Raw genomic sequence first — 56,842 nt, 5'->3', positions numbered from 1 at the left:
CGTGGTCGAGCTGCGTCCAGTCCACTTCACGGCTCTGCACGGTGCTGTGCAGAGAGTGCAGCCAGCGCCAGCTTTCCAGCATCACGGTGTTGCTGTCGTAGTAGGCCGGGTCATAAACCTGGAAGAAACGCTGGGCGCGGCCTTCGTTGTTGATCACCGTCCCGTCGCTTTCTGCGAAGCTTGCCGCAGAGAGCACCAGGTGCGCTTTGTCCATGATCGCGGTGCGCTGATGGTCGATAACCATCACCAGCGGCGCTCTGGAGAGCGCGGCGTCAACGCGAGCGGCAGAAGCATGGCGATGCAGGTCGTTTTCCAGCACCACAACGGCGTCAGCGGCACCGGATTCCAGTTCGCTTAACGCGTCTTCCAGCGAGCCGCCGCCAATCATACCCAGACCGATGCTGTTCACCGCACGGGCAATCATAGTCACACCGACGTCAGCGCCGCGGCCCTTCAGGGCTTTGGCAACGTTCGCTGCGGCCTGAATGATTTCAGCGCTACCGGCGTTGGTACCGGAAATAATCAGAGGTTTCTTCGCCCCCGCCAGTGCCTGAACAATCACATCGACCTTGTTTTGCAGGTCGCGATCCAGTTCAACGGCCGGCGAGTTGCTGTCCAGCGCGTGGGCAATGGCAAAGCCGAGACGCGCCTGATCTTCAACCGGCGCGCAGTAGGTCCACGCGGCGATATCGTCCAGACGAGTGTTGTCAACGTTAGTCACAAACAGAGGATGCTTCGCGCGCTGACCGATGTTGAGAATGGCCGCAATTTGCCAGTCAGCCACTTTTTGCGCCGCTGCCATTTCACGTGCTTTACCTTTCACCGCCTGACGAACCGCCAGAGCCGCGCGTGCGCCGGTCTGCGTCAGGTCTTCACCCAGCACCAGAACCGCATCATAGGATTCGATTTCGCGCAGCGCAGGCGTATGAATGCCGCCTTCACGCAGCACTTTCAGCACCAGCTGGAGACGTTCCTGCTCGCCCTGGGCGATACCGGTGTAGAAGTTTTCCGCCCCAACCAGCTCGCGCAGCGCGAAGTTGCTTTCGATGCTGGCGCGCGGGGAGCCGATGCCGATCACTTTCTTCGACTGACGCAGAATATCCGCCGCGCCCTGCATCGCCTGCTCGGCGTTGAGAGTAATGAAGTCGTCGCCACGGCGCTGAACCGGCTGACGCGGACGGTCTTTCAGGTTCACATAGCCATAGCCGAAACGACCGCGGTCGCAGAGGAAGTAGTGGTTAACTGTACCGTTGTAACGGTTTTCGATACGACGCAGTTCGCCGTAACGTTCACCCGGGCTGGTGTTACAGCCAAGGGAGCACTGCTGGCAGATGCTTGGCGCAAACTGCATGTCCCATTTACGGTTGTAACGTTCAGAGTGGGTTTTATCCGTGAATACGCCGGTCGGACAGATTTCTACCAGGTTACCGGAGAATTCGCTTTCCAGCGTACCGTCTTCCGGACGACCGAAGTAGACGTTGTCATGCGCGCCATATACGCCCAGATCCTGTCCGTCTGCATAATCTTTGTAATAACGCACGCAGCGGTAGCAGGCGATGCAGCGGTTCATTTCGTGAGAGATGAACGGCCCCAGATCCTGGTTACGGTGGGTACGCTTGGTAAAGCGATAGCGACGGAAGCTGTGACCGGTCATGACGGTCATATCCTGAAGGTGGCAGTTACCGCCCTCCTCACACACCGGACAGTCGTGCGGGTGGTTGGTCATCAACCACTCCACCACGCTTTCACGGAACTGTTTGGCTTCTTCGTCATCAATCGAAATAAAGGTGCCTTCGGCGGCTGGCGTCATACAGGACATCACCAGGCGACCACGCGTGTCTTCCGCGTTTTGATATTGCTTCACCGCACACTGGCGGCAAGCACCGACGCTGCCCAGCGCCGGATGCCAGCAAAAGTACGGAATATCGAGGCCAAGAGACAGACAAGCTTCCAGCAGGTTGTCCGCCCCGTTGACTTCGTATTCTTTGCCGTCTACATGAATCGTAGCCATTAGCATGCTTCCAGTTGGCTCGGCCGAAACCGAGCGTTAATCAAAATTCTGTTTTTACCAGCGCGCTTTCAGCAGGTTCGGCTGAATACCATTGATCGAATGGGTATTGCTGAACGGCTGCTTGATGCCTGCTTCGAATTCGTCGCGGAAATATTTAATCGCGCTTTGCAGCGGCTCGACGGCGCCCGGTGCGTGGGCACAGAAGGTTTTACCCGGCCCTAAGAATCGACACAGTTGCTCAAGTGTCTCGATATCGCCAGGCTGGCCTTCGCCACGTTCGATAGCACGCAGGATCTTCACGCTCCACGGCAGACCATCACGGCACGGTGTACACCAGCCGCAGGACTCGCGGGCGAAGAACTCTTCCAGGTTACGCACCAGGGATACCATGCCGATCTCGTGGTCGACGGCCATCGCCAGCGCTGTACCCAGACGGCTGCCTGCTTTACCAATGCTTTCGAACTCCATTGGCAGGTCAAGGTGGGCTTCGGTCAGGAAGTCCGTCCCTGCCCCACCCGGCTGCCAGGCTTTGAATTTCAGGCCATCGCGCATGCCGCCGGCGTAGTCTTCAAGAATTTCGCGTGCGGTGGTGCCGAACGGCAGCTCCCAGACGCCAGGGTTCTTCACGCGACCGGAGAAGCCCATCAGCTTGGTACCGGCATCTTTGCTTGAGGAGATGCCCTGATACCACTCCACGCCGTTCGCGAGGATCGCCGGGACGTTGCACAGGGTTTCGACGTTGTTGACGCAGGTCGGTTTACCCCACACGCCGGAGCTTGCCGGGAACGGTGGCTTGGAGCGCGGGTTCGCGCGGCGGCCTTCCAGGGAGTTAATCAGCGCGGTTTCTTCACCGCAGATATAACGCCCGGCACCGGTGTGCACGAACAGCTCGAAGTCAAACCCGGTGCCCAGGATGTTTTTACCCAGCAGACCGGCTTCAGTGGCTTCGGCAATCGCGCGACGCAGGTTTTCAGCCGCTTCGATGTATTCACCGCGCAGGAAGATATAGCCACGGTACGCTTTCAGCGCGAACGCGGAGATCAGCATGCCTTCCACCAGCAGGTGCGGCAGCTGTTCCATCAGCAGGCGGTCTTTATAGGTACCCGGCTCCATTTCATCGGCGTTACACAGCAGGTAACGGATGTTCATGGATTCGTCTTTCGGCATCAGGCTCCACTTCAGACCGGTGGAGAAGCCCGCGCCCCCGCGGCCTTTCAGGCCAGACTCTTTCACCGCGTTAACGATGTCGTCCGGCGCCATGCCGCCGAGGGCTTTACGCGCGCCGGCATAGCCGTTTTTGCTCTGATATTCGTCGAGCCAGACCGGCTGTTTGTCATCACGCAGACGCCAGGTCAGCGGATGCGTCTCAGCAGTACGAATTACAGTTTTCATTTGTACTGCTCCAGCAGGTCAGGAATCGCTTCCGGCGTCAGATGGCTGTGAGTGTCCTCATCAATCATCATGGTCGGCCCCTTGTCGCAGTTACCCAGGCAGCAGGTTGGCAGCAGAGTAAAGCGTCCGTCGAAGGTGGTCTGGCCCGGCTTGATATTGAGTTTCTTCTCAATCGCAGCCTGAATGCCCTGATAACCGGTGATGTGGCAGACCACGCTGTCACAGTAGCGGATCACATGGCGGCCTACCGGCTGACGGAAGATCTGGCTGTAGAACGTGGCTACGCCTTCTACGTCACTTGCCGGAATGCCCAGCACTTTTGCGATCTCGTAGATCGCCCCATCCGGCACCCAACCACGCTGTTTCTGTACGATTTTCAGCGCTTCAATGGACGCCGCACGCGGGTCTTCGTAGTGGTGCATCTCGTGCTCAATGGCGGCACGCTCTGCTTCACTCAGCTCAAAAGCCTCGGTTTGTGGTTGTTGATTCTCGTGCATAATTAGCGGTCCACATCTGACATAACAAAATCGATACTACCCAGATACACAATCAGGTCGGAGACCAGACTGCCGCGAATGGCGGCCGGGATCTGCTGCAAGTGCGCGAAGCTTGGCGTACGCACGCGGGTGCGGTAGCTCATGGTGCTGCCGTCGCTGGTGAGGTAGTAGCTGTTGATACCCTTGGTCGCTTCAATCATCTGGAAGGATTCCTGTGCTGGCATGACCGGGCCCCAGGAAACTTGCAGGAAGTGGGTGATCAGGGTTTCGATATGTTGCAGCGTGCGCTCTTTCGGTGGCGGCGTCGTCAGCGGGTGATCCGCCTTGAACGGGCCTTCCGGCATGTTGTTGAGGCACTGCTCAAGGATGCGCAGGCTCTGGCGCAGCTCTTCCACTTTCAGCATCACGCGGGTGTAGCAGTCGGATACGCCGCCGCCAACCGGGACTTCAAAGTCGAAGTTCTCGTAACCAGAGTAAGGACGGGCTTTACGCACGTCGAAATCAATACCCGTCGCACGCAGACCTGCACCTGTGGTTCCCCACTCCAGCGCTTCTTTCGCGCCGTAGGCAGCAACGCCCTGAGAACGGCCTTTCAGGATGGAGTTACGCAGCGCGGCTTTCTCGTAAGACGCCAGACGTTTCGGCATCCAGTCGAGGAATTCACGCAGCAGGCGGTCCCAGCCGCGCGGCAGATCGTGCGCCACACCGCCGATGCGGAACCAGGCCGGGTGCATACGGAAACCGGTAATCGCTTCCACCAGATCGTAGATTTTCTGACGGTCGGTAAAGGCGAAGAAGACCGGCGTCATCGCGCCGACGTCCTGAATGAACGTGGAGATGTACAGCAGGTGGCTGTTAATACGGAACAGTTCAGACAGCATCACGCGAATCACGTTAACGCGATCCGGGACGGTGATGCCTGCCAGCTTCTCAACGGCCAGCACGTATGGCATTTCGTTCACGCAGCCGCCGAGGTATTCGATACGGTCGGTGTACGGAATGTAGCTGTGCCAGGACTGACGCTCACCCATCTTCTCGGCACCACGGTGGTGGTAGCCGATGTCAGGCACGCAGTCGACAATCTCTTCGCCATCAAGCTGAAGAATAATACGGAATGCACCGTGCGCAGACGGGTGGTTTGGACCGAGGTTGAGGAACATGAAGTCCTCGTTTTCGGTGCCGCGCTTCATGCCCCAGTCTTCCGGCTTGAAGGTCAGCGCTTCCATCTCCAGATCCTGCTTGGCTTTGGTCAGCTCAAACGGGTCGAATTCGGTGGCGCGTGCCGGGTAGTCTTTACGCAGCGGGTGGCCGGTCCAGGTCTGCGGCATCATGATGCGCGTCAGATGCGGGTGACCGTCGAAGGTCATGCCGAACATTTCCCAGGTTTCACGCTCGTACCAGTTGGCGTTCGGGAAAAGTTTGGTGATCGTCGGCAGATGCATGTCGTTTTCAGACAATGCCACCTTGAGCATGATATCCGTGTTGCGGTCTATTGAGATCAGGTGGTAGAAAACGGAAAAATCCGCAGCAGGGAGACCCTGGCGGTGCGTTCTCAGACGTTCGTCCATGCCGTGTAAGTCAAACAGCATGACGTAAGGTTTTGGCAATTTCTTGAGGAAATCGACAACTTCCAGTAATTGCTCACGCTTCACCCAAACAACGGGTACCCCGGTGCGGGTGGCCTGAACAGTAAAGGCATCCGGCCCAAAACGGTTGCGCAGTTCGCCAATGACGGGGTCATCGAGATGATCCCGGGTCTGCCAGGCGGCTTCTTGCGCGGTTAAGTCGGTCATATTGTTCACCATTGCAAATGGTCCGTGGTGACTGTTAAGCCTGGCTTCGCGCTATTTGAGTAGTGATATGCGAAGGTGTTCTCCAGGCCCACAGGCGCAAATTAAATTTCGTCAGGCGTACGCAGGTTGGTGACGGCAATACGTTCACCACGTTTACGCTCGCGCTCAGACTGCATGTTCGCGCGATAGACACCCTGATCGCCAACAACCCATGAAAGCGGGCGGCGTTCTTTACCAATTGACTCCTGGAGCAGCATCAGCGCCTGCATATAGGCCTCTGGACGCGGCGGGCAGCCCGGGATGTACACATCCACCGGAATGAACTTATCAACGCCCTGCACAACGGAATAAATGTCGTACATACCGCCGGAGTTTGCACATGCGCCCATGGAGATAACCCATTTTGGCTCCAGCATCTGGTCATAAAGACGCTGAATAACTGGTGCCATCTTGGTAAAGCAGGTCCCGGCCACCACCATCAGGTCAGCCTGACGTGGAGAAGCACGCAGTACCTCGGCCCCAAAACGCGCAACGTCATGCACCGCAGTGAATGACGTCACCATTTCAACGTAGCAGCAAGAAAGGCCAAAGTTGTATGGCCAGATGGAGTTCTTACGACCCCAGTTGACCATGTCGTGCATGGCATGTTCGAGCTTGCCCATGTACACGCTTTTGTTGACTTCTTGCTCCAGGGGGTCGGTTACGATCTCCTGTTTTTGCAGGGGGTAACGGTCATTCTCACCGTTAGGATCTATGCGGGTGAGCGTATAATCCATCTTATTGCCTCGCTGTTACTGCTGACGATTAGAGATACTGTTTTCCGGGTTGATGTGTTCACGGCGTGAACGCACAGGTGTCCAGTCCAGCGCGCCAATACGCACCAGATAAACCAGACCGGCCAGTAACACTAAAATGAAAATTGCGGCCTCGACAAAGCCCACCCAACCACTTTCGCGAATGGAGGTAGACCACGCGAAGAGGTAAAGCGCTTCCACGTCAAAAATGACGAAGAACATGGCTACCAGGTAGAACTTGGCAGACAGGCGTAAGCGAGCGGTACCTACTGAATCAATACCTGATTCGAAAGGTGTGTTTTTGTGCCTTGCGCGGGCGCGACCGCCCAGGAACCAGCCGCCGACTAACATCAGGCAGCACAGGCCAATGGCTACAATAAGAAAGATTGCGAATGCCCAGTGATGAGCGATGACTTCTGTGGATGTTGACATACTCATTGCTTACTCATCAAAAGTGATACCGACGACACTGCTCTTGCTGGCAGATGGGCATCACATCGATTCATGGGGAGGAACAAAATAACCTTACACTAACTGTCAGAAATGAGACATAGACAGCAAAATGATGGGGTTTTTTACTCCTTTCTATAACCTTTTGTCAACTTTAACAAAGGTTTCTTCACATTAAATTACAACGTGCGATTCTCATTAACATTTGGTGCCCTTTAACCCTGGTGGGTACATGACTTTCCGTCAAATGCATCTTGTTGAATCGTGTCCGTTTTGGAAGTAAAAAAAATAACCCTCCTATTTTGACAGGATTTGCCAACGATTCCTCCCCCCAAATGGGAGTATTTTCTTGATCTGAGACACGCTTTTGTTAATTCAATCAAAAAAACAGCAACATATTTCCTGTTTTTTTAACATCGGCGGGGTATGAGGTAAGTTAGAACAGGTATTGTTTACATCTTAACCAAAAACATTTTCTGCATTGATAAATAAGCGGTATTTGCTTTATCCCTGCTCCATTCACGGTTATGAATAGCAAAAAAAACCACTCGCAGGAAAAAATCATGCGAGTGGCTCTTTTTTGCACTTACATTTTGTTACGAGAATTTTGAGGGAATGATCACTCAAAATCCCCTTCCACGATCAGGGAGTCATCCCCTCCTTCGGGAGTAACAGGCGCGTACTGCCATGGATTGTGGTAGTTTTCCATTGCCTCGAATACCACTTTTGCCAGCTCGTTGTTGCTGGCGGCGTTATGGCACAGCAGGTACTCCGTATCCGGCAACGACGGAAGTCCCTCGGATTGACCCAGCACACGCAGATCGGGGCTCATCATCTCCACCGGACGGGCCGTTACGCCAAGCCCGGCCTTCACCGCCGCTCGCACTGCGGGCAAGGTTGACGCCACGTACGCCAGGCGCCATGGAATACCGGCTTCGTTGAGCGCAGCCAGCACCATATCGCGGAACGGACTGGGATCGTCCAGCAGGACCAGGGGTATCGGCTCACCTTTCTGCAATACATACTCTGCGGCACAGTACCAGTGCGTTGGAGAAGTACGCAGCGTCAGGCTGTCAAACTGGCCAGGTCGATGCGTGGTGACCACCAGGTCAACCTCGTTTTCTTTCAGCATCTCAACCATGAAGGCATTGCGTTTAACGCTAACGTCCAGGGCAAGCTTCGGATAAACCGAGCTAATTCGGTTGAGAAGGAAGGGTAAAATGGTATCTGCTGATTCATCTGACGCCCCTAATGTTAACACTCCCTGAAGGTTGCTAAACATTAATGACATACAGGCTTCATCATTAAAGCGCAGTATCTTTCTGGCATAACCCAGAAGCTGAATACCATGTTCTGTTAAAAGCTTATTACGTCCATGACGCGCAAAAAGCTCTTTACCAACCAGTTGTTCCAGCCGCTGCATTTGCTGACTCACGGCGGACTGGGTACGGCAAACGGCGGCAGCAGCTGCTGCAAAAGTGTTGAGATCGGCGACCGCAACAAACGTTCTCAGCAGATCGAGGTCGAGATTCATTATCGGACGATTTGCATTTATCATATCTTTTCACTTTCAGGTTGCTCGTGCGGAGCTGCCCGGGTTGAAGCTGTGTGTAACAGTTAAGCAATTCCTTCTGAAGAGTTTCCCTCGCATCCCGGCCCGGCAGACTGCCTGACAGATAGTTATTGTACTGCGGTATATCACCAGTCAGAAATCACGTTTCATGACGTTATTTTTATTCTCTTGCGTCCAGGATATTTCGTTGTTTGCAGGTCGATGTTAATACCATAAAGAGTAAGACATGTTTTCTGCCATCTATATCGCAGCGTTGGCAACGTAGCAAGATGTGACTTACCCAATCAGCCAGAGATAACTTTAACAATAACAATCGATTAATACAGGAAAGCAGTATCCGATATACGTAACAGGCCTATCGCTATGCTGCATTCCCGAAACACATCTTAACCCAAATCCACTATATTTATAAGTCTTATTGCAATATTAAGGATTTATCGCCAATGATAAGCAACTACACTCTTTTTATTAAAATTAACGAAAGTTGCATTTTCGTCGTTAATAATAAATAAAGTTTAATTTAGATTCAGGCCATTCATTAATAACCCTTAACATTAATTTCACATGAGTAACTTTTAACCTGGCTTTGCTAATATGGCAATCGGTATCTCAGCATTCAGGTTTTACGAATGGTCACTCAGAGGGACTAATGCATCAGCCCGAATCGTCTTTTTATTTATTCCAGAATAATATTCATCTTTATATGAAATTTTTAGCATAAACAACCCATCACCCCTCTTTATCACGATAAATTCAGGCACAAAATCACTCCGTCGTTAGAGTAAGCGATCACCGCGGCATTGCCCGGTTGGACGAAATCTTCTTCTGTGCGCCCTTCAAAACGAAGCGCGGTGGGAGTACATTGTTCCGTGCTCACTTCCACGGCAGGAAGTTGCAATAATAGCGAAAAGGTTAAAGGTTCATGTCCCCTATCGAAAAATCCAGCAAGCTCGACAACGTCTGTTACGACATCCGTGGCCCGGTACTCAAAGAGGCAAAACGCCTTGAAGAGGAAGGCAATAAGGTTCTGAAACTCAACATCGGCAACCCCGCGCCATTTGGTTTTGAAGCGCCGGATGAGATCCTGGTGGATGTGATCCGCAACCTGCCCACTGCACAAGGCTACTGCGATTCAAAAGGGCTTTATTCCGCCCGTAAAGCCATCATGCAGCACTATCAGGCTCGCGGTATGCGCGACGTCACCGTTGAAGATATCTACATTGGCAACGGTGTCTCGGAGCTGATCGTTCAGGCGATGCAGGCGCTCCTGAACAGCGGCGATGAAATGCTGGTTCCTGCCCCAGATTATCCGCTGTGGACGGCTGCGGTGTCCCTGTCCAGCGGTAAAGCGGTGCACTACCTGTGCGACGAATCCTCTGACTGGTTCCCGGATCTGGATGATATTCGCGCCAAAATTACCCCGCGCACCCGGGGTATCGTGATCATTAACCCGAATAACCCGACGGGTGCGGTCTATTCAAAAGAGCTGCTGATGGAGATCGTCGAGATCGCCCGCCAGCACAACCTGATCATCTTTGCCGACGAGATTTACGACAAGATCCTGTACGACGCGGCGCAGCACCACTCTATCGCCGCGCTGGCGCCCGATCTGCTGACGGTCACCTTTAACGGACTGTCTAAAACTTACCGCGTTGCCGGTTTCCGTCAGGGCTGGATGGTACTGAACGGTCCGAAAAAACATGCGAAAGGCTACATTGAAGGGCTGGAGATGCTGGCATCCATGCGTCTGTGCGCCAACGTACCGGCGCAACATGCGATCCAGACAGCACTCGGCGGCTATCAAAGCATCAGCGAGTTTATCGTTCCAGGCGGCCGCCTGTATGAACAGCGCAACCGTGCATGGGAATTGATTAATGATATTCCGGGCGTCTCCTGCGTGAAGCCTAACGGCGCTCTGTACATGTTCCCGAAAATCGACGCGAAGCGCTTCAATATTCACGACGACCAGAAAATGGTGCTCGACTTCCTGTTGCAGGAAAAAGTGCTGCTGGTTCAGGGGACGGCGTTTAACTGGCCGTGGCCGGATCACGTGCGTATCGTCACCCTGCCGCGCGAAGACGATCTCGAGATGGCCATCAGCCGCTTCGGGCGCTTCCTCTCCGGGTACCATCAGTAACGCTGACTTTCCGCCGGGTAGCGCTGCGCTTACCCGGCCTGCAACATCCGCAAATTTGCATCTTCCCTCCCCTCCCCGCACAATGAAGTCTGTCGCAGTGAAGACATAAGGTAACCTATGAGTCAGAGTCATTTCTTTGCCCACCTCTCCCGCCTGAAACTCATCAACCGCTGGCCGCTGATGCGCAACGTGCGTACTGAAAATGTGTCGGAGCACAGTTTGCAGGTTGCCATGGTCGCGCACGCGCTGGCCGCGATTAAAAACCGCAAATTCAACGGGCAGGTGAATGCCGAACGTATCGCCCTGCTGGCGATGTATCACGATGCATCTGAAGTGCTGACCGGTGATCTGCCTACGCCGGTGAAATATTTCAACTCGCAGATTGCCCAGGAATATAAGGCCATTGAGAAGATTGCCCAGCAGAAGCTGATCGACATGGTGCCTGAAGAGCTGCGCGATATCTTCGGGCCGCTGATCGACGAGCATCAGTATACGGAAGAGGAGAAATCCCTGGTTAAGCAGGCTGACGCGCTGTGCGCCTACCTGAAGTGTCTGGAAGAGCTGTCCGCCGGGAATAACGAGTTCCTGCTGGCGAAATCACGCCTGGAGAAGACGCTCGACTCCCGCCGTAGCGAAGAGATGGACTACTTTATGCGCGTGTTTGTGCCGAGCTTCCATTTGTCGCTGGATGAGATTAGCCAGGATTCGCCACTCTGATTTTCGCCCAGCGGCGCTGCGCTTGCAGGGCCTACGGGGTTGTAGGCCGGGTAAGGCGTAGCCGCCACCCGGCAAAATGCTCAGAACGGAAACAGGACCGGTATCAATACCACGCACACCACCATCACCAGGACGGTGAACGGCACACCCAGCTTCACGAAATCACTGAACCTATAATTCCCGGGCCCCAGCACCAGCGTATTGACCGGGGAAGAGACCGGCGTCATAAATGCCGCGGACGCCGCCATCGCAACCATCATCGCAAACGGATACGGCGAAACGCCCATCGATTTTGCCATCGCCAGCGCAATGGGCGCCATCAGCACCGCCGTTGCGGTATTGGAGATGAACAAACCAATGGTGGCGCACATGACGAACAGGCAAACCATCATCAGGTACGGACCATATCCCCCTCCCGCGTCCATTAAGCCTTTCACGATCAAATCCACCCCGCCGGTTTTCTGTAGCGCCAGGGCGAAGGGCATCATCCCGACGATGAGAATGATGCTCGGCCAGTGAATCGCTTTGTAAGCGCTTTCGGCGTCAATACAGCGGAATTTGCCCATTAACAGACAGGCGATTATCGCCGCCACCGGGTTAGGGATCTCGTCCGTCAGCATCAGCGCGACCATCAATACCAGGCAAAAAATCGCATGGGGCGCCTGGCTGTGCGCCGGTGATGCATCGTTCTCTTCAATCGGCATATTCAGCACCACAAAATCGCGGCCTTTCTGCCCGAGCTGGCTAATCAGTTTCCAGTTGCCGACCACGAGGAAGATATCCCCCAGCAGGATCGGCTCATCCACCACCGCCCCTTCAAGGGCTACGCCATCGCGCTTCAGGCCCACCACGTTGAGGCCATAGCGGGTACGAAAACCGATTTCACGCACGGTTTTGCCCAATAACTCCGATTCCGGGATCAGCGACACCTCGGCCATTCCCACATCCAGCGCCTGGTCAGAGAAATACTCGCCGCGCAGGACCATCGGCTCCAGCAGCTGCTCGCTACAAAACTCCCGCAGATCCACGTCTGCGGTGGACATATCAATCAGCAGGACGTCACGCGCGCGAAACTCTGACACCCCGTTCACGTTAACGATCACCCGACGAAAACGACGCCAGCGCTCAACCCCGATGACGTTCGCGCCATAGCGTTCGCGTAGCTTAAGGTCATCCAGCCGCTGCCCCACCATAGGCGATCCCGGGCGGATAGCCAGACGTCGGGCACGCCCGGTCAGACGATACTCTTTAATCAGATCGCGGAAAGAGCGCCGCTTCCAGCCCTCTTTGGCTTTATCCTGCTTCTCCCCTTTCAGCGCGAAACGGGTCAATAGCATATAGATAATGCCCATCACCAGTACCACCAGCCCGATCGGCGTAACGCTGAAAAAGCTAAACCCCTCAAGCCCCTCACGGATCAGTTCGCTGTTCACGACGAGGTTCGGCGGCGTTGCGACCAGCGTCATCATGCCGCTGATGAGCCCGGCGAAGCTCAACGGCATCATCAGCCGCGACGGGGAGATCTGCATCCTCATGCAGACGCTCAGCACGACCGGAATAAAGATGGCCACGACGCCCGTAGAGCTCATAAACGCGCCCAGCCCGGCGACCGTCAGCATCAGGTAAATCAGCATTTTGGTTTCGCTGCTGCCCGCCACCTTAACCAACCACGACCCCATCATCGTCGCCACGCCGGTGCGTACCAGCCCGTCGCCAATAATAAACAGGGCGGCAATTAAAATAACGTTGGGATCGCTAAACCCGGAAAAGGCTTCCGGCAGGGAAAGGGTACCGCTCAGAACGAATGCGACAATCACAAACAGGGCGACGGCATCCATGCGCACCTTGCCCGTGGCAAAAAGAATGATGGCGATTAACAGCAGGCTCAGGACCCAAATCAGTTCACCGTTCACAACATGTCCTTGTCAGTGGAGGAGAAGCAATTCTGCCATAAAAAAGCCCCGGTAATGCGGGGCTATATCATGGGATTACATTTTTAGCGAGACGGTTACAACTCCGTCTGACGCCTTCGAGACGTCGATGGCGGTCAGGGTGTTAAGCACGAAATCCGCCTCCTCCAGCCGGGGGGAACCCGCCGGGACGTTAACGGCAATGACGTGGCTTCCGGCGTTCAGCCCGGCCAGCACGCCTGCCGCCGCGTCTTCCACCACCACACACTCTGCGGGCGCAAGGCCAAGCAGTTCTGCGCCGAGCAGAAACGCATCCGGTTCAGGCTTGCCGCGTTTCACGCGCTCAGCGGTAATGAAGACCTCCGGCGTCGGTAAACCTGCCGCCTTATGACGGGCATGCGCGACGGGAACCGAGCCGGAGGTGACGATAGCCCATGGGATCTGCGCTTCATTCAGGTGCTCAAGCAGTTCACGCGCACCGGGCAGCGCGGTGATGCCCTCGGTATCGGTAGCTTCAATCTCCTCAAGATAGCGGAACTCCGCCTGAATCTCTTCCTCAGAACGTCCCGCCAGGAAGTGCCGCAATGAGGTAATGGCCTGTTTGCCATGGATGAAATTCAGTACGTCCTGATGGTCGATGCCGTGCCGGTCGGCCCAGTGGCACCACGAGCGCTCCACCACCGGTAGCGAATCCACCAGCGTACCGTCCAGATCAAACAGAAAACCTTTACACTGCACACACACCTCCGTCAGGCATTAATGATTTGTTGAATTTCGTTGCTGCTTAAATGGTACTGACGCGGACAGGCGTGCCACGCGCTCAGCATACGTTGATACTTATCCCACATCGGGGTCTGGGCGTTGAAGCCGTGCGTACCCGCATCAAAATGGGTGTAACGCCCTTCGGTATTCACCATAAAGCGTACATAGCTCAGATAGCGCGCTTCCGTCGCAGCATCAAAGCCCAGGAACGTCACGCGGCGCTCGTCAATGGTCTGCTGGTCCTTCAGATTGGTCCAGGACACATGCAGCGCATGGTACATCTCCATGATGTCGATAACGATACGGCAGGTTTCCTCTTTCAGTTCGCCAAATTCGCGATCCAGTTCGCGCATCTGCAAGCCAAAACCACGTTCAACAATGGTTTGCAGGCGGCTGTAGCGCGCAGCGTTATCGGGATCAAGCATAGTCATCATCTTGTACTGGTTAGACAAAATCAGACGTTGAGCATGGGTCATTTCCATCTTTCGACTCCTGTAGCGCATTGCACTGTAAAAAAAAGACACGGTAACTGATTGTTACTGTGCCTTCTTTTGGTCGTCGTTTCGATGATCAATCACAAGTCATCGAGGAATGTTTTATCAAGCTGTTTAAACGCACGCTTGAGGGTATCCGCCAGCGCCTGATAGTCTGGCTTGCCTTCAACCGGTGCCAGCGCCTGGCCCGCCTCCTCCAGTTTTCCACGCACTTCATAAAACCAGTGTAAAACAGAAGGCGGAAGTGGCGTGACGGAACGTTTGCCTAACCACCATAGCCCCTGCATCGGCAGGCTTAACGCAAAAAGCGCCGTCGCGACGGCAGGGCCAAGCTGTCCACCTAACGCTATCTGCCAGCACAGGGTAAAAACGGCAATCGGGGGCATAAAGCGAATCGCATAGCGCGTGGCGCGAATAGTGCGATTTTCAATAAACATGGGCGCGAGGCGCTTTTCCATCGGCCATGTCTTTGCGTAATGCTGTCCCCGACGAAACAGACTAAAAAAGTTCACGGACGGGATTTCGGGTGTCGACATGGCTGTACCTCAACTTCACATATAAAAATTAAAATTTTCGTGCAAAATCACAACAGGCTATGACAACGTTCAAAATATTTTGTCATCGCTACCCCGTATCGGGTATCCTGTGCCAGCCTGATAGGGCCGTAGACGATAAGCGTTAACTCGTCAAATTATCGCATATTATGCCATTGTCTGAAAAATGTTCAAAATGGCTTAAAATCATAGGTATTTCTTCCATCCTGCCAGAATGTTTGTTTGGCATGATGTTAATCATAAATGTCTGGGTCAGCATGCGTTACGCTTTTAGACTCACTGACGTTTTTTTAGCCACGTATCAATAATAGGTACTTCCATGTCGAGTAAGTTAGTACTGGTTCTGAACTGCGGTAGCTCCTCACTGAAATTCGCCATCATCGATGCGCTCAACGGTGACGAGTACCTCTCTGGTTTGGCCGAATGTTTCCATCTGCCTGAAGCACGTATCAAGTGGAAGATGGACGGCAGCAAACAAGAAGCGGCTTTAGGTGCAGGCGCCGCTCACAGTGAAGCGCTGAACTTTATCGTTAACACTATTCTGGCACAAAAACCAGAACTGTCTGCTCAGCTGACCGCAATTGGTCACCGTATCGTCCACGGCGGCGAAAAATACACCAGTTCCGTGGTAATCGACGACTCCGTGATCCAGGGTATCAAAGACTCTGCGTCTTTCGCACCGCTGCATAACCCGGCTCACCTGATCGGTATCGCTGAAGCACTGAAATCCTTCCCGAGTCTGAAAGACAAAAACGTGGCCGTGTTTGATACCGCGTTCCATCAGACCATGCCGGAAGAGTCTTACCTCTATGCCCTGCCATACAGCCTGTACAAAGAGCACGGCGTCCGTCGTTACGGCGCTCACGGCACCAGCCACTTCTATGTGACTCAGGAAGCCGCAAAAGTGCTGAACAAGCCGGTTGAAGAAGTCAACATCATCACCTGCCACCTGGGCAACGGTGGTTCTGTTTCCGCTATCCGCAACGGTAAGTGTGTTGACACCTCTATGGGTCTGACCCCGCTGGAAGGTCTGGTGATGGGTACCCGTTCCGGTGATATCGACCCGGCGATCATCTTCCACCTGCACGACACCCTGGGCATGAGCGTTGACGACATCAACAAAATGCTGACCAAAGAGTCTGGCCTGCTGGGCCTGACCGAGGTCACCAGCGACTGCCGTTACGTTGAAGACAACTACGCAGAAAAAGCTGACGCTAAACGTGCAATGGACGTTTATTGCCACCGTCTGGCGAAGTACATCGGTTCTTACACCGCGCTGATGGAAGGCCGTCTGGATGCTGTTATCTTCACCGGCGGTATCGGTGAGAACGCGGCAATGGTACGTGAACTGTCCCTGGGCAAACTGGGCGTTCTGGGCTTCGAAGTTGATCATGAGCGTAACCTGGCTGCCCGCTTCGGCAAGTCTGGCTTCATCAACAAAGAAGGCACCCGCCCTGCTATCGTTATTCCAACTAACGAAGAGCTGGTCATCGCGCAAGACGCGCACCGCCTGACTGCCTGATTCCACACCGCCAGCAATGCTGGCGGTGCTGTTTTGTAACCCGCCCAACGCGGCGGTAACGAAAGAGGATAAACCGTGTCCCGTACTATTATGCTGATCCCTACCGGAACCAGCGTCGGCCTGACCAGCGTCAGCCTCGGCGTGATCCGCGCTATGGAACGCAAAGGCGTTCGTCTGAGCGTCTTTAAGCCTATCGCCCAGCCACGTGCCGGTGGCGATGCGCCAGACCAGACCACCACCATCGTTCGCAAGAACTCCAATCTGCCAGCGGCTGAACCGCTGAAGATGAGCCACGTTGAATCTCTGCTCTCCAGCAACCAGAAAGACGTGCTGATGGAAGAGATCATTGCCAACTACCACGCAAACGCGCAGGACGCGGAAGTGGTGCTGGTTGAAGGCCTGGTCCCGACCCGTAAACACCAGTTTGCCCAGTCTCTGAACTTTGAAATCGCGAAAACCCTCAACGCAGAGATTGTTTTCGTGATGTCTCAGGGCACGGATACCCCAGAGCAGCTGAAAGAGCGTATCGAACTGACGCGCAGCAGCTTCGGCGGTGCGAAAAACACCAGCATCACCGGCGTGATTGTTAACAAGCTGAACGCGCCAGTAGATGAGCAGGGCCGTACGCGTCCTGACCTGTCCGAAATTTTTGACGACTCTTCCAAAGCGAAAGTCATCAAAGTTGACCCGGCTAAGTTGCAGGATTCCAGCCCGCTGCCAGTTCTGGGCGCGGTGCCATGGAGCTTCGATCTGATTGCCACCCGTGCAATTGATATGGCGCGTCACCTGAACGCCACCGTGATCAACGAAGGCGATATCAACACCCGCCGCGTGAAGTCCGTAACTTTCTGCGCACGCAGCATTCCACACATGCTGGAGCACTTCCGTGCAGGTTCCCTGCTGGTAACCTCCGCAGACCGTCCGGACGTGCTGGTTGCAGCCTGTCTGGCCGCGATGAACGGCGTGGAGATCGGCGCGATCCTGCTGACCGGTGCCTACGAGATGGACCCACGCGTAAGCAAGCTGTGCGAACGTGCGTTCGCCACTGGCCTGCCAGTCTTCATGGTGAACACCAACACCTGGCAGACCTCCCTGAGCCTGCAAAGCTTCAACCTCGAAGTGCCGGTTGATGACCACGAGCGTATCGAGAAAGTTCAGGAATACGTTGCGGGCTACATCAACGCAGACTGGATCGAATCCCTGACGGCGACCTCCGAGCGCAGCCGTCGTCTGTCTCCTCCAGCCTTCCGTTACCAGCTGACCGAGCTGGCGCGTAAAGCGGGCAAACGCGTGGTTCTGCCAGAAGGCGACGAACCACGTACCGTTAAAGCGGCAGCCATCTGTGCAGAACGCGGTATCGCGACCTGTGTGCTGCTGGGTAACCCGGATGAGATCAACCGCGTTGCGGCGTCTCAGGGCGTTGAGCTCGGCGCGGGCATCGAAATCGTTGATCCTGAGGTGGTCCGCGAAAGCTACGTTGCCCGTCTGGTTGAGCTGCGTAAGAACAAAGGCATGACCGAAGCCGTTGCGCGCGAGCAGCTGGAAGACAACGTGGTGCTGGGTACGCTGATGCTGGAGCAGGACGAAGTTGACGGTCTGGTTTCCGGTGCGGTTCACACCACCGCGAACACCATCCGTCCACCGTTGCAGCTGATCAAAACTGCACCGGGCAGCTCTCTGGTCTCCTCCGTGTTCTTCATGCTGCTGCCTGAACAGGTTTACGTTTACGGCGACTGCGCGATCAACCCGGACCCAACCGCAGAGCAGCTGGCAGAAATCGCTATCCAGTCTGCGGACTCCGCGATTGCCTTCGGTATCGAACCACGCGTCGCGATGCTCTCCTACTCCACCGGCACCTCTGGTGCAGGTAGTGACGTAGAGAAAGTCCGTGAAGCGACCCGCATTGCACAGGAAAAACGTCCGGATCTGATGATCGACGGCCCGCTCCAGTACGATGCCGCGGTAATGGCTGACGTGGCGAAATCCAAAGCGCCTAACTCGCCGGTTGCAGGTCGCGCTACCGTGTTCATCTTCCCGGATCTGAACACCGGTAACACCACCTATAAAGCGGTACAGCGTTCAGCAGACCTGATCTCCATCGGGCCAATGCTGCAAGGTATGCGCAAACCTGTGAACGACCTGTCCCGTGGTGCGCTGGTTGACGATATCGTCTACACCATCGCGCTGACGGCGATCCAGTCTTCGCAGCAGCAGTAAGCTAAAAAGCCCGGTGGCGCTAGCGCTTACCGGGCCTACGGTTTTGTAGGCCGGATAAGCGAAGCGCCATCCGGCAAGAGAGGCGACCACAAATGGTCGCCTTTTTTATTACAGCAGCTCCCGCGCCGCCGACACAATGTCATGTGCCGTCAGGCCATACTCCTTTTGCAAGAAGTCCTGCGTGCCCACCTGACCATATCGTTCCTTCACCCCCACCCGCCGCATAGGCACCGGACAGGTTTCCACCAGCACTTCCGCCACCGCCGACCCCAGCCCGTTGTGAATGCTGTGGTTTTCGCAGGTCACAATACGCCCGGTTTTCTCGGCATAGTTTTTCACCAGCATCCGATCGATGGGCTTCAGGGTAAACATGTCGATGACCGCTGCGCTTACCCCCTCCTGCTCCAGCTGGCGCGCCGCCTCCAGCGCTTCCGCCACCATAATGCCGTTAGCAATCAGGGTAATATCGGTTCCCTCGCGCAGCACGTTGCCCTTGCCGATGGTGAAGGTTGACCCCGGGGCATACACGCTCGGCGCCTGTTTACGGATGGTCCTTACCCAGTAAAAGCCTTCCAGGTCGATAAGCTGACGCAGCACATCTTCGAACATCACCGCATCGGTCACCTCCAGCACCACTGAATGCGCCAGACCGCGCACGATGCCCATATCCTCAAACGACATATGCGTCCCGCCGTTGTGACAGGCCGTCACGCCCGCATCCGAGGCAATCACCTTCACGTTATTGCGCTGGTAGTCCAGGGACATAAACAGCTGGTCAAAGCAGCGACGGCTGGCAAAAGCGGTAAAGGTATGAACGAACGGCTTACGTCCGGTGAGCGACAGCCCGGCGGCCGTCCCAATCACGTTGGCCTCCATAATGCCGCAGTTGATGACGTGCTGTGGGTAATCACGCGCTACGCCGTCCATCGCCATCGAACTCATCAGATCCGCTTCGAGCGCAATGATCTCGCTCCCGGCCTCAATCTGTTTTGCCACAAAACCCGCGTAGACCTTACGCATCTCAACGGCATCTTTCTGTCCTGTCGGTGCAACCTTAATCATGTGAAGCCTCCAGTTGGCGAATCGTCTCGTTAAGCGCCGCTTTGCTCTCCTCGGTTAATCGCAGGTGATGCGAGTTGCTGAGCTGTTCCAGGTATGGCACCCCCTGCCCTTTGATGCTGTCGAGGATCACCACCCGCGGACGCGCATCGGCCTCAGGGATCGGCGCGGTCACCTCCAGCAGCGCCGGAATGTCATCCCCTTTCACCGTCACCACGTCAAAACCAAAGGCGCGGAATTTGCCTTCCAGGTCGAAGGCGCTGATGATTTCGTCCAGCTCGCCGTCGAGCTGCTGTTTGTTCCAGTCCACGAATACCGTCAGGTTATTCAGTCGATGGTGAGCGATAAACTGGAAGGCTTCCCAGCACTGCCCTTCATTCAGTTCTCCGTCGCCAACGATGCAAAACACCCGGTTTGGCCTTCCTGCCAGCTTGTGCGACAGCGCCATGCCGCCAGCGATGGAGATCCCCTGCCCCAGTGAACCGGTGGTGGCATCCACGCCGCGTGTTTTCAGGCGATCCGGATGACTTGGCAGACGCGTCCCGTTCTGGTTCAGCGTGCTCAGCTCTTCAATCGGGAAGTAGCCCTTAATCGCCAGCGTGCTGTACAGCGCCGGCCCCGCATGGCCTTTCGACAGCACAAAGTAATCGCGCTCTGGCCAGTCCGGATCGGCCGGGTCGATCTTCATCACCGCGCCGTACAGAACGGCCAGCGTTTCAACGACTGACATGCTGCCGCCGTAGTGCCCAAAACCCAGCTGCGTAAGGGATTTCAGCGTCTCAAGGCGGATCTGACGCGCCAGTTCGGTTATTTCATTCTCATTCATGATTTGGCTCCGGGGTTTTCCTGCGCGTTACCGCTGGCAGGTTTGTTTTTAGCGAAGACGTTGTAGGCCACCAGCAGCGCGAACAACACAACAACCAGTCCGGTGATGGCAAGCGGCGACAGGAAGCGTGCCAGGTTGCCCAGCACAATCCCGACCGCACCAAAATCAGCGTCCGAGAAGGTCGTATTCGCAAAGCCAATTGCGCCCAGAACAGGCAGCAGCAGGACCGGGAGGAAGGTGATCAGCAGGCCGTTAGCAAAGGCGCCAATCATTGCCCCGCGGCGTCCACCGGTGGCGTTACCGAACACGCCCGCCGTTGCGCCGGTGAAGAAGTGCGGAACGACGCCCGGGAGGATCAGCACCCAGCTAAACTGACCGCAGATGAACAACCCAACAATCCCGCCGAGGAAGCTAAACAGGAAGCCAATCAGCACCGCGTTTGGCGCATACGGGTAGACCACCGGGCAGTCCAGCGCAGGCCGCGCATTGGGCACCAGTTTTTCCGAGAAGCCGGTAAAGGCCGGGACGATTTCCGCCAGAATCAGGCGCACGCCCTGCAAGATGATGAACACGCCTGCCGCGAAGGTGATGGCCATAATGATGGCGTATACCAGGTAGTTTTGGCCGCCGCTGAAGGTGGCCTCCACGTACTCACGTCCGGCGCTCACCGCCATGATCAGGTAGATAATCATCATGGTCAGGGAGATGGAGATTGAACTGTCACGCAGGAAGCTAAGGTTCTTCGGCAGGTTCATCTCTTCGGTGGAGCGCGAGCCTTTCCCGACCTTGCTGCCAATCCAGCCGGACAGCACGTAGCCCAGCGTGCCGAAATGACCGAAGGCGATCTCATCGTTGCCGGTAATACGCTTCATATAGCGCTGCGCAATCGCCGGGAAGAAGGCCATAATCAGGCCGAGGATCAACGAACCGGTAAAGACCAGCCCGACCCCCTCGAAGCCTGCAACCGTCAGGATCACGCCAATCATGCATGCCATGTAGAAGGTGTGATGCCCGGTGAGGAAGATGTACTTCAGGCGGGTAAAGCGCGCAACAATAATATTCGCCACCATCCCGAAGGCCATAATGAGCGCGGTGGAAGCGCCATATTTTTCCAGGGCAATCGACACAATAGCTTCATTGTTTGGAATAATGCCCTGAATATTAAAGGCGTGCTCAAACATACCGCCGAGCGGATTTAAAGAGCCCACCAGCACAGTTGCGCCGCCGCCCAGTACAATAAAGCCGAGAATGGTTTTAATTGTGCCTTTTACCACATCCGAAAAGGCTTTTTTCTGCGCCACAAGACCAATCAGAGCAATTAACCCGACCAGCACTGAAGGGACTTTTAAAATATCAACAACGAAATTCAGCGTTTCAAGGATAAACATATCCACCTCGCCTTATCAGGATTATTGTCTTTCGAACCAGGCGCGCAGCTGCGCTTCGAGTTCGTTGATATCGATGATATTGTTGATTACCACCAGCTGGCTTTCCGGCACGCTGGCGCTGGCGGCAATGTCTTTCGCCATTACAAACAGGTCCGCCGCGCCCGGCGTGGCCGAGGAGAGATCGGAGTGTTCAACCTCGGCCTCAATTTCCAGTTTTTTGAGCACCTTTTTAATATTCATTTCGACCATAAAACTGCTGCCCAGGCCGGAGCCGCAAATAGCCATGATTTTCATTGTTATCCCCTTTTTTGAGTAGAGTACGCCCCATCACGCTGACGCGTAATGTTGAGATGAATCGGATTAAATAATTAAATCAGAAGCGATCGATAACGGTTTTTATCTCCTCCAGCGTATTCGCCCGATGTAATTCAGCCATATCTTCGTCGCTGGAAAATAATTCCGCCAAGGCTGAGATCATTTCGATATGGCTATGCTTGTCCGGTGCCGCCAGCATCACAATCACATCGACGGGGTCAAACTCACCGGCACCAAAAGAGACGCCCTGTTTTAGTTTTAATAATGACAGGCCAAGTCCTTTCGCCCCTTCTTCCGGTCGCGCATGTGGCATTGCCAGCCCTGGAGCCAGCACATAGTAGGGACCTAACGTCTGGTGCTGCTCGATGATAGCCGTGACATATTCCGGCGCAATGACCTGCAAATCCAGCAGCGGTTTCGCGCACAGTTCCAGCGCCTGGGGCCAGCTTTCAACGCTATCCTGTAGGATGATGGTTGTATCATATATCCACTTTTTGAGCATTTTTCACTCCCGCTAAAGACCAGACATGGGCAAACTCTATTCAACCCATCAATCAATGACTGCGATCGCGATCACAAAGATAGCGCTACCAACGACTAACATGCAGAACTGTGATAGCGCTATCAAATTGCTATCATGGTGCGAAATCACAGCAAAAAAAGGGATTTAAGGCGTATACTGCCTGTCACGTAAAATGAAGGATGAAACTGAATCGCGTCCTGTCAGCAGGAAGATGTATGTCTTTAACCCGAAAACGGCGCAGTACCGGAAAAGTAACGCTCGCGGATGTCGCACAGCTTGCCGGCGTAGGCACGATGACTGTTTCCCGTGCCCTCCGCACGCCCGAACAGGTTTCCGATAAACTGCGTGAAAAAATTGAAGCCGCGGTGCAGGAGCTGGGTTATATGCCCAATCTTGCCGCCAGCGCACTGGCATCGGCGTCGTCATGGACGATCGCGATGGTAGTTCCCAATCTTTCCGAAGCTGGCTGTTCCGAGATGTTCGCCGGGCTACAGCAGGTGCTCCAGCCAGCCGGATACCAGATCATGCTGGCGGAATCTCAGCATCGTCTTGAACAGGAAGAGAAACTGCTCGAAACGCTGCTGGCCTCGAATATCGCCGCGGCGATACTGCTCAGCGTCGAGCACTCCGATACCGTACGCCACTGGCTGAAAAACGCCTCTATCCCGGTGATGGAAATGGGTGCAATGCGTGCCGATCCGATTGATATGAATATCGGGATTGATAACGTCGCCGCCATGTATGAACTTACCGAGATGGTGATTCAGCGTGGCTACCAGAATATCGGCCTGCTGTGCGCTAACCAGGAGCAGTGGATTTTTCAGCAGCATTTGCAGGGCTGGTACAAGGCGATGCTGCGCCACCACCTGTCGCCGAACAGAGTGATTAATGCCGCCATGCCGCCGAACTTCTCCACCGGTGCGGCACAACTGCCAGAGTTCCTGCTGGCGTGGCCGGAACTGGATGCGCTGGTGTGCGTATCAGATGAACTGGCCTGCGGCGCGCTGTATGAGTGCCAGCGTCGACGCATCAAAGTGCCGGACGATTTAGCGGTCGTGGGCTTTGGCGACAGCGACGTCAGCCGCGTCTGTCAGCCGCCGCTGACAACGATGGCAGTACCGCATCGCAAGATTGGGATTGAAGCCGGAAAAGCGTTACTGGAACGTCTGAATGACGGAGACTGGCGCGATCATAAACCCATCGCGTCCAGCCTGTGTCTGCGGGAAAGCTGTTAAGGCTTACTCAGCCTCTTCCTCTTTTTCTGCCTTATTTTCCGGTTTAGCGGATTCGTTTTTGGCGTTGCGGGTCATCCACAGCGCCAGTGCTTTAAGAGAATCCGGCGTGAACTCGTCGCAACGCGCGGTGATCTCTTCCGGCGTCATCCAGCACACTTCGCTCACTTCCTCTTCCTGCAAGGCGAAAGGTCCGTGGGAAACGCAGCTAAACAGCCCGCCCCAGACGCGACAATGCTCATCTTCGAAATAAAACTGTCCGTGCTCGGCAAACGGCACGCCAGCGATACCTAACTCTTCTTCCGCTTCACGACGCGCGGAATCCAGCAATACTTCATCGGCCTGCACAACGCCACCCGCTGTGGCATCCAGCATACCAGGAAGAAAATCTTTGGTGTCGGTGCGACGCTGGACCAGAATCTTGCCCATGCCGTCATGAACAACGATGTAAGTCGCGCGGTGACGCAGACGCTCCGCACGCATTTGTTCGCGGCTGGCCTGCGCGATCACTTCATTCTCTTCGCTGACAATGTCAACCCACTCAGTACTTGCCAAATGATTCTGCTCCACCATCGGGAAACCTTCTCGTCTAAGCGCTCTTTTGGCGCGTTTGCAGTTGTGGTGTAACTTACGGATTAATCGCTATCTGCGCAATAACTTGCTGATCATTAAGTGCGATAACGCTTAATGTCCCGTCTTCATACATGCCGTAGCTTGCCGGATTGCCGCCTTTAGGAATGCTGACAGACCCGGGATTAAAGTGATAAAACGCCCCGCGTTTTTCCGCCACCGGAATATGAGTATGACCATAAACCAGGACATCGCCAGCGGCGAGTGACGGCAGGTTATCCGGGCCGAACAGGTGCCCGTGGGTCAGGAACAAACGGCTGTTTTCCATCAACACCTGTTGCCAGGGAGCGGTGATGGGAAAATTCAGCAGCATCTGGTCAACTTCGCTGTCACAGTTGCCGCGAACGGCGATAATGCGCGAGGCAAAATGATTAAGTTTTTCCGCCACCTGCGCGGGAGCGTAGCCTTCCGGCAACGCATTGCGTGGGCCGTGGTTTAACACGTCGCCCAGGATCACCAGCCATTGCGCTCCGCTTTGGGCGAACAGAGAAAGCACGCGTTCGGTCGCGGGCAGCGATCCATGAATATCCGACGCAAACATCAGTTTCATCAGTTACTCCTCAGGAATTCAGACTGCCCCTATCATACCTCAAGCGCCCCGTCTTATCAGCCCGCGCGCTTAGCAGAGAGTGCCAGATAGCGCTGTACCGACGCGCGTTGCCACTGGAATGTGGCGTAATCCACCAGCAGCTGTGGGACTTCATCGCCATTGAGGATCAAGCGATTGAGCATCAGCGCCAGATCGGTGTCGGCAATACACCACTCGCCAAACAGGTTGGGGTTACCCTGCGCCAGCAGCGATGAGGCAGTTTCGATCAGCTTCCGGGCGCTGGATAAGCCTTCCTCGCTGAGGGCGGGCTTTTTGACGCCAGCAAACACCACGTCCGTAGAGCGTTCTGTGCGAATCGGCACCAGGTCGCTACGCAGCCATGCCTGGATCTGGCGGGCGCGGGCGCGCTTTTGCAGATCGTGAGGATAGATGCGTTCCCACTCTGGCGGGGCAAAGCGGTCCTCAAGATACTCGTCAATCGCCGAGGATTCACTCAACTCAAAACCGTCGATCTCCAGCACAGGGACTCGGCGAGTGAGCGCGTAGCCCTGCCACTGGGGCTTCAGATGTTCGCCGCTGTCCAGGTCGACGGTTTTCAGACTAAAAGTAAGCCCCTTTTCTGCCAGCGCCACATAAACGCTCATGACATAAGGAGAAAAAAAGTTCGCATCGGACCACAACGTTATTACAGGCTGGCTCATAACATCCTCATCGGCTGATCGGTTTTCACTCAACATATAATCTCTTTGCCTCGCTGTCACTTGATGAAAACTCACGATTTACAACAAGCACCTATACTGATTTTTTATGGCAACACTATTCGCACTGACAGGAGTTGAGAATGATAGATCTCTATTATGCCCCCACCCCTAATGGCCATAAGATCACCCTCTTTCTCGAAGAAGCCGAAGTGGACTACCGGATCATTCGCGTGGATATCAGTAAAGGCGACCAGTTCCGCCCCGTTTTTCTGGCCATATCGCCCAACAATAAAATTCCGGCCATCATTGATAACCTGCCTTCTGACGGCGGCAAACCGTTAAGCCTGTTTGAGTCTGGAGAGATTTTGCTCTATCTGGCAGAGAAAACCGGCAAGCTCCTGAGCGGTGAATTGCGCGAGCGTCATCACACGCTGCAATGGTTATTCTGGCAGTCGAGCGGCCTGGGGCCAATGCTGGGGCAGAATCACCACTTTACCGCCTATGCGCCGCAGACGATCCCTTACGCCATTGAGCGATATCAGGTCGAAACCCAGCGCCTGTACGGGGTCCTGAACCGTCGGCTGGAAAAATCACCGTGGCTGGGAGGTGAGCATTACAGCATCGCAGATATCGCCTGCTGGCCGTGGATCAACACCCATGAACGCCACCGGATCGATCTGGCCACTTATCCGGCGGTGAACAACTGGTTTGAGCGCATCCGGACCCGCCCGGCAACCGAACGCGCCATGCAAAAAATCCATCAGATTTGAGCCTGCGCCCCGTTGGGTGCAGGTGTTCTCCTCATGTATGATGAGGTGAAAATACTGACACGGAGAAGACCTGCAATGTCCCAGCATGACGCTATTATTTGTATAAAAAACTTACGCTTACGCACGTTCATTGGTATCAAAGAGGAGGAGATCGCGAATCGCCAGGATATCGTGGTGAATGTGGTGATCCACTACCCGGCAGACAAGGCGCGCGCCAGCGAAGACATCAATGACGCGCTGAACTATCGCACGATCACCAAAAGCATCATCCAGTACGTTGAGAACAACCGTTTTGCGCTACTGGAAAAATTAACTCAGGATGTGCTCGACATCGCACGCGAACACCACTGGGTCACTTATGCTGAAGTGGAGATCGATAAACTTCACGCCCTGCGCTACGCCGACTCCGTCTCCATGACGTTAAGCTGGCAGCGCCAGGCGTAAACCTGGAGGTTGTATGAAGATCCTGCTCACCGGCGGTACGGGCCTGATTGGTCGCCATCTCATTCCACGTTTGCAGGCGTTGCATCACGACATTACCGTGGTCACGCGCAGCCCGGAGAAAGCGCGCCAGGTGCTGGGCGTCGGCGTTGAGATCTGGAAAGGCCTGGCGGAAAGGCAGGATCTGAACGGCTTTGACGCCGTCATCAACCTTGCTGGCGAACCTATCGCCGATAAACGCTGGACCGAAGAGCAAAAACAGCGTTTATGCAGCAGCCGCTGGAACATGACCGAAAGGCTGGTTGAGCTGATTCGCAACAGCGAGACGCCGCCTTCGGTGCTGATTTCCGGCTCTGCTACAGGCTACTATGGCGATCTCGGTGAAGTGGTGGTGACCGAAGAGGAGCCGCCGCACAACGAGTTTACCCATAAACTCTGCGCCCAGTGGGAGCGCATCGCCTGCGCGGCGCAAAGCGATCGTACCCGCGTCTGCCTGCTGCGCACCGGCGTGGTACTTGCGCCGAAGGGCGGTATTCTCGGTAAAATGCTGCCGCCGTTTAAAATGGGGCTTGGCGGGCCCATCGGCAACGGTCGTCAGTATCTGGCGTGGATCCATATCGACGATATGGTCAACGGCATTCTCTGGCTGCTGGATAACGACCTGCGCGGGCCATTTAACATGGTATCCCCTTACCCCGTACGTAATGAACAATTTGCTCACGCCCTGGGGCATGCCCTGCATCGCCCGGCGGTGCTGCGCGTACCTGCAACGGCGATTCGTCTGTTGATGGGTGAGTCTTCGGTGCTGGTGCTGGGCGGGCAACGCGCGCTGCCAAAACGGCTGGAAGCGGCCGGGTTCACGTTCCGCTGGTATGACCTGGAAGAGGCGCTGGGGGATGTGGTGCAGTGAATATGTTAGAGTTATACGCCATGTCTGGATGAGATGGCGTAACTATGGCAACCATTACCACAACCCGGCTTCACCTCACCCCTTTCGAACCTTCTGACTGGGTGTTCTTCCGCTCTCTGCGTGAAGACCCCGCCATCATGCGCTATATGGCCGCTATCACACCGGAAAAAGAGACGCGCCGCGTATTTGCCGCGCGCCTGATGGCGGAGCATGTCTTTGTGATCCGTCTGCATAACGACGTTACGCCGCTCGGGGATATCGGCCTGCAAATCAGTGCGGCAAACCGTGAAGAGGCGGATATTGGCTACACGGTTGTGCCTGCCGCGCAGGGAAAAGGCATTGCCAGCGAGGCGCTGCGGGCGGTGTGTGAGTATGCATTTAACCAGACGGGCGTGAAGGCAATAAACGCGTACGTACTGGCAGATAACGTTGGGTCGGTGCGGGTCCTTGAGAAAGCGGATTTTGTGCGCACGCAGGTGCTGGAGAAGGCGTACGAGATTAACGGCGTACGGTATGACGACTGGGTGTATCGGCTGGAGTGTTGAATGCCGGGCGGCACTGCGTTTGCCCGGCCTACGGGGTTTGTAGGCCCGGTAAGCGAAGCGCCACCGGGCAATTGGGCGGCTCTGCGGCCTGATGCCTCACCCCGGCCCTCTCCCACAGGGAGAGGGAGAAAGGCCAAACCTACTTCAACGAGCCTTTCAGGAACTGCTGCAACCGCGGGCTTTGCGGGTTCGCCAGCACCTCATCCGGATGACCCTGCTCTTCAATTTTCCCCTGATGCAGGAAGATAACGTGGTTAGAAACGTTACGGGCGAAGCCCATCTCGTGCGTCACCACCACCATCGTTTTGCCCTCTTCCGCCAGCTTTTGCATGATGCGCAGCACTTCGCCAACGAGTTCCGGGTCCAGCGCGGAAGTCGGTTCGTCAAACAGCAACACTTCCGGCTCCATCGCCAGCGCACGGGCGATGGAAACACGCTGCTGCTGCCCCCCTGACAGGTGCACCGGATATTTGATCTGCTGCCGCTCGTCGATACCCACTTTCGCCAGGTATTTGACCGCACGCTCGCGGGCTTCCTGCTTGCTTAAGCCGAGCACCTGAACCGGCGCTTCCATCACGTTCTCCAGCACCGTCATGTGGCTCCAGAGGTTGAAGTGCTGGAACACCATCGTCAGGCGTGTACGCAGCAGGCGCAGCTGGTTTTTATCCGCCACTTTAAGCTGGCCGTCTTTATCACGGACCATGTTGATGTTCTGTCCGCTCACCACAATCGATCCTTCGCTCGGCTTTTCGAGGAAGTTGATGCAGCGCAGGAAGGTACTTTTACCCGAACCTGATGAGCCGATAATACTGATCACGTCGCCCGCGTTAGCCTCCAGCGACACCCCTTTCAGCACTTCATGTTCGCCGTAGCGCTTGTGCAAATCAATTACGTTTAATTTGTTCTCAGCCATCATAAATTCTCAGTGCGTCGACGGTTTTATATGCTGCAACCAGCGTTTTTCAGCCTTACGGAACAGGCTGATCAGGACGTAAGAAATGATCAAATAGAGCACTGCCGCAATGCCAAACGCCGTAAACGGCTGGTAGGTGGCAGAGTTAATATCGCGGGCAATCTTTAACAGATCCGGTACCGTGGCGGTAAACGCCAGTGCCGTCGAATGCAGCATTAAAATCACTTCGTTGCTGTAGGCCGGCAGCGCAATACGCAGCGCCGAAGGCAGTATAATACAGCGGTAGAGCTTCACGGACGAGAAGCCATACGCGCGCGCCGCCTCGATCTCACCGTGCGGCACAGAACGGATGGCCCCGGCGAAGATCTCGGTGGTATAGGCGCAGGTATTGAGGGTCAGCGCCAGCACCGTACAGTTCAGACCGCTGCGGAAGAACGCGTTCAGCATCTCGGTGCCTTTCACGATCTCCAGCGTGTACATCCCGGAATAGAACACCAGCAGCTGCACGTACAGCGGCGTACCGCGAAACACGTAGGTGAACAGCCAGATAGGGAACTGGATAAATTTATTGTTCGACACGCGGCCAATGGCAAGAAACACCGCCAGAATGCCGCCCATTACCACCGAGGAGATCAGCAGCCACAGCGTGATGGCCACGCCAGTAAAGCGGTAACCATCCGTCCACAGCAGGGATTTCCAGTACTCCTGAATAATCTCAATCACAGGTCAGCCCTCTTCACACCCACGGAGTAGCGACGTTCGAGCAGAAGCAGCACACCATTGGAGACGGTCGTAAAGACCAGATAGATCACGCCGCAAACCACCGCAAAATAGAACGGTTCCCAGGTGCTTTTACCCGCCAGCTGCGTGGCCTTCACCACATCTTCCAGACCCAGCAGGGAGACCAGCGCCGTAGCCTTGAGAATAACCTGCCAGTTGTTACCGATGCCCGGCAGCGCGTAGCGCATCATGGCCGGGAACATGATCCGGCGAAACGTTTGTGAGGAGGTAAAACCGTAGGCGGTCGCCGCTTCAATATGCCCTTTCGGCACGGCCATGTAAGCGCCGCGGAAAGTCTCAGTGAAATAGGCACCGTAGATAAAACCAAGGGTAATAATACCGGCCACCATCGGGTCGATATCGATCTGCTCCATGCCGATGGCATCCGTCACGCCATTAAGTGCGATTTGCAGGCCGTAAAAGATCAGCAGCATCAGCACCAGATCAGGCACGCCGCGAATCAGCGTGGTATAGCCTTCAAATATCAGCGCCAGCGGTCTGTTGGCGGATAATTTTGCCCCCGCGCCCGCCAGGCCTATCAGCACCGCCAGCACCACGGAGCTGATAGCCAGCTCAAGGGTGACAAGCGCGCCCTGTAAAATAACGCCAGAAAATCCGTACAGCATACCGCGTGCCCTGTCGTCTCGTGAGTGGTGGAACCGTGTCTTTTCCCCTCCCGCAACGGGAGGGGCCGCACGTTATCAGACGGGGCGATTAGCCGCCGTAAACATTAAAATCGAAGTACTTTTTCGCCAGCTTGTCATAGGTGCCGTCCGCGCGCATCTCGGCGAACGCTTTGTTCAGGGCTTCACGCAGTTCGTTGTCTTCTTTACGCAGGCCCATACCGGTACCGACGCCAAAGAGTTTTTCGTCCTTAATGGACGGACCGCCGAACTTGTAATCTTTACCCACAGGCTGTTTCAGGAAGCCTTCGCTTGCCGCCACTTCATCCTGGAATGCCGCGTCAATACGGCCTGCCGTGAGGTCTGCGTAGATGTTTTCCTGGCCCTGGTAAGAGACAATTTCAATCCCCTTTGGCGCCCAGTGCTCGTTGCCGTAGGTTTCCTGCGTCGTACCCTGCAACACGCCCACGCGTTTGCCTTTCAGAGATTCAAGGGTTGGCTGAATGTCAGAGGATTTCGCCACCACCAGACGTGAGTCCGCCGCATAGAGTTTGTCCGTGAAGGCAATCTCCTGCTGACGTTTTTCTGTGATGGACAGGGAGGACATGATCACGTCAATTTTCTTCGCTTTCAGGGACGGGATCAGCGCATCCAGCGGGTTTTCAACGTAGGTACATTGCACTTTAATGCGTTTGCACAGCTCGTTAGCCAGATCGATGTCAAAACCGACCAGTTCTCCCTTCGCATTCTTCGATTCGAAAGGTGCATAGGTTGGGTCAGTTCCAATACGAATTTTCTGCGGAATTGCTGCGAATGCCGCGGTGGCGCTGGAAAAAGCCAGTACCAGAGAAAGTGACAACACCAGTTTTTTCATATCTGTCCTCAACAAACTGTCTTAATACGAGATTTTTACGACGACGGGGTGTTGTTAATGTGCCATTAATCCCCTCATTCAGGCAAAGATTAATGCCTTTGAACGGGAATTTTTGCATTTTAAATGCTTAACTATGCACACAGCGATCCAGTATGGTGCATGTATTGCACCATACTGGAACATAACCCCGTTAAGATGCACCACTTCAGTGCATCTTATTCAGGCATTAATCACCGTAGACGTTGAAATCGAAGTATTTCTTCGCCAGTTTGTCGTAGGTACCGTCTTTACGCAGCTCATTAAACGCTTTGTCGAAGGCGGCTTTCAGCTCGGTATCATCCTTACGCAGGCCAATACCGGTACCGTCGCCAAAGTATTTTTTGTCTTTTACCGACGGGCCGGCAAAGGCGTACTCTTTACCCGCAGGCTGTTTCAGGAAGCCTTCGCTCGCGGCGACTTCATCCTGAAACGCGGCATCCAGACGGCCTGCCGCCAGGTCAGAGTAGATCAGATCCTGGTTCTGGTAAGCCACAACATCGACGCCCTTCTCGCGCCAGTTAGCATTGGCGTAACCTTCCTGGGTCGAGCCCTGAAGCACGCCAACATGTTTGCCTTTCAACGAGTCGATGGTCGGCTGGATTGGCGAGCCTTTCGCGGCAATCAGACGTGAGTCGGCAGCGTAGAGCTTCTCAGAGAAGGCGATCTCCTGCTGACGTTTTTCCGTGATGGAGAGAGAAGAGATGATGGCATCAATTTTCTTGGCTTTCAGCGACGGGATCAGCGCGTCAAAGTCACTGCCCACCCATGTGCATTTCACTTCCATGCGTTTGCACATCTCATTTCCCAGATCGATATCAAACCCCACGAAGTCGCCTTTCGCATCCTTAGAAGAGAATGGCGCGTAGGTTGCGTCTGTACCGATACGAACTGTCTGTGGAAGCGCTGCATAGCTACTTGCTGCTGCACTCAAGCCCACGAGCAAAGACAGAGCCAGAACCGTCTTCTTCATACATTTACCCTCAAGAACCGTGATTTTATTATGGTTTATGTTGTGTGTTGTGTTGCAGGCTGTTCTTGCAGGTCTTATGCCACATTGTCGCCGGGTTAAAACTTCGACGTTAAATATGTTAATAAAACGTTGCGATACTGCCTTAATGGTGAAAGATAGCAGGTCTGCCGAACGAACCGGAAAGAGAAAAAGGGAAAAAGCGAATTAAATGTCGAGGATATGATCGCGGTTGCAGTTTTGCCCTGAAACAGGGCAAATTGTCTTTTCATGCACCTTGTTTGTGCACAGCTTCACGCCCCCTGCCAGCGGGTAAAGAGATCTTCCGGCAGGTCGATATCGAACTGATCCAGTACGCGGTTAACGGTCTGGTTGATGACATCGTCCAGCGTTTGCGGACGATGATAGAACGCGGGGACCGGCGGCATAATCACGGCCCCCAGTTCGGCTGCCTGCGTCATTAAACGCAGATGTCCCAGGTGCAGCGGCGTTTCCCGCACGCAAAGCACCAGAGGACGACGCTCTTTCAGCACCACATCCGCTGCACGCGTCACCAGCGTGTCGGTATAGCTGTTTACAATGCCGGAAAGGGTTTTAATCGAACAGGGCAAAATAACCATGCCGGCCGTTTTAAACGAGCCCGAAGAGATGCTGGCGGCGATATCGCGGGCATCGTGGACAACGTCAGCCAGGGCCTGAACGTCGCGCAGAGAGAGATCGGTTTCAAGAGAGAGGGTCTGACGCGCCGCCTGGCTCATCACCAGATGGGTTTCTACGCCTGCAACGTCACGCAGCACCTGTAAAAGCCGGACGCCATAAATCGCGCCGCTGGCACCGCTGATCCCTACAATGAGTCGTTTCATGATTTTCGCCCTTGCTGATTTCAGGGCAGACTGTGCAGGATTTTACGGGGAGTTGCAAGTGAGGGCGAGCGCCCTCACCTGCATACGCATCAACCTTCGTTGTGCATCTCTAAGCTTTCGAGATCGTTTTGCAGCTGGACGGCTTTCGCATCGTCGTTACGCAGCGAATCCAGATAGTCAAGATACTGCTGGTCAACGTCTTTCGTTACGTAGATCCCATTGAATACCGAGCATTCGAACTGCTGAATATCCGGGTTCTCGGCGCGCACCGCGTCGATCAGATCGTTCAGATCCTGGAAAATCAGGCCGTCGGCACCGATGATCTGCCGAATTTCGTCTACTTCACGACCGTGAGCAATCAGCTCGTTAGCGGTTGGCATATCAATGCCATACACGTTCGGGAAGCGAATTTCCGGCGCTGCGGAGGCGAGATACACTTTCTTCGCCCCGGCCTCACGCGCCATCTCGATGATCTGCTCAGACGTCGTGCCGCGCACAATGGAGTCGTCCACCAGCAGCACGTTCTTGTCGCGGAACTCGGCACGGTTAGCGTTCAGCTTACGACGTACGGACTTACGACGCAGCTGCTGGCCCGGCATGATAAAGGTGCGGCCCACGTAGCGGTTTTTCACGAAGCCCTGACGGTACGGCTTGTCCAGAATACGGGCAATTTCCAGCGCGATATCACAGGAGGTTTCAGGGATTGGGATGACGACGTCGATGTCGAGATCGTCCCACTCGCGGGCAATCTTCTCACCCAGCTTCGTCCCCATGTTGACGCGCGCGCTGTAAACGGAAATCTTGTCGATGAACGAGTCCGGACGCGCGAAGTAAACGTATTCGAACAGGCACGGGTTGCTCACCGGGTTGTCGGCGCACTGACGGGTAAACAGCTGGCCCTTCTCAGTGATGTAGACCGCTTCGCCTGGCGCGACATCACGCAGGAATTCGAAGCCCAGAGTGTCCAGCGCCACGCTTTCGGAGGCAACCATGTACTCGGAACGGCCATCGCCGAGGTCACGTTTGCCGAGCACCAGCGGGCGAATGCCATTTGGATCGCGGAAGGCCACCATGCCATGACCGATGATCATCGCCACGCAAGCGTACGCGCCACGGATCAGGCGGTTAGTCGCGGCAACGGCGGCAAAAATGTTGTCTGCTTCCAGCGGATAATGGCGGAAGTTATCCAGTTCGCTGGCAAAGATATTGAGCAGGATTTCAGAATCAGAGGTGGTGTTAATGTGGCGACGTTTCTCTTCGAACAGCTTTTTACGCAGCTCGTGGGCATTGGTCAGATTGCCATTGTGGGCAAGCGTGATGCCATACGGGGAGTTAACGTAAAAAGGCTGAGCCTCAGAGGCGCTGGAACTGCCAGCAGTAGGATAACGAACGTGACCGATCCCCATATTACCTTGCAGACGCTGCATATGGCGGGCTTCAAACACATCGTTTACCAGGCCATTCGCCTTGCGTAAACGGAAGCAGTTGTTTGCATCAATGGTGATGATACCCGCAGCATCCTGCCCACGGTGCTGAAGCACCGTTAACGCGTCATAAATCGACTGGTTTACCGGCATGAAACCGGCGATACCGACAATACCGCACATTCGTCTTTTCCTCGTTAAGCCACATCTCAGGGTTTATGCCCTGGGCAAGAAACTCGACGAGCTTTGCAGATAGTCAAAGAACCATCTGATGATGAAGCTGAACTCCGGAATGAGCTGCGATTTTTGCCAGTCTTCACTTTTGGAGAACCCGGTAAAGGTATCCAGGAAGAACAGGATCGCGGCCACAATGAGCACGCCTCGCAACGCGCCGAAACAGATGCCGAGTACCCTGTCCGTTCCTGACAGACCGGTTTTCTCGACCAGCTGACCTATCACGTAATTGACGATAGCGCCGACAATCAGCGTCGCGATAAACAGCACCGCGATGGCGATTCCGTTTCGGACCAGTTCATCTTCAAAGCCCGTGAACCAGACAGACAGGTAAGTGTAGTAATGACTGGCAACAAAGAAAGCACAACCCCAGGTTACCAGCGATAACGCTTCACGAACAAAGCCACGGATCAGGCTAACCAGACAGGAAAAACCAATCACCGCAATGATGGCGTAATCAATCCAGACCATATGTGTCCCACGATTAAACGCCCTGTCATCCAGTTCGGGGCGAATTCTAACAGAAAAAGAAAACGTTTGCGTAGGGATTTCCTTCCCACGCGTAAATAAAAAAGGCGCTGAAAAAATGCTCAACGCCACCGCACCTTTGACGTTTCTGTGAACGTCTGCCTCCCCCTCACCCCGGCCCTCTCCCTCAAGGGAGAGGGTTAGGGTGAGGGGGTAATTTCTATCAGTTTGCGCTGTAGTTCATCACCACACCGCTCAGGCCGGAGATTTGCTTCAGCTCGCCAAGCGAACCTTTGAGCTTATCTTTAGACGCATCCGGCCCGACGAGGATACGGGTAATTTTACCCTTTACCGGCGTGGTGGGTGAAGTATAAACACGGTATCCCGCGCCGCGCAGTTTACTCACGATCTCATTGACCTTATCTGCATTTTTCAACGCACCGAGCTGAACGACATAGGCTTTACCCGTAGGGGCGGCCTCCTGCTGGGTCTGTTTGGCCGGTGGCGGCGTTTCCGTTGCCGCAGCCAGCTGCTCGTCGGCTTTGTCACGCTGCGGTTTAGGCTGCGTTTTCTCTACCGGCTTCGGTTTTTCAACCGGTTTGGGTTGCTCTACCGGTACAGGATCGATTTCAACGTTGTTATTCGCGGCCAGACGCGACGGATCAAGAGACGGCGCGGCTGCATCACCTGCGCGCACCTCTTCCGCTGCACCTTCTGGCGGCTGGGCAGGCAGCGCCTGCGTTGCCGCTGGCAGCATATCGGGCTCGTCGCGATCGCCCGGTTTGGGTACCAGCGGAATGGCCGCAAATTCATCCTGGTAATGCTTTTTTTGCCCGTCGAGCAGTCCCGGGAGAATAATCACCCCGAGCGCGACCAGCACAATGGTTCCTGTTAAACGGTTCTGAAACTTACTCGCCACCGGTTCTCCCCGCGTCCATCACTTCCATGACATGTGCCACCGTGTGGAATGACCCACACACCAGCACGGTATCTTCTGGTTTAGCCTCCGCCATCGCGGCACGCCAGGCCGAAACCACACTGCTGTAGATTTCGCCTTTGCCGAGATGCTCCATCAACTGCTCAGCAGTCGCGCCGCGCGGCCCTTCCAGAGGAGCACAATACCAGCTATCGACCACACTCTCCATGCAGGCCAGCGTGCCGCCGATATCTTTATCATGAAGCATACCGATAACCGCCAGCACGCGCCCGGTTTTTGGTAACGATTTGAGACGTCCTGCGAGGTACGCCGCCGCATGCGGATTATGTGCAACATCCAGAATCAGACGCGGCGACTCACTCACAATCTGAAAACGTCCCGGCAGCAGTGCGTTCTGAATGCCATCGCGGATCGCCTGCTCGCTTACCGCTAATCCGCTGGCGCGCAGGGCTGCCAGCGCAGTCGCCGCGTTAGGCTGTGGCACCTGCGGCAGCGGCAGATTCTCCAGCACGCCCTGCGCATCGCTGAAGCGCCAGCCTTTGTCCTGCACCTCATACTGCCAGTCCACGCCGCGACGCAGCAGACGAGCGCCCTTCTCTTTCGCTACCTCAGCAATGGTATGCGGCATGTCCGGTTCGCCTACCACGGCAGGCTTATTGGCCCGGAAAATACCGGCCTTCTCACGGCCAATGCTCTCGCGGTCCGGGCCCAGCCAGTCGGTGTGATCCAGCGCGATGCTGGTGACGACGGCGACATCCGCATCCACCATATTGGTGGCATCCAGACGCCCGCCCAACCCCACTTCCAGGATCACCACGTCCAGTTGCGCCTGCTTAAACAGCCACAGCGCCGACAGGGTGCCGTATTCGAAATAGGTTAATGAGGTTTCGCCGCGCGCAGCTTCGATAGCGGCAAACGACGCCGTATGGGCGGATTCCGCCAGCTCGGTGTTTTGCACGCGCACGCGCTCGGTATAGCGCACCAGATGCGGCGAGCTGTAAACGCCAACCTTGTACCCCGCAGCCATCAGGACAGATTCCAGCGTGCGGCAGGTGGTGCCTTTACCGTTAGTGCCGGCCACGGTAAATACGAAAGGCGCGGGTTTCAGCACGTCAAGACGCGCGGCAACCTGGCTTACGCGCTCAAGGCCCATGTCGATAGTTTTACTGTGCAGGTTTTCCAGATAAGAAAGCCACGCGGCCAGGGGCGACGTGGCTTGAGGAATGCTTTTATTTTCCATGATGCCCGGTTGTCATTAACGGTTTAGAAAGCAAAAGGGCAGCGCCATTCGGCCCTGCCCTTTTCAGTTATCAGGCCTCGGGTTCCTGATCCGGTACCACCACGCCTTCGCGCGGCTCGTCCGGGTTCGGCGCCGGCAGATTCATCAGCTTCGCCAGGACGCTTGCCAGTTTCAGGCGCATTTCCGGACGGCGGACGATCATGTCGATGGCGCCCTTCTCAATGAGGAACTCACTGCGCTGGAAGCCCGGCGGCAGTTTCTCACGTACGGTCTGCTCGATAACGCGAGGACCCGCAAAGCCGATCAGCGCTTTTGGCTCAGCGATGTTCAGGTCGCCCAGCATCGCGAAGCTTGCAGAAACGCCGCCCATGGTTGGATCGGTCAGTACCGAGATGTACGGCAGACCGCGCTCCTGCATTTTCGCCAGCGCCGCAGAGGTTTTCGCCATCTGCATCAGGGACATCAGCGCTTCCTGCATACGTGCGCCACCGGAGGCGGAGAAGCAGATCAGCGGGCAGTTGTCTTCCAGCGCCTGCTCAACGGCACGCACGAAGCGCGCGCCAACCACAGAGCCCATTGAGCCGCCCATAAAGGAGAACTCAAACGCGGCGGCAACCACCGGCATCTCGTGCAGGGTGCCTTTCATGACGATCAGCGCATCTTTCTCGCCGGTCTCTTTCTGTGCAGAGGCCAGGCGATCTTTGTATTTTTTGGAGTCGCGGAACTTAAGCACATCTTTTGGCTCCAGTTCGCTGCCCAGTTCTACCAGAGAACCTTCGTCCAGCAGGCTATGCAGGCGGTTGCGCGCCGACATACGCATATGGTGGTCACACTTCGGACACACCTCAAGATTGCGTTCCAGCTCTGCGCGATACAGAACCTGGCCGCAGCTATCACACTTCGTCCATACCCCTTCAGGAATGCTCGCTTTACGCGTTGGGGTAATGTTGCTTTTAATTCGTTCAATCCAGCTCATTGATAACCTTTCTGCCTGAACCTGGTCGTATGCCAGTTTTGCTGTAAGAGGCGAATAATGCCATTTTTGCCTCCAACAGACCATGAATGTTGCACATTAAAACATAACAGCCCGAAACTTTGGATAAAAAAGTGGTCGAACCGCCAGCGTGCATTTACTTCGCTTGCTTTGCCGCCGCGCGTTTGTGACGGATAATTTCGATGACGCCAGGCAGTACGGAAAGCACAATAATCGCTACAATCAGTAACTTAAGGTTTTCCTGAACCACCGGCAGATCGCCAAACAGGTAGCCTGCATAGGTGAACAGCAGCACCCACAGCAGCGCGCCCACCACGTTGTACATGGCAAAATGACGATAGGACATGTGACCCATTCCCGCCACAAACGGTGCAAATGTACGCACAATAGGCACAAAACGGGCAAGGATAATGGTCTTACCGCCATGGCGCTCATAGAACGCATGGGTCTTATCTAAATAACTGCGGCGGAAAATCTTCGAGTCCGGATTACTGAACAACCGCTCGCCAAACACCCGCCCGATGGTGTAGTTGACCGCATCACCAACAATCGCGGCGATGATCATCAGGACGACCATCAGATGGACATTCAGGTCATTCGTTGGCAGTGCGGATAACGCGCCCGCCACGAACAGCAGTGAATCTCCCGGCAGGAACGGCGTAACCACAAGGCCGGTTTCACAGAACAGAATGAGGAACAGAATGGCGTACACCCAGACGCCGTACTGCGCGACCAGCTCCGCCAGGTGAACATCAATATGCAGGATGAAATCAATCAGAAAACGTATTACGTCCATATTGTCTAAGCCCTAATTGCACCTTTGTTTAGTCCGCTAAAAACAGCGGGCCCATTGGCGGTTTTGGCAGGTCGAACCGGTCCGGATAATCCACCGAAACCAGATACAGCCCTTCCGCTTTCGCCGTTGCTGCCGCAAGCGTTCTGTCCTTCGCTGCCAGCAGTTCTGCAATCCAGCTCTCCGGCTGGTGTCCGGCGCCCACTTCCATCAGGCTGCCTACAATATTCCGCACCATATGATGTACAAAGGCATTGGCTTTGATATCCACCACCACATACGCGCCATAACGACTGACGTTAATGTGCATGACGTTACGCCACGGCGTACGGGACTGACATTGCACCGCACGAAACGACGTAAAATCATTCTCTCCAATCAGACACTGCGCCGCACGCTGCATACGTTCTGCATCCAGCGGTTCATAAAAATGCGTCACGCCCTGGCTTAACACCGCCGGGCGCAGGCGCTGGTTATAGATGACATAACGGTAGCGCCGCGCCGTCGCGCTGAAACGCGCGTGAAAATCATCCGGCACAGCTTTCACCCAACGCACGGCAATGTCACCAGGCAAATTCGCATTTACACCCAGCGTCCAGGCCGCGTCTTTGCGCACGGCGGTGGTGTCAAAATGCACCACCTGCCCCGTGCCGTGAACGCCGGCATCGGTGCGGCCCGCACAGAAGACGCTTATCGGTTCATTCGCCACCTGAGAGAGCGCTTTCTCCAGCTTCTCCTGGACGCTGCGCACCTCATTCTGCCGCTGCCAGCCATAGTATTTACTGCCATCGTATTCAATGCCGAGGGCAATTCTGTGGACCGGCGTTTGTTCCACATCTGACATCAGTACAGATACTCCTGCACCAGTTTTTCCGCGATTTTGACCGCCATCAGCGCGCCGCCAAAACGCACGTTGTCGGCAACGGACCAGAACTGCACCTGCTCCGGCATACCGTAATCGTTACGCACGCAGCCCACAGAGAGATGCGCGCTGCCGGTGGCGTCGCCCACCTGCGTCGGGAATTCGCTCTCTTCGGACAGGACAATGTCCTCACCGCGGCCAAACGCGTCGCGGGCTTCTTCAGCCGCCAGCGGACGCAGGGCTTCAAACCCGACCATCTGCGCGTGGCCGTAAAAGACCGGAGACTGCACGACATTCGCGGAGATCATCAGCCCGTCATCCTGCAAAATTTTGCGTGCTTCATCGACGATACGACGCTCTTCCCGCACCGAACCTTCACGATCCGGCAGAAGCGGCAGCATGTTGAACGCCAGCTGGCGGCCAAAGAAATCATCTTCGTCGATCGGGATACCGTTCAGCAGCTTCGCGCTCTGCCCTGCCAGTGCGTCTACGGCTTTTTTACCGTTAGCGGAGGCTGAAAGCAGGCTGGTCACGGAAATACGCGACAGGCCACCGTCGTCGATCAGCGGCTTCAGCGCGGTCAGCAGCTGGCTGGTGAGGCTGTTCGGTACTGCAATGATGTTGCGGTTGCGGTAGTCAGCCAGCACAAACGGGTTGACGTCCGGCACCACCAGCGGCACATCCGGCTCCAGGGAGAACAGGCCGCTCAGGTCGATCACCAGACAGCCTGAATTTGTCGCTTCTTCAATGTAAGACGCCGTGGCTTCCGCCCCTGCGGCAAAAAACGCCAGCTGAGCCTGCGTCCAGTCAAACGCGGCGGCATCCTGCACCATCACGGATTTGCCGCCGAAACGCAGATGTTCTCCTGCGCTGTCGGTACGCGCCAGTGCGTAAATCTCACCCACCGGGAACTGACGCTCAGCAAGGGTTTCAAGCAGGGCTTCGCCCACGGCGCCAGTGGCACCCAAAATGGCAATGTTCCAGCCTTCAGACATGGTGGTTTACTCCAGAAATAAAAAAGCGTCCCTGCCGGAATATCCGACAGGGAGCATTAAGAAGACATTAACGTGCCGGGTGGTGAACGGCGTTAAATCCCAGTTTATGCAGCAGCCCCGCCGCTGACGCGTCATCGCACATGACATACAGGGAAGACCACTCGCGGCGCTCAAGGTAATTTTTGCGCAGCTTGTCAAACTCACCCGGAATACCCGCCACTTTACGCAGCAGCGCGTCATCGCGGCGCACATCATACACCAAATGCACCAGTCTTTTCAGCGTTGCCTCATCCAGCGGGCCATGAAGGGTAATGCGGCCGAATTCCGGGGCGGGCAGAAGCGTATCCAGCGCCACCTGCTGCGGATGGCCGATAAAGGCGCTGTAAGCCTCAAACACCTGGGTTGTGCCACGCGCTTTGCCTTCAAGCGTGTAGCCAGCGATATGCGCGGTGCCCACGTCCACCTTGTTGAGTAGCTCAACGTTGAGATCCGGCTCGGGTTCCCAGACGTCCAGCACCACGCTGAGGTTTTGTAGTTCGTTCAGACATGCCAGCAGCGCCGCGTTATCCACCACCGGTCCCCGGCAGGCATTTATCAGAATAGTGCCAGCCTTCAGACGGCGGATCAGCTTTTCGTCGGCCAGGTGCAGAGTCTTGTACGGCCCCTCTTTAAAGAGCGGCGTATGGAAGGTGATGACGTCGCACTCGTCGACCAGCTCATCCAGCGTGCGGAAGTCGCCTTCATCGCCGTTATCCTTACGCGGCGGATCGCACAGCAGGGTGCGGATGCCCCAGGCTTCCAGACGCTTTTGCAGACGTCCGCCCACGTTGCCCACCCCTACAATCCCGACGGTGCGGTCTTTCAGCGCAAAACCATCGCGCTCGGCCAGCATCAATAGCGAGGAGAAAACATATTCCACGACGGCAATGGCGTTACAGCCTGGCGCCGCGGAAAAACCAATCCCCGCCTGCTTAAGCCACTTGTCATCCACATGATCGGTCCCGGCCGTTGCCGTCCCGACAAATTTTACCCCTTTGCCGGTGAGCAGCGCCTCATTTACTTTGGTCACCGAGCGCACCATCAGGGCGTCTGCATCGTCCAGTTCGCTGACCGGAATCGGGCGACCAGGGACAGCCTTAACCTCACCCAGGCGGCTGAACAGCTCACGGGCGTAAGGCATATTTTCATCAACGAGGATTTTCACGTCTGAGTACCTGTTTGAGAGGAAGTAAACCTGCCAAGTGTGCCATAATCTCGCCGCCGGGCATATATCTCCGCCCGGTTACGCAGAGTTTGACTTTAAGGATTTTTGACGATGCAGCCCATTTCAGGTACGCCTCCGCGCCCTCCGGGTGAAGGCCCCGTAACGCCCAACACGCCAGGCGAACAACCGCTCTCCACGCAGCAACGCACCGTACTGGAGCGTCTGATCACGCGTCTTATTGCGTTAACCTCACAGCAAAACGCAGAGGTATGGGCCGGCGTTAAGCACGATTTGGGCGTAAGAAACGATGCGCCGCTACAGTCGCGCCATTTCCCTGCCGCCGAACAAAACCTTAACCAGCGTCTTACCAGCGCACAGCAGCAACATACTACCCGCCAGATTATCTCGCAGCTGACCGAGCTATTGGGCCAGGGGAATAATCGCCAGGCGGTGAGTGATTTTATCCGTCAACAGTACGGTCATACCGCCCTGAGCCAGCTTTCGCAAGAACAGCTGAAAACCGTGTTGACCCTGCTGCAAAGCAATCAGCTTTCTATCCCGCAGCCGCAACAGCGCCCGTCTACAGAACGGCCATTGCAGCCTGCGGAGCATAATACGCTCAAGCAGATGGTCACTAAGCTGGCTGCCGCTACCGGCGAACCCACAAAGCTTATCTGGCAATCCATGCTGGAACTTTCCGGTGTGAAAGCGGGCGAGATGATCCCGGCAAAACAGTTTACCCATCTGGTCACCTGGCTCCAGGCGCGTCAGACGCTCAGCACCCAGAGCGCCCCGACCCTGCACAGCGTACAGGCGGCGCTGAAACAACCGCTGGAACCGCACGAGTTCGATACGATCCGGGATTACGCTCAGCAGAGCTGGCAGGCTACGCCGCAAACGGTGCTGACCACTGCGCAGGTGCAGGATGTGCTCAATCAGATCTTCATTCGCCGCGCCGAGCGGGAAGGCGGCATGCCGGAGGTAAGAAACATTCAGCCGATCTACAGCCCGCTGTTTGCCCCCGTAGTTGATACGTTCAAAACGCTTTCTGCCCGTCCGGGATTGATGTTTATCGCGTTGGTGATTGCGCTGGCGATTTTCTGGCTGGTTGCTTAAAACTGCCGGGTGGCGGCTGCGCCTTACCCGGCATACGGGGATTGTAGCCCGGTAAGCGCAGCGCCACCGGGGAATGAACTCAGAACATCACCTGCCCACCGGTGACGTTAATCGACTGCCCGGTGCAGTACGAGGCTTTCGGGCTGGCGTAAAACAGCAGCATGTTCAGCACGTCCTGATAATCGCACCCGCGCTTCAGCGGCACTTTGTCGATGTAGTACTGTTCGACGTCCTCCGCTTTGATGCCTAGTTTGGCGGCATACTGCGGCAGTAGGGACTGGAACATCGGAGATTTCAACAGGTTACCCAGCATCAGTGCGTGAACGGTAATGCCGTATTCGGCCAGATCCAGCGCCAGAGACTGCGTCAGCCCGACGCCGCCAAACTTCGCCGCGCTGTAGCCGGAGTTGTGCTTGCTGCCCACTTTCCCCGATTTTGAGTTGATCTGAATGATGCGCCCCTGAATACCGTCGCGGATCATCAGGCGGGAAAATTCTCGGGCGCAGAGGAAATAGCCCACCAGATTCACCTGCAACGAACGGTCAAAATCCCCCAGTTCGAAATCGCTGATAAAGGCCGCTTTCGCGATCCCCGCGCTGTAGACCAGCAGATCGGTGCGACCAAAAATCTCATCCACGCCGCGGGCCAGCGCCATCACGCTCTGCTCGCTGGTGGCGTCGGCGCCAAATCCATACGCCATCCCTTCGCCAAATTCGGTGTTGATGGCGTCCGCTACGCGGGCGGCTTTCTCACTCTGAATATCCACGACCGCCACGCGGTAGCCCTCTGCGGCAAGCCCATGGCAGAGGAACTCGCCTAAGGTTTGTCCCCCACCAATGACAACGGCAACCTGACTCATGTGTCTCTCCTTTATTACGAAATAAATTTTAACGTGCAGCCTGGGGTGACGGCCTGCGGAACCGGCCCCTCAACGTGAACCGTGCCGGGATACTCCGCCCGCGGCTGGCCGTCGAAACGCAAGGTGATGTGCCCCAGCTCGCGCAGGTTTTGCTCGGCGACGTCACCGACGGCGGTTACGGCATAGCGCGCCTTGCCCAGCTCCAGCTGGCCACCGGCCTTCAGCTCGCCGTTTAACTCGCCGTGGCAGTGGATAAAGCAAAACTCTTCGATATCTGCCGGGGCGCCTTCGCGGAAGGTGATCAGCATCTGGTCGCTCAGCGCATCGGCCGCGCTCTGGCCGATGCGGGTAATGGTGGTCTGGTAAATCACGGTCATGGCAGGAACCTCTTATTGATAAATAAAGCCGGAGACAAACCAGGCAATTAGCACCGTTGGCGCGCCCGTCAGGAAGCGGCTCACCAGCACGGAGGGGACGCCCACGCGCACGGTCTCCTGGCGCGCTTCCGCCAGCGACAGCCCGACGGGGATGAAGTCGCACGCCGCCTGAGCGTTAATGGCAAACAGGGCGGGCAGGGCGAGGTGCGGGGGAATATTCCCCAGACCAATCTGCACGCCAATCAGCACGCCGATGACCTGGGCAATCACCGCGCCCGGGCCGAGAAACGGCGACAGCAGCGGGAAGGAGCAGATCAGCGCCAGCGTCACCAGGCCGAGCGGGTGGCTGGCGAGCGGGGCGAGGCCGTGGGCAATCCAGTCGCCGAGGCCGGAGGCCATGATGATGCCGATCAGCGCCGAGACGAACGCCATAAACGGCAGAATGGTTTTCAGCACCGTGTCGATGGTGTCGCGCCCGGACTGGAACAGCACCGCCACGGCGGACCCCATCCCCATCCCGACCTTCGCCAGCAGGCCGTCGCTCTGCTCGGTGATTTTTTTGCTGGTGTCGTACTCGCGCGGGGCTGCTTTTTGCGGCGCGGGTGTGCCATTCACCAGCGTGATGTTGTCCTCCTTCACGCCCGAGACATAAATGTCCTCAAGGATGTACTGCGCCAGCGGGCCTGATTTGCCCGTGGAGTGAATATTCACCGTCGGAATGCGGCGCTTCGGGTAGATGCCGCAGCGCAGGGTGCCGCCGCAGTCGATAACCGCCACGCCGATTTCCGCTTCCGGCGGCTCACCCTCTTTGAAGCCGTCGACTGCTTCCCAGCCGGTCAGCTCGCGCAGCGTGTCGACGATCGCCGGGCGCGTGCCGGCGGTGATGTAGACGATCTTTTTGCCTTCGGTGGCGTCGAACTCCAGCGGGCCGCCCCAGCCGCCCGTGCCTTTCTCTATGCGGATCCGGTTCATACTGTGGCTCCTGAAAGCTGGACTTTCTCATCAAGCTGAATGCCCATTTTTTTCTCAAAAATGGCGGTAGTGAGGTCCGTTACCCAGCCGCGGAAGAAGTTAGTCACCAGGCCGACCAGCAGATAGCTCACCGCCAGCGGGCCGAGCGGCAGTCCCAGCGTAGTGAGACCGCTGGCAATCCCGAGGTAAACAAACAGCTCGCCGGGGTTAATGTGCGGGAACAGGCCGTTCATTGAATGGCAGCTGTAGGAGGCGGCGGCGTAATAACTCGGCTTGTACTTCTCTGGCATAAAGCGGCCGAGGCTTAAGGTCATCGGGTTGCAGAACACAAAGGTGCCGATGAAGGGCAGGATCAGGTAGCGGGACAGCGGATTGCCGGCACAGCGCTGGGCGAAGCGTTCAATACGCTGCTGGCCGATAAAGTTAATCAGGGCGTTCATGATCACCAGCAGGCTGATCAGCAGGGGCAGGATCCCGCTCACCATGCCGGTGAATACCTCGCCGCCTTTCTGAAACAGCCCGATGAACCACTCGGCGCCGTGGGTGATGGTTTCTATCATTCTTCTCTCCTGTAGGGCGTTTGTTTTTGTCTATCTGCGGCTAATAATAATCACTTTGAAAGGTTTTAAAGTGTTAATCAGGTCTCACAATGAAAGAAAAATGTATTATTTTGAAAGTTTATTGGTGAGGTGAATAATTTTTGGTGGAAAAAAGCGCGGATTTGCGCTGAGGGGGTGCGTACCGCTTCCTTGAGGAGTTGGGGATGCTTTACCATACTGGGTTCTTACCGAACTCGTTAAATGGATGCCACATGTTCAAGCGTCGTTATGCAGCGCTGTTGCCTGCGCTTATTCTCCTGTCCGCCTGTAGTAGCAAACCCAAGACCGAAGCCGCTCAGCCAACGGCGGGCGCGCCTTCCGGAGGATTCCTGCTGGAGCCGCAGCACAATATGATGCAGATGGGCGGCGACTTCGCGAATAACCCTGCGGCCGAACAGTTCATCGATAAAATGGTGAGCAAGCACGGTTTTGACCGCCAGCAGCTGCATGCCATTTTGTCTCAGGCGAAGCGTCTGGACTACGTGCTGCGCCTGATGGACAGGCAGGCGCCGACAGCCCAGGTTCCGACCGGGCCAAACGGCGCGTGGCTGCGCTATCGCAAACAGTTTATTACCCCGGACAACGTGCAGAATGGCGTGGTGTTCTGGAATCAGTATGAAGACGCCCTGAACCGTGCGTGGCAGGTCTATGGCGTGCCGCCGGAGATCATCGTCGGTATTATTGGGGTCGAGACCCGCTGGGGACGCATTATGGGTAAAACCCGCATCCTTGATGCGCTGGCGACGCTCTCCTTCAACTACCCGCGCCGCGCCGAGTATTTCTCTTCCGAGCTGGAAACCTTCCTGCTGATGGCGCGAGACGAACAGGACGATCCGCTCGATCTGAAAGGGTCGTTCGCCGGGGCAATGGGCTACGGCCAGTTTATGCCGTCCTCCTATAAGCAGTACGCGGTAGATTTTAACGGGGATGGTCACATCAACCTGTGGGATCCCGAAGACGCCATTGGCAGCGTGGCCAACTACTTCAAAGCGCATGGCTGGACGCCGGGCGGCCAGGTGGCGGTACAGGCGAACGGCGAAGCGTTTGGTCTGGAAAACGGATTTAAAACCAAATACAGCGTGGCGCAGCTGGCTGCGGCAGGCTTAACGCCGTCGCAGCCGCTGGGCAATGTTGACCAGGTGAGCCTGCTGCGCCTGGATGTCGGAACCGGTTATCAGTACTGGTTCGGGCTGCCGAACTTCTACACCATTACCCGCTACAACCACAGCACGCACTATGCGATGGCGGTGTGGCAGCTGGGGCTGGCGGTGTCTCAGGCGCGTGTGCCGGCAGCGTCACCGTTTAGCCAGTAAGTTACCCTGACGGGTAGGCCGGGTAAGGCAACGCCGCCACCCGGCATGGCTGCCCGCACCCTGACCCTCTCCCACGGGAGAGGGAAGTTTGCAGAAACATTTCGCCACACTCCCATTTCACTCCCACCGTTTACATCTTAATCGATTTTCATTATTGTTATGTTATAACATTATTTTTGAATTGAGATTTCCATGTCCCTGTTTTCTCTCTCATCCCCGGTTCGGCTGCTGCTGGCGCTGGTGCTCATTCTGTTTCTCGGCCTGGCCGTGCGCTGGGCGGTGGCGTTGCCATGATCGTGATGAACGACCTGGTGGCGGGTTACGATCGCCAGCCCGTTACGCGCGCGCTGTCCGGCGTGATTGAACGCGGGAGCATGACCGCCATCGTCGGGGCCAACGGCTGCGGCAAATCCACGCTGCTGAAAACGCTCGCCGGCTTTCTTCCGCCCGTCAGCGGTACGTTTCGCTGGCAGGGGAGACGTCCGGTGGTGGGCTGGCTGGCGCAGCGTCACGCGCTGGAGGCGCAATTTCCTCTGACCGTGCAGGACGTGGTGAGTATGGGCTGCTGGCCAGCAATCTCACTGTTTGCCGGTTTTCGTCGGGATACCCGCATGCGCATTGCTGGCGCGCTGGAGCGCGTGGGGCTGGAGTCCATGGCGTTCTCTACCATAGATGAACTTTCCGGCGGCCAGTTTCAGCGCATGCTGTTTGCCCGCGTTTTGGTGCAGCAGGCGCCGCTGGTGATGCTGGATGAGCCTTTCACCGGCGTCGATGAAGCGACCTGCAACGTGCTGATGGATCTGATGCTGGAGATGTATATGCAGGGGCAGACCCTGCTGGCGGTACTGCACGACAGCGAACGCGTCTCGCGTCACTTCCCACAAACGCTACGGCTGGATGCTGATACGCCGCACTGGAAAACCGAGCGGGTGAGGGTGGCATGATCTGGCATCTCTTCTTCCAGCCGTTTATTGAGTACGGCTTTATGCGGCGCGCGCTGGTGGTTTGCCTGGCGCTCTCCGTCAGCACCACTGCGCTGGGCGTATTTCTTCAACTGCGTCGGATGAGCCTGATGGGGGACGCTCTTTCTCACGCCATTTTGCCGGGTGTCGCGGTGGGCTATCTGCTCAGCGGGATGTCGCTGCTGGCAATGACTGTCGGCGGGTTTATTGCCGGGATCGCCGTTGCGCTGGTGGCCGGGCTGGTCAGCCGCCGCACGCCGCTTAAAGAGGATGCCAGCTTCGCGGGGTTTTACCTGGGCTCGCTGGCGCTGGGCGTCACGCTGGTGTCGCTGCGCGGTTCAAATGTCGATCTGCTTCATCTTCTGTTTGGCTCCATTCTCGCCGTGGATAGCGCGTCAGCCCTGTTCGTGACGGGCGTTTGCATGTTCACGCTCCTCACGCTGGCGATTTTTTATCGGGGGCTGGTCAGCGAAGCGTTTGATACCGCGTGGTTGCAGGTGAACGCGCGCTGGCTGCCCGGGATGTTACACGGTCTGTTTCTGGCGCTGCTGGTGCTCAACCTGGTAGCCGGTTTTCAGGTGCTCGGCACGCTGATGGCCGTCGGGCTGATGATGTTACCCGCCGTGGCGGCACGCTGCTGGGTGCGCACATTGCCAGGGTTACTTTTGATGGCGGGTATCAGCGGTATTTTTTGCGCGTGGCTGGGCTTAAGCCTTTCCTGGGCAGTGAGTCTGCCCGCCGGGCCCTCCATTGTGCTGACCGCCAGCGCATTGTTCTTTATTTCAGTTTTATTTGGCACGCGCAGCAGGCTGGCGGATAGCCTGCGGGCGCTTTTTTAACGCAAGGGGAAACGATGAAACGTACAGGATTAGCCGTGGCGCTCGCGCTCGGCATGATGACGCACGGCGTAATGGCGAAAACGCTTAATGTGGTGACCAGCTTTTCCATCCTGGGAGACATCACGCAGCAGGTTGGCGGCGATCGTGTGAAGGTGACGACGCTGGTGGGGCCGGACGGTGATCCCCATACTTTCGAACCTTCGCCCAAAGACAGCGCGGCGCTGAGTAAAGCTGACATGGTGGTGGTCAATGGGCTGGGGCTGGAGGGCTGGCTCGACCGTCTGGTGAAAGCCTCCGGATTCAAAGGCCAACTGGTGGTTGCTTCGGACGGCGTGAAAACGCACACGCTGGAAGAGGACGGTAAAACCGTGACCGATCCGCACGCGTGGAACAGCGCGGCGAACGGCGCGCTGTATGCGCAAAATATTCTCTCAGGGCTGGTGAAGGCCGATCCTGAAGATACGGCGGCGCTTGAAGCTACCGGTAAACCCTATATTGCGCAGCTCTCTCAACTGGACGGTTGGGCTAAAAAGCGTTTCAGCGACATCCCACAGGCGAAGCGCAAAGTGCTGACCAGCCACGACGCCTTCGGCTATTTCAGCCGCGCCTACGGCGTGACGTTTATGGCGCCGCAGGGGCTGTCGTCTGAGAGTGAAGCCAGCGCGGCGCAGGTAGCGGAGATCATCAATCAGATTAAAGCTGACGGCGTGAAAACCTGGTTTATGGAAAACCAGCTTGACCCACGCCTGGTGAAGCAGATTGCGACCGCCACGGGCGCCCAGCCGGGTGGTGAACTTTACCCGGAAGCGCTGTCCGCGAAGGGCGGCGTGGCGGACACCTACGTCAAGGCGTTTCGCCACAATGTGGACACCCTCGCTAACAGCATGAAATAAGCGTCTCTCTGGCCGATGCGTCCGCATCGGCTTTTTTCTGAAGCCCCCTCGTAAAACCCGACGCGCATCCCCATATTTGATGAGAAAGTGCTATCTTGTGCTGCATGTTTTTCTAAGGCCTGGAGCGAGAATGACTGACCATGAATTGATGCAGCTAAGCGAAGTGGTGGGGCTGGCGCTGAAACAGCGCGGCGCGACTCTCACGACCGCAGAATCCTGCACCGGCGGCTGGGTGACGAAAGCAATTACCGATATTGCTGGCAGTTCCGCCTGGTTTGAACGCGGCTTTGTGACCTACAGTAACGAGGCGAAAGCGCAGATGATCGGCGTGCGTGAAGCCACGCTTGAGCAGCATGGCGCGGTCAGCGAGCCGGTGGTGATCGAGATGGCGATTGGCGCGCTGAAAGAGGCGCGCGCAGATTACGCTATCTCCATCAGCGGTATCGCGGGGCCGGACGGCGGCAGCGACGTGAAGCCTGTCGGCACCGTCTGGTTTGGCTTTGCCACCTCAAAAGGTGAAGGGATCACCCGCCGGGAATGCTTCAGCGGCGACCGCGAAAGCGTGCGTCGTCAGGCAACGGAATACGCGTTAAAAACGCTCTGGCAACAATTTCTACAAAATACTTGATACTGTATGACCATACAGTATAATTGCCTCAACAGAACAGAAGTCCATGGTGAAGCGCAGTTGCTTCTCCCGGCATGACAGGAGTAATAATGGCTATCGACGAAAACAAACAGAAAGCGTTGGCGGCAGCACTGGGCCAGATCGAAAAGCAATTCGGTAAAGGCTCCATCATGCGCCTGGGTGAAGACCGTTCCATGGATGTGGAAACTATCTCCACTGGTTCGCTTTCTCTTGATATCGCACTGGGCGCTGGCGGTTTGCCGATGGGCCGTATCGTAGAAATCTACGGTCCGGAATCCTCGGGTAAAACTACCCTGACGTTGCAGGTTGTTGCGGCGGCACAGCGCGAAGGTAAAACCTGTGCGTTTATCGATGCCGAGCACGCGCTGGACCCGGTCTATGCCCGTAAACTGGGCGTTGATATCGACAACCTGCTGTGCTCCCAGCCGGACACCGGCGAGCAGGCACTGGAAATTTGTGACGCGCTGGCGCGCTCAGGCGCGGTTGACGTGATCATCGTCGACTCCGTTGCGGCGCTGACGCCAAAAGCGGAAATTGAAGGTGAAATCGGTGACTCTCACATGGGCCTCGCGGCACGTATGATGAGCCAGGCGATGCGTAAGCTGGCGGGTAACCTGAAGCAGTCCAATACGCTGCTGATCTTCATCAACCAGATCCGTATGAAAATTGGTGTAATGTTCGGTAACCCGGAAACCACCACCGGCGGTAACGCTCTGAAATTCTACGCTTCTGTCCGTCTGGATATCCGCCGTATCGGTGCGGTGAAAGAAGGGGATAACGTAGTCGGTAGCGAAACCCGCGTGAAGGTTGTGAAGAACAAAATCGCAGCACCGTTCAAACAGGCTGAGTTCCAGATCCTCTACGGCGAAGGTATCAACTTCCTCGGCGAGCTGGTTGACCTGGGCGTGAAAGAGAAGCTGATTGAAAAAGCGGGCGCATGGTACAGCTACAACGGTGACAAGATTGGTCAGGGTAAAGCGAATGCTATCTCCTGGCTGAAAGAGAACCCGGCGGCGGCGAAAGAGATTGAGAAGAAGGTGCGTGAACTCCTGCTGAACAACCAGGACTCTAAACCTGATTTCGTGGTCGACGGCGCGGATGCTGAAGAAACCAACGAAGACTTTTAATCCTCTCGGATAAAAATGAAGGGCTGCTGATGCGGCCCTTTTTGCATTTCTGAATCGACAGGTTTTTTATGAGTGAACCGACATCACGCCGACCAGCCTACTCACGCTTGCTGGATCGGGCCGTGCGTATTCTTGCCGTGCGTGACCATAGCGAACAGGAGCTGCGGCGGAAACTGTCAGCGCCCGTCATGAGCAAAAACGGTCCGGAAGACATTGATGCCACCGCGGAAGATTATGACCGCGTGGTTGCCTGGTGCTACGAGCATCACTATCTGGATGACGGCCGTTTTGCCGCTCGCTTTCTTGCCAGCCGTGGTCGTAAAGGCTATGGGCCAGCGCGTATCCGCCAGGAGCTGAACCAGAAAGGGGTAGCCCGTGAATCGATTGAAAAAGCCATGCGCGAAAGTGAAATTGACTGGTGCGAACTGGCGCGTGAGCAGGCGGTACGAAAGTACGGTGAGCCGCTGCCGCGTGAATTTTCAGAAAAAGTTAAAATCCAGCGCTTTTTGCTCTACCGCGGCTTCCTGATGGAAGATATTCAGGATATCTGGCGTAATTTTACCGATTGAACGCATGCGGGATTTTACTTCCCACTAAAGAAAACTTATCTTATTCCCACTTTTTCCAGTAGCTGGTCCGTCCAACTGTTTACAGATACAGATCTGCTGCGACATTTCGTTAGCTTGATTTCAGGATAATTATGAGCAAGAGCACCGCTGAGATCCGTCAGGCGTTTCTCGATTTTTTCCATAGTAAGGGACACCAGGTTGTTGCCAGCAGCTCCCTGGTACCGAACAATGACCCGACTCTGCTGTTTACCAACGCCGGGATGAACCAGTTCAAGGATGTGTTCCTTGGTCTCGACAAGCGTAATTATTCCCGCGCCACAACCTCACAGCGTTGCGTGCGTGCGGGCGGTAAACACAACGATCTGGAAAACGTCGGTTACACCGCGCGCCACCACACCTTCTTCGAAATGCTGGGTAACTTCAGCTTCGGCGACTATTTCAAACACGACGCCATTCAATACGCGTGGGAACTGCTGACCGGTGAAAACTGGTTCAATCTGCCGAAAGAGCGTCTGTGGGTGACCGTGTATGAGACCGATGACGAAGCGTTCGACATCTGGGAAAAAGAAGTGGGTATCCCGCGCGAACGTATCATCCGTATCGGTGACAACAAAGGCGCGCCTTACGCGTCTGATAACTTCTGGCAGATGGGCGACACCGGCCCTTGCGGTCCGTGCACCGAGATCTTCTACGATCATGGCGACCACATCTGGGGGGGCCCTCCGGGAAGCGCGGAAGAAGATGGCGATCGCTACATTGAGATCTGGAACATCGTCTTCATGCAGTTCAACCGTCAGGCCGACGGCACCATGGAGCCGCTGCCAAAACCGTCCGTAGATACCGGTATGGGCCTTGAGCGTATCGCGGCCGTTCTGCAACACGTTAACTCCAACTATGAGATTGACCTGTTCAGCACCCTGATCAAAGCCGTTGCTGAGGTAACGGGCGCAACCGATCTGAGCAACAAATCACTGCGCGTTATCGCAGACCATATTCGTTCCTGTGCGTTCCTGATTGCTGACGGCGTTATCCCGTCGAATGAAAACCGTGGCTATGTGCTGCGTCGTATCATTCGTCGTGCGATCCGCCATGGCAACATGCTGGGCGCGAAGGACACTTTCTTCTATAAACTCGTTGGGCCACTGATTGGCGTGATGGGCTCTGCCGGCGATGAGCTGAAACGCCAGCAGGCGCAGGTTGAACAGGTTCTGAAAACCGAAGAAGAGCAGTTTGCCCGTACGCTGGAGCGCGGTCTGGCGCTGCTGGACGACGAGCTGGCGAAACTCAAGGGCGACACGCTGGATGGCGAAACCGCTTTCCGCCTGTACGACACCTACGGCTTCCCGGTTGACCTGACGGCTGACGTTTGCCGCGAGCGCAACATCAAAGTTGACGAAGCAGGCTTTGAAGCCGCAATGGAAGAGCAGCGTCGTCGTGCGCGTGAATCCAGCGGTTTTGGCGCGGACTACAACGCGATGATCCGCGTTGATAGCGCGTCTGAATTTAAAGGCTACGAAGAGCTGGCCCTGACCAGCAACGTGACCGCGCTGTTTGTTGACGGTAAAGCCGTAGACAGCATTAGCGCGGGCCAGGAAGCGGTTGTTATCCTGGATAAAACGCCGTTCTATGCGGAATCGGGCGGCCAGGTTGGCGATAAAGGCGAACTGAAAGGCAATGGCTTCAGCTTCAGCGTAAGCGATACCCAGAAATACGGTCAGGCAATTGGTCACCAGGGCAAACTGGTTTCCGGCTCTCTGAAAGTGGGCGAGGGCGTTCAGGCCAACGTTGACGAAGCTCGCCGCGCGCGCATTCGTCTGAACCACTCGGCAACCCACCTGATGCACGCAGCCCTGCGCGAAGTGCTGGGTACGCACGTTGCACAGAAAGGTTCTCTGGTTAATGACAAAGTGCTGCGTTTCGACTTCTCGCATTTTGAAGCAATGAAGCCGTCTGAAATTCGTGCGGTGGAAGACCTGGTGAATGCCCAGATCCGCCGTAACCTGCCAATCGAAACCCACATCATGGATCTCGAGGCAGCGAAGAAGAAAGGTGCGATGGCGCTGTTTGGCGAGAAATATGACGACCGCGTTCGCATGCTGAGCATGGGCGACTTCTCTACCGAACTGTGTGGCGGTACTCACGCATCCCGCACCGGTGACATCGGCTTGTTCCGCATCGTTTCCGAGTCGGGGACGGCGGCAGGCGTGCGTCGTATTGAGGCGGTGACCGGGGAAGGCGCGATTGCCAGCCTGCATGCGCAGAGCGACCAGCTGCACGAGATCGCGCAGCTGCTGAAAGGCGATAGTCAGAACCTGGGCGAAAAAGTGCGTGTCGCGCTGGATCGTACCCGTCAGCTGGAAAAAGAACTCCAGCAGCTGAAAGAACAGGCTGCGGCGCAGGAGAGCGCAAACCTCTCCAGCAAAGCGGTAGACATTAAGGGCGTCAAACTGCTGGTCAGCGATCTGGCGGGCGTTGAGCCTAAGATGCTGCGTACCATGGTCGACGATCTGAAGAACCAGCTTGGTTCGACGGTTATCGTGCTGGCAACGGTCGCAGAGGGTAAGGTTTCTCTGATTGCGGGCGTCTCTAAGGATGTGACGGATCGTGTTAAAGCAGGGGAACTGATTGGCATGGTCGCCCAGCAGGTGGGTGGCAAAGGTGGCGGTCGTCCGGACATGGCGCAAGCCGGTGGTACGGATGCGGCGGCACTTCCCGCGGCATTAGCCAGCGTTGAAAGCTGGGTAAGCGCGAAACTGTAATAACTACAAAGCACAAGCAGACGCCATAGCGGTAACGTTATGGCGTCTTGCTCACTACGCTATCGATAACGATAAAGTCAGGTTGAGTTTGTGTATATCGGCTAAACTTACGTTTAACAGAATGTGATGCCGTGACTGCTTACACTTTACGTGTTTGTCATCGCTTACTTTTTGGCGTTATATGATGGATAATGCCGGGATACAAGAGACCCGACTCTTTTAATCTTTCAAGGAGCAAAGAATGCTGATTCTGACTCGTCGAGTTGGTGAGACCCTCATGATTGGGGATGAGGTCACCGTGACAGTTTTAGGGGTAAAGGGTAACCAGGTACGTATTGGTGTTAACGCTCCTAAAGAAGTATCTGTCCACCGTGAAGAGATCTACCAGCGTATCCAGGCTGAAAAATCCCAGCAGTCCAGTTACTGATATTGTCGCGTCTCGCTGTCGGGCGAGACGCAACCCTCCTGCTATTTTTCCTGCATAAAGTTACCGTTCTATTTCAAACGCTTCGTTTTTGACCACTCTCATAATCTTATCTCATCCAAAAGACGCGCTTCTCTCAACACAATTCTGTGAAGATGCCTGCAAAATCCGCTTATAAAACACTCTCTTTGCGGCTTTTACATGCGAATTGCGTGCGAATTGCGCAAACGAAAAAAGCATGTGGAAAATTGTTTGACTTATAAGTCCCAGAAAGTAATATATGCGCCACGCAGCGACGAGAAGCTCTTAACGAGTTGCTCGAAGCACTCGAAAGAGGCGTTGTGTGGTGAGGTGGCCGAGAGGCTGAAGGCGCTCCCCTGCTAAGGGAGTATGCGGTCAAAAGCTGCATCCGGGGTTCGAATCCCCGCCTCACCGCCATTTTGCATCCGTAGCTCAGCTGG

At 55.8% G+C, this 56,842-nt stretch carries 57 protein-coding genes and 1 tRNA gene (1 of these 58 cut by a window edge); 20 read left to right on the top strand and 38 right to left on the bottom strand.

Annotated features, from left to right (window positions below; all coding sequences use genetic code 11):
* The 7 genes from nuoG to lrhA all read right to left on the bottom strand — a co-directional run.
* A protein-coding gene (gene nuoG / locus IM290_RS08070; protein ID WP_032102731.1) for an NADH-quinone oxidoreductase subunit NuoG crosses the window boundary here: on the bottom strand, positions 1-2,011 show its 5' portion. 713 nt of this gene lie to the left of the window's left edge; 2,011 of the gene's 2,724 nt are visible here — the first part of the coding sequence; the start codon lies at positions 2,009-2,011; its stop codon lies beyond the left edge, outside the window.
* A 54-nt stretch (positions 2,012-2,065) separates the two neighbouring features.
* The gene (nuoF, locus tag IM290_RS08065; protein ID WP_003861487.1) at positions 2,066-3,403 is read right to left on the bottom strand and encodes an NADH-quinone oxidoreductase subunit NuoF; all 1,338 of its coding nucleotides are present in this window, start codon (positions 3,401-3,403) and stop codon (positions 2,066-2,068) included.
* Positions 3,400-3,900, bottom strand: coding sequence for an NADH-quinone oxidoreductase subunit NuoE (gene nuoE / locus IM290_RS08060; RefSeq protein WP_006176513.1), 501 nt, complete (start codon positions 3,898-3,900; stop codon positions 3,400-3,402). The genes nuoF and nuoE overlap by 4 nt, the downstream gene beginning before the upstream one ends.
* Before the next feature lie 2 nt (positions 3,901-3,902).
* Positions 3,903-5,705 (bottom strand): NADH-quinone oxidoreductase subunit C/D, encoded by a 1,803-nt coding sequence (nuoC, locus tag IM290_RS08055; RefSeq protein WP_003861484.1) that lies wholly within the window; start codon positions 5,703-5,705, stop codon positions 3,903-3,905.
* A gap of 89 nt (positions 5,706-5,794) precedes the next feature.
* Entirely contained in the window at positions 5,795-6,469 is a 675-nt protein-coding gene (nuoB, locus tag IM290_RS08050) for an NADH-quinone oxidoreductase subunit NuoB (protein WP_003861482.1), read from the bottom strand.
* A gap of 15 nt (positions 6,470-6,484) precedes the next feature.
* Positions 6,485-6,925: an NADH-quinone oxidoreductase subunit NuoA gene (nuoA, locus tag IM290_RS08045; protein ID WP_003861475.1), complete on the bottom strand. Its 441-nt coding sequence runs from the start codon at positions 6,923-6,925 to the stop codon at positions 6,485-6,487.
* Between the two features lie 631 nt (positions 6,926-7,556).
* On the bottom strand, positions 7,557-8,495 hold the full coding sequence (lrhA, locus tag IM290_RS08040; RefSeq protein WP_017693002.1) for a transcriptional regulator LrhA: 939 nt from the start codon (positions 8,493-8,495) through the stop codon (positions 7,557-7,559).
* Positions 8,496-9,432: 937 nt separating this feature from the next.
* Here lrhA and alaA point away from each other — a divergent pair.
* Both alaA and yfbR read left to right on the top strand, forming a co-directional pair.
* The gene (alaA, locus tag IM290_RS08035; RefSeq protein WP_003861471.1) at positions 9,433-10,647 is read left to right on the top strand and encodes an alanine transaminase AlaA; all 1,215 of its coding nucleotides are present in this window, start codon (positions 9,433-9,435) and stop codon (positions 10,645-10,647) included.
* Positions 10,648-10,764: 117 nt separating this feature from the next.
* Positions 10,765-11,364, top strand: coding sequence for a 5'-deoxynucleotidase (gene yfbR / locus IM290_RS08030; protein WP_033487380.1), 600 nt, complete (start codon positions 10,765-10,767; stop codon positions 11,362-11,364).
* A gap of 80 nt (positions 11,365-11,444) precedes the next feature.
* On the opposite strand, the gene IM290_RS08025 is transcribed toward yfbR, so the two are convergent.
* From IM290_RS08025 to yfbV, 4 genes are all read right to left on the bottom strand, one after another.
* A complete protein-coding gene (locus IM290_RS08025; RefSeq protein ID WP_017693001.1) occupies positions 11,445-13,277 on the bottom strand; it encodes an SLC13 family permease in 1,833 nt (610 codons plus the stop codon).
* 75 nt (positions 13,278-13,352) lie between these two features.
* Positions 13,353-14,012 (bottom strand): sugar phosphatase, encoded by a 660-nt coding sequence (locus tag IM290_RS08020; RefSeq protein WP_193042318.1) that lies wholly within the window; start codon positions 14,010-14,012, stop codon positions 13,353-13,355.
* A gap of 11 nt (positions 14,013-14,023) precedes the next feature.
* The gene (locus IM290_RS08015) at positions 14,024-14,518 is read right to left on the bottom strand and encodes a YfbU family protein (RefSeq protein ID WP_003861461.1); all 495 of its coding nucleotides are present in this window, start codon (positions 14,516-14,518) and stop codon (positions 14,024-14,026) included.
* A gap of 92 nt (positions 14,519-14,610) precedes the next feature.
* The gene (gene yfbV / locus IM290_RS08010; protein ID WP_017383434.1) at positions 14,611-15,066 is read right to left on the bottom strand and encodes a terminus macrodomain insulation protein YfbV; all 456 of its coding nucleotides are present in this window, start codon (positions 15,064-15,066) and stop codon (positions 14,611-14,613) included.
* Positions 15,067-15,403: 337 nt separating this feature from the next.
* Between yfbV and ackA the strand changes: the two genes are divergently transcribed.
* Positions 15,404-16,606, top strand: coding sequence for an acetate kinase (gene ackA / locus IM290_RS08005; RefSeq protein ID WP_015572267.1), 1,203 nt, complete (start codon positions 15,404-15,406; stop codon positions 16,604-16,606).
* Between the two features lie 75 nt (positions 16,607-16,681).
* Complete coding sequence (gene pta, locus IM290_RS08000; protein ID WP_063619654.1) at positions 16,682-18,823, top strand: phosphate acetyltransferase; 2,142 nt, start codon at positions 16,682-16,684, stop codon at positions 18,821-18,823.
* A 108-nt stretch (positions 18,824-18,931) separates the two neighbouring features.
* On the opposite strand, the gene IM290_RS07995 is transcribed toward pta, so the two are convergent.
* The 5 genes from IM290_RS07995 to IM290_RS07975 all read right to left on the bottom strand — a co-directional run bounded on the left by IM290_RS07995 (position 18,932) and on the right by IM290_RS07975 (position 22,913).
* Positions 18,932-19,885 carry a transketolase family protein gene (locus tag IM290_RS07995; RefSeq protein ID WP_015572265.1) on the bottom strand — a complete coding sequence of 318 codons (954 nt, stop codon included), beginning with the start codon at positions 19,883-19,885 and terminating at the stop codon, positions 18,932-18,934.
* A complete protein-coding gene (locus tag IM290_RS07990; RefSeq protein WP_039270261.1) occupies positions 19,878-20,708 on the bottom strand; it encodes a transketolase in 831 nt (276 codons plus the stop codon). Before IM290_RS07990 ends, IM290_RS07995 begins: the two co-directional genes overlap by 8 nt.
* The gene (locus tag IM290_RS07985; RefSeq protein WP_017383437.1) at positions 20,705-22,096 is read right to left on the bottom strand and encodes a PTS ascorbate transporter subunit IIC; all 1,392 of its coding nucleotides are present in this window, start codon (positions 22,094-22,096) and stop codon (positions 20,705-20,707) included. Before IM290_RS07985 ends, IM290_RS07990 begins: the two co-directional genes overlap by 4 nt.
* A 21-nt stretch (positions 22,097-22,117) precedes the next feature.
* Positions 22,118-22,390 (bottom strand): PTS sugar transporter subunit IIB, encoded by a 273-nt coding sequence (locus IM290_RS07980; RefSeq protein WP_003861447.1) that lies wholly within the window; start codon positions 22,388-22,390, stop codon positions 22,118-22,120.
* A gap of 79 nt (positions 22,391-22,469) precedes the next feature.
* Entirely contained in the window at positions 22,470-22,913 is a 444-nt protein-coding gene (locus IM290_RS07975; RefSeq protein ID WP_017383438.1) for a PTS sugar transporter subunit IIA, read from the bottom strand.
* A 236-nt stretch (positions 22,914-23,149) separates the two neighbouring features.
* Between IM290_RS07975 and IM290_RS07970 the strand changes: the two genes are divergently transcribed.
* Positions 23,150-24,169 carry a LacI family DNA-binding transcriptional regulator gene (locus IM290_RS07970; RefSeq protein WP_017383439.1) on the top strand — a complete coding sequence of 340 codons (1,020 nt, stop codon included), beginning with the start codon at positions 23,150-23,152 and terminating at the stop codon, positions 24,167-24,169.
* A 3-nt stretch (positions 24,170-24,172) separates the two neighbouring features.
* Here IM290_RS07970 and yfcD read toward each other — a convergent pair whose 3' ends face one another.
* Genes yfcD through yfcF form a run of 3 tightly spaced genes read right to left on the bottom strand, consistent with a single transcriptional unit; the run spans position 24,173 to position 26,047 of the window.
* A complete protein-coding gene (gene yfcD, locus IM290_RS07965; RefSeq protein WP_006811396.1) occupies positions 24,173-24,739 on the bottom strand; it encodes an NUDIX hydrolase YfcD in 567 nt (188 codons plus the stop codon).
* 55 nt (positions 24,740-24,794) lie between these two features.
* Positions 24,795-25,346, bottom strand: coding sequence for a phosphodiesterase (yfcE, locus tag IM290_RS07960; RefSeq protein ID WP_003861437.1), 552 nt, complete (start codon positions 25,344-25,346; stop codon positions 24,795-24,797).
* Positions 25,347-25,402: 56 nt separating this feature from the next.
* Positions 25,403-26,047 (bottom strand): glutathione transferase, encoded by a 645-nt coding sequence (gene yfcF / locus IM290_RS07955; RefSeq protein ID WP_193042319.1) that lies wholly within the window; start codon positions 26,045-26,047, stop codon positions 25,403-25,405.
* A 140-nt stretch (positions 26,048-26,187) separates the two neighbouring features.
* Here yfcF and yfcG point away from each other — a divergent pair, with 140 nt between their 5' ends.
* From yfcG to IM290_RS07935, 4 genes are all read left to right on the top strand, one after another.
* Positions 26,188-26,817: a GSH-dependent disulfide bond oxidoreductase gene (gene yfcG / locus IM290_RS07950; protein ID WP_003861434.1), complete on the top strand. Its 630-nt coding sequence runs from the start codon at positions 26,188-26,190 to the stop codon at positions 26,815-26,817.
* A gap of 75 nt (positions 26,818-26,892) precedes the next feature.
* A complete protein-coding gene (gene folX / locus IM290_RS07945; RefSeq protein ID WP_149603781.1) occupies positions 26,893-27,261 on the top strand; it encodes a dihydroneopterin triphosphate 2'-epimerase in 369 nt (122 codons plus the stop codon).
* A 13-nt stretch (positions 27,262-27,274) separates the two neighbouring features.
* Positions 27,275-28,168: a TIGR01777 family oxidoreductase gene (locus IM290_RS07940; protein ID WP_015572259.1), complete on the top strand. Its 894-nt coding sequence runs from the start codon at positions 27,275-27,277 to the stop codon at positions 28,166-28,168.
* Positions 28,169-28,212: 44 nt separating this feature from the next.
* The gene (locus IM290_RS07935) at positions 28,213-28,713 is read left to right on the top strand and encodes a GNAT family N-acetyltransferase (RefSeq protein ID WP_193042320.1); all 501 of its coding nucleotides are present in this window, start codon (positions 28,213-28,215) and stop codon (positions 28,711-28,713) included.
* Positions 28,714-28,852: 139 nt separating this feature from the next.
* Here the strand turns inward: IM290_RS07935 and hisP are convergent, their stop codons facing one another.
* The 15 genes from hisP to pdxB all read right to left on the bottom strand — a co-directional run bounded on the left by hisP (position 28,853) and on the right by pdxB (position 42,923).
* Positions 28,853-29,626, bottom strand: a complete 774-nt coding sequence (gene hisP / locus IM290_RS07930; protein ID WP_003861426.1) for a histidine ABC transporter ATP-binding protein HisP — start codon at positions 29,624-29,626, stop codon at positions 28,853-28,855.
* A gap of 9 nt (positions 29,627-29,635) precedes the next feature.
* Positions 29,636-30,349, bottom strand: a complete 714-nt coding sequence (locus tag IM290_RS07925) for an ABC transporter permease (RefSeq protein WP_003861424.1) — start codon at positions 30,347-30,349, stop codon at positions 29,636-29,638.
* On the bottom strand, positions 30,346-31,032 hold the full coding sequence (locus tag IM290_RS07920) for a histidine ABC transporter permease HisQ (RefSeq protein WP_015572256.1): 687 nt from the start codon (positions 31,030-31,032) through the stop codon (positions 30,346-30,348). The genes IM290_RS07925 and IM290_RS07920 overlap by 4 nt, the downstream gene beginning before the upstream one ends.
* An 88-nt stretch (positions 31,033-31,120) precedes the next feature.
* Positions 31,121-31,903, bottom strand: coding sequence for a histidine ABC transporter substrate-binding protein HisJ (gene hisJ / locus IM290_RS07915; RefSeq protein ID WP_023295090.1), 783 nt, complete (start codon positions 31,901-31,903; stop codon positions 31,121-31,123).
* Positions 31,904-32,129: 226 nt separating this feature from the next.
* On the bottom strand, positions 32,130-32,912 hold the full coding sequence (gene argT / locus IM290_RS07910; protein WP_015572255.1) for a lysine/arginine/ornithine ABC transporter substrate-binding protein ArgT: 783 nt from the start codon (positions 32,910-32,912) through the stop codon (positions 32,130-32,132).
* A 290-nt stretch (positions 32,913-33,202) separates the two neighbouring features.
* On the bottom strand, positions 33,203-33,772 hold the full coding sequence (locus IM290_RS07905) for a UbiX family flavin prenyltransferase (protein WP_015572254.1): 570 nt from the start codon (positions 33,770-33,772) through the stop codon (positions 33,203-33,205).
* 89 nt (positions 33,773-33,861) lie between these two features.
* Entirely contained in the window at positions 33,862-35,379 is a 1,518-nt protein-coding gene (gene purF, locus IM290_RS07900) for an amidophosphoribosyltransferase (protein ID WP_006811407.1), read from the bottom strand.
* Positions 35,380-35,412: 33 nt separating this feature from the next.
* A complete protein-coding gene (gene cvpA / locus IM290_RS07895) occupies positions 35,413-35,901 on the bottom strand; it encodes a colicin V production protein (protein ID WP_000262116.1) in 489 nt (162 codons plus the stop codon).
* A gap of 220 nt (positions 35,902-36,121) precedes the next feature.
* The gene (gene dedD, locus IM290_RS07890; RefSeq protein WP_193042321.1) at positions 36,122-36,817 is read right to left on the bottom strand and encodes a cell division protein DedD; all 696 of its coding nucleotides are present in this window, start codon (positions 36,815-36,817) and stop codon (positions 36,122-36,124) included.
* Positions 36,807-38,075 (bottom strand): bifunctional tetrahydrofolate synthase/dihydrofolate synthase, encoded by a 1,269-nt coding sequence (gene folC, locus IM290_RS07885; protein WP_023295092.1) that lies wholly within the window; start codon positions 38,073-38,075, stop codon positions 36,807-36,809. Before folC ends, dedD begins: the two co-directional genes overlap by 11 nt.
* A gap of 70 nt (positions 38,076-38,145) precedes the next feature.
* Entirely contained in the window at positions 38,146-39,051 is a 906-nt protein-coding gene (gene accD / locus IM290_RS07880) for an acetyl-CoA carboxylase, carboxyltransferase subunit beta (RefSeq protein WP_014884667.1), read from the bottom strand.
* A 154-nt stretch (positions 39,052-39,205) separates the two neighbouring features.
* Positions 39,206-39,865, bottom strand: a complete 660-nt coding sequence (locus tag IM290_RS07875) for a DedA family protein (protein WP_003861406.1) — start codon at positions 39,863-39,865, stop codon at positions 39,206-39,208.
* A gap of 28 nt (positions 39,866-39,893) precedes the next feature.
* The gene (gene truA / locus IM290_RS07870; RefSeq protein WP_063623984.1) at positions 39,894-40,706 is read right to left on the bottom strand and encodes a tRNA pseudouridine(38-40) synthase TruA; all 813 of its coding nucleotides are present in this window, start codon (positions 40,704-40,706) and stop codon (positions 39,894-39,896) included.
* Positions 40,706-41,719: an aspartate-semialdehyde dehydrogenase gene (locus tag IM290_RS07865; RefSeq protein ID WP_015572252.1), complete on the bottom strand. Its 1,014-nt coding sequence runs from the start codon at positions 41,717-41,719 to the stop codon at positions 40,706-40,708. The genes truA and IM290_RS07865 overlap by 1 nt, the downstream gene beginning before the upstream one ends.
* Before the next feature lie 67 nt (positions 41,720-41,786).
* Positions 41,787-42,923, bottom strand: coding sequence for a 4-phosphoerythronate dehydrogenase PdxB (gene pdxB, locus IM290_RS07860; protein ID WP_193042322.1), 1,137 nt, complete (start codon positions 42,921-42,923; stop codon positions 41,787-41,789).
* Positions 42,924-43,034: 111 nt separating this feature from the next.
* Between pdxB and flk the strand changes: the two genes are divergently transcribed.
* Complete coding sequence (gene flk / locus IM290_RS07855) at positions 43,035-44,039, top strand: flagella biosynthesis regulator Flk (RefSeq protein WP_045349109.1); 1,005 nt, start codon at positions 43,035-43,037, stop codon at positions 44,037-44,039.
* A gap of 79 nt (positions 44,040-44,118) precedes the next feature.
* Here flk and srlD read toward each other — a convergent pair whose 3' ends face one another.
* The 4 genes from srlD to srlA are packed head-to-tail and all read right to left on the bottom strand — an operon-like array spanning position 44,119 to position 46,807.
* A complete protein-coding gene (gene srlD / locus IM290_RS07850) occupies positions 44,119-44,898 on the bottom strand; it encodes a sorbitol-6-phosphate dehydrogenase (RefSeq protein WP_017382786.1) in 780 nt (259 codons plus the stop codon).
* Positions 44,899-44,912: 14 nt separating this feature from the next.
* Positions 44,913-45,275, bottom strand: coding sequence for a PTS glucitol/sorbitol transporter subunit IIA (srlB, locus tag IM290_RS07845; RefSeq protein WP_017692786.1), 363 nt, complete (start codon positions 45,273-45,275; stop codon positions 44,913-44,915).
* Between the two features lie 12 nt (positions 45,276-45,287).
* Positions 45,288-46,247 (bottom strand): PTS glucitol/sorbitol transporter subunit IIB, encoded by a 960-nt coding sequence (locus tag IM290_RS07840; RefSeq protein WP_193042629.1) that lies wholly within the window; start codon positions 46,245-46,247, stop codon positions 45,288-45,290.
* The gene (gene srlA / locus IM290_RS07835) at positions 46,244-46,807 is read right to left on the bottom strand and encodes a PTS glucitol/sorbitol transporter subunit IIC (protein ID WP_193042630.1); all 564 of its coding nucleotides are present in this window, start codon (positions 46,805-46,807) and stop codon (positions 46,244-46,246) included. Before srlA ends, IM290_RS07840 begins: the two co-directional genes overlap by 4 nt.
* Before the next feature lie 251 nt (positions 46,808-47,058).
* On the opposite strand from srlA, the gene mltB reads away from it, so the two are divergent.
* The 10 genes from mltB to IM290_RS07785 all read left to right on the top strand — a co-directional run bounded on the left by mltB (position 47,059) and on the right by IM290_RS07785 (position 56,819).
* On the top strand, positions 47,059-48,159 hold the full coding sequence (gene mltB / locus IM290_RS07830; RefSeq protein ID WP_015571672.1) for a lytic murein transglycosylase B: 1,101 nt from the start codon (positions 47,059-47,061) through the stop codon (positions 48,157-48,159).
* Positions 48,160-48,449: 290 nt separating this feature from the next.
* The gene (locus IM290_RS07825) at positions 48,450-49,103 is read left to right on the top strand and encodes a metal ABC transporter ATP-binding protein (protein ID WP_193042631.1); all 654 of its coding nucleotides are present in this window, start codon (positions 48,450-48,452) and stop codon (positions 49,101-49,103) included.
* Positions 49,100-49,960: a metal ABC transporter permease gene (locus IM290_RS07820; RefSeq protein WP_015571669.1), complete on the top strand. Its 861-nt coding sequence runs from the start codon at positions 49,100-49,102 to the stop codon at positions 49,958-49,960. Before IM290_RS07825 ends, IM290_RS07820 begins: the two co-directional genes overlap by 4 nt.
* Positions 49,961-49,974: 14 nt before the next feature.
* The gene (locus tag IM290_RS07815) at positions 49,975-50,853 is read left to right on the top strand and encodes a metal ABC transporter substrate-binding protein (protein ID WP_193042632.1); all 879 of its coding nucleotides are present in this window, start codon (positions 49,975-49,977) and stop codon (positions 50,851-50,853) included.
* Between the two features lie 130 nt (positions 50,854-50,983).
* Complete coding sequence (gene pncC / locus IM290_RS07810) at positions 50,984-51,481, top strand: nicotinamide-nucleotide amidase (protein ID WP_193042633.1); 498 nt, start codon at positions 50,984-50,986, stop codon at positions 51,479-51,481.
* 89 nt (positions 51,482-51,570) lie between these two features.
* A complete protein-coding gene (recA, locus tag IM290_RS07805) occupies positions 51,571-52,629 on the top strand; it encodes a recombinase RecA (RefSeq protein ID WP_015571667.1) in 1,059 nt (352 codons plus the stop codon).
* A 68-nt stretch (positions 52,630-52,697) separates the two neighbouring features.
* Positions 52,698-53,198 carry a recombination regulator RecX gene (gene recX / locus IM290_RS07800; protein ID WP_017382782.1) on the top strand — a complete coding sequence of 167 codons (501 nt, stop codon included), beginning with the start codon at positions 52,698-52,700 and terminating at the stop codon, positions 53,196-53,198.
* 131 nt (positions 53,199-53,329) lie between these two features.
* Positions 53,330-55,957, top strand: a complete 2,628-nt coding sequence (gene alaS / locus IM290_RS07795) for an alanine--tRNA ligase (protein ID WP_193042634.1) — start codon at positions 53,330-53,332, stop codon at positions 55,955-55,957.
* Positions 55,958-56,198: 241 nt separating this feature from the next.
* Positions 56,199-56,384 (top strand): carbon storage regulator CsrA, encoded by a 186-nt coding sequence (gene csrA / locus IM290_RS07790; protein ID WP_000906486.1) that lies wholly within the window; start codon positions 56,199-56,201, stop codon positions 56,382-56,384.
* 342 nt (positions 56,385-56,726) lie between these two features.
* Positions 56,727-56,819 (top strand) — tRNA-Ser (locus IM290_RS07785).
* Positions 56,820-56,842 lie beyond the last annotated feature (23 nt).

This window comes from Enterobacter cloacae complex sp. S1 (genome assembly GCF_014930525.1).
Taxonomy (GTDB): domain Bacteria; phylum Pseudomonadota; class Gammaproteobacteria; order Enterobacterales; family Enterobacteriaceae; genus Enterobacter; species Enterobacter hormaechei_C.
This window is presented reverse-complemented; position numbering and strand designations above follow the sequence as displayed.

What these genes read in the sequence shown, in the direction of transcription:
- hisP (WP_003861426.1), bottom strand. Translation starts at nt 29,626, where the DNA reads ATGGCTGAGAACAAATTAAACGTAATTGATTTGCACAAGCGCTACGGC.
- IM290_RS07970 (WP_017383439.1), top strand. Translation starts at nt 23,150, where the DNA reads ATGTCTTTAACCCGAAAACGGCGCAGTACCGGAAAAGTAACGCTCGCG.
- lrhA (WP_017693002.1), bottom strand. Translation starts at nt 8,495, where the DNA reads ATGATAAATGCAAATCGTCCGATAATGAATCTCGACCTCGATCTGCTG.
- srlA (WP_193042630.1), bottom strand. Translation starts at nt 46,807, where the DNA reads ATGATAGAAACCATCACCCACGGCGCCGAGTGGTTCATCGGGCTGTTT.
- IM290_RS07920 (WP_015572256.1), bottom strand. Translation starts at nt 31,032, where the DNA reads ATGCTGTACGGATTTTCTGGCGTTATTTTACAGGGCGCGCTTGTCACC.
- IM290_RS08015 (WP_003861461.1), bottom strand. Translation starts at nt 14,518, where the DNA reads ATGGAAATGACCCATGCTCAACGTCTGATTTTGTCTAACCAGTACAAG.
- yfcD (WP_006811396.1), bottom strand. Translation starts at nt 24,739, where the DNA reads ATGGTGGAGCAGAATCATTTGGCAAGTACTGAGTGGGTTGACATTGTC.
- IM290_RS07985 (WP_017383437.1), bottom strand. Translation starts at nt 22,096, where the DNA reads ATGTTTATCCTTGAAACGCTGAATTTCGTTGTTGATATTTTAAAAGTC.
- alaS (WP_193042634.1), top strand. Translation starts at nt 53,330, where the DNA reads ATGAGCAAGAGCACCGCTGAGATCCGTCAGGCGTTTCTCGATTTTTTC.
- cvpA (WP_000262116.1), bottom strand. Translation starts at nt 35,901, where the DNA reads ATGGTCTGGATTGATTACGCCATCATTGCGGTGATTGGTTTTTCCTGT.
- recA (WP_015571667.1), top strand. Translation starts at nt 51,571, where the DNA reads ATGGCTATCGACGAAAACAAACAGAAAGCGTTGGCGGCAGCACTGGGC.
- IM290_RS07825 (WP_193042631.1), top strand. Translation starts at nt 48,450, where the DNA reads ATGATCGTGATGAACGACCTGGTGGCGGGTTACGATCGCCAGCCCGTT.
- nuoE (WP_006176513.1), bottom strand. Translation starts at nt 3,900, where the DNA reads ATGCACGAGAATCAACAACCACAAACCGAGGCTTTTGAGCTGAGTGAA.
- IM290_RS07820 (WP_015571669.1), top strand. Translation starts at nt 49,100, where the DNA reads ATGATCTGGCATCTCTTCTTCCAGCCGTTTATTGAGTACGGCTTTATG.
- yfcE (WP_003861437.1), bottom strand. Translation starts at nt 25,346, where the DNA reads ATGAAACTGATGTTTGCGTCGGATATTCATGGATCGCTGCCCGCGACC.
- folC (WP_023295092.1), bottom strand. Translation starts at nt 38,075, where the DNA reads ATGGAAAATAAAAGCATTCCTCAAGCCACGTCGCCCCTGGCCGCGTGG.
- yfcF (WP_193042319.1), bottom strand. Translation starts at nt 26,047, where the DNA reads ATGAGCCAGCCTGTAATAACGTTGTGGTCCGATGCGAACTTTTTTTCT.
- nuoB (WP_003861482.1), bottom strand. Translation starts at nt 6,469, where the DNA reads ATGGATTATACGCTCACCCGCATAGATCCTAACGGTGAGAATGACCGT.
- folX (WP_149603781.1), top strand. Translation starts at nt 26,893, where the DNA reads ATGTCCCAGCATGACGCTATTATTTGTATAAAAAACTTACGCTTACGC.
- csrA (WP_000906486.1), top strand. Translation starts at nt 56,199, where the DNA reads ATGCTGATTCTGACTCGTCGAGTTGGTGAGACCCTCATGATTGGGGAT.
- IM290_RS07905 (WP_015572254.1), bottom strand. Translation starts at nt 33,772, where the DNA reads ATGAAACGACTCATTGTAGGGATCAGCGGTGCCAGCGGCGCGATTTAT.
- srlD (WP_017382786.1), bottom strand. Translation starts at nt 44,898, where the DNA reads ATGAGTCAGGTTGCCGTTGTCATTGGTGGGGGACAAACCTTAGGCGAG.
- alaA (WP_003861471.1), top strand. Translation starts at nt 9,433, where the DNA reads ATGTCCCCTATCGAAAAATCCAGCAAGCTCGACAACGTCTGTTACGAC.
- pncC (WP_193042633.1), top strand. Translation starts at nt 50,984, where the DNA reads ATGACTGACCATGAATTGATGCAGCTAAGCGAAGTGGTGGGGCTGGCG.
- IM290_RS07935 (WP_193042320.1), top strand. Translation starts at nt 28,213, where the DNA reads ATGGCAACCATTACCACAACCCGGCTTCACCTCACCCCTTTCGAACCT.
- yfcG (WP_003861434.1), top strand. Translation starts at nt 26,188, where the DNA reads ATGATAGATCTCTATTATGCCCCCACCCCTAATGGCCATAAGATCACC.
- recX (WP_017382782.1), top strand. Translation starts at nt 52,698, where the DNA reads ATGAGTGAACCGACATCACGCCGACCAGCCTACTCACGCTTGCTGGAT.
- IM290_RS07990 (WP_039270261.1), bottom strand. Translation starts at nt 20,708, where the DNA reads ATGAATGAGAATGAAATAACCGAACTGGCGCGTCAGATCCGCCTTGAG.
- yfbR (WP_033487380.1), top strand. Translation starts at nt 10,765, where the DNA reads ATGAGTCAGAGTCATTTCTTTGCCCACCTCTCCCGCCTGAAACTCATC.
- yfbV (WP_017383434.1), bottom strand. Translation starts at nt 15,066, where the DNA reads ATGTCGACACCCGAAATCCCGTCCGTGAACTTTTTTAGTCTGTTTCGT.
- nuoC (WP_003861484.1), bottom strand. Translation starts at nt 5,705, where the DNA reads ATGGTGAACAATATGACCGACTTAACCGCGCAAGAAGCCGCCTGGCAG.
- IM290_RS07875 (WP_003861406.1), bottom strand. Translation starts at nt 39,865, where the DNA reads ATGGACGTAATACGTTTTCTGATTGATTTCATCCTGCATATTGATGTT.
- IM290_RS07840 (WP_193042629.1), bottom strand. Translation starts at nt 46,247, where the DNA reads ATGAACCGGATCCGCATAGAGAAAGGCACGGGCGGCTGGGGCGGCCCG.
- srlB (WP_017692786.1), bottom strand. Translation starts at nt 45,275, where the DNA reads ATGACCGTGATTTACCAGACCACCATTACCCGCATCGGCCAGAGCGCG.
- ackA (WP_015572267.1), top strand. Translation starts at nt 15,404, where the DNA reads ATGTCGAGTAAGTTAGTACTGGTTCTGAACTGCGGTAGCTCCTCACTG.
- truA (WP_063623984.1), bottom strand. Translation starts at nt 40,706, where the DNA reads ATGTCAGATGTGGAACAAACGCCGGTCCACAGAATTGCCCTCGGCATT.
- IM290_RS07865 (WP_015572252.1), bottom strand. Translation starts at nt 41,719, where the DNA reads ATGTCTGAAGGCTGGAACATTGCCATTTTGGGTGCCACTGGCGCCGTG.
- IM290_RS07980 (WP_003861447.1), bottom strand. Translation starts at nt 22,390, where the DNA reads ATGAAAATCATGGCTATTTGCGGCTCCGGCCTGGGCAGCAGTTTTATG.
- nuoA (WP_003861475.1), bottom strand. Translation starts at nt 6,925, where the DNA reads ATGAGTATGTCAACATCCACAGAAGTCATCGCTCATCACTGGGCATTC.
- IM290_RS07995 (WP_015572265.1), bottom strand. Translation starts at nt 19,885, where the DNA reads ATGATTAAGGTTGCACCGACAGGACAGAAAGATGCCGTTGAGATGCGT.
- nuoF (WP_003861487.1), bottom strand. Translation starts at nt 3,403, where the DNA reads ATGAAAACTGTAATTCGTACTGCTGAGACGCATCCGCTGACCTGGCGT.
- hisJ (WP_023295090.1), bottom strand. Translation starts at nt 31,903, where the DNA reads ATGAAAAAACTGGTGTTGTCACTTTCTCTGGTACTGGCTTTTTCCAGC.
- IM290_RS07975 (WP_017383438.1), bottom strand. Translation starts at nt 22,913, where the DNA reads ATGCTCAAAAAGTGGATATATGATACAACCATCATCCTACAGGATAGC.
- accD (WP_014884667.1), bottom strand. Translation starts at nt 39,051, where the DNA reads ATGAGCTGGATTGAACGAATTAAAAGCAACATTACCCCAACGCGTAAA.
- IM290_RS07940 (WP_015572259.1), top strand. Translation starts at nt 27,275, where the DNA reads ATGAAGATCCTGCTCACCGGCGGTACGGGCCTGATTGGTCGCCATCTC.
- purF (WP_006811407.1), bottom strand. Translation starts at nt 35,379, where the DNA reads ATGTGCGGTATTGTCGGTATCGCCGGTTTCATGCCGGTAAACCAGTCG.
- argT (WP_015572255.1), bottom strand. Translation starts at nt 32,912, where the DNA reads ATGAAGAAGACGGTTCTGGCTCTGTCTTTGCTCGTGGGCTTGAGTGCA.
- flk (WP_045349109.1), top strand. Translation starts at nt 43,035, where the DNA reads ATGCAGCCCATTTCAGGTACGCCTCCGCGCCCTCCGGGTGAAGGCCCC.
- mltB (WP_015571672.1), top strand. Translation starts at nt 47,059, where the DNA reads ATGTTCAAGCGTCGTTATGCAGCGCTGTTGCCTGCGCTTATTCTCCTG.
- IM290_RS07815 (WP_193042632.1), top strand. Translation starts at nt 49,975, where the DNA reads ATGAAACGTACAGGATTAGCCGTGGCGCTCGCGCTCGGCATGATGACG.